This window comes from Mangrovimonas aestuarii (assembly GCF_028767185.1).
Taxonomy (GTDB): domain Bacteria; phylum Bacteroidota; class Bacteroidia; order Flavobacteriales; family Flavobacteriaceae; genus Mangrovimonas_B; species Mangrovimonas_B aestuarii.
On the sequence record NZ_JARACK010000007.1, the window covers coordinates 115,344 to 172,486 of the forward strand.

The window sequence follows — 57,143 nt, forward strand, 5'->3', positions numbered from 1 at the left end:
ATTTTGCCATTACTTACCTCATCGGGAAAGGTATCTACACCATATACCAACTTATCCCGGTCCAGTTTCATAAACGTACCAAACATTCGGTCCCAAACGGAGAAGATATTTCCGTAATTGGAATCGGTATAAGGTAACACATAATGATGATGCACCTTGTGCATATCTGGCGATACAATAATATAACTCAATATAGAATCTAATTTTCGGGGCAGTTTTATATTGGCATGGCTAAATTGGGTAGCAACTATCGAAAAAGATTGATAAATCATTATTACACCAATGGGAGCACCAATAATAAATACTCCAAAAAGAGTAAACACAAAACGAATAATGCTCTCTAAAGGATGATGCCTGTTTGCCGTAGTCGTATCAACATTATGGTCTGTATGATGTACTATATGAACCATCCAAAGCGGCTTCACTTTGTGCTCCACAAAATGAGGTAAATAAGCCCCCATCAAATCCAACAACATCACCCCTAAAAGAGTATATAACCAAAGAGGCATATCGGGTAGCCAGTTTATCACTCCAAAATTATTGGTCACTACCCAATCAGATGTTTTCAAAAGAAAAAAAGCCAAAGATAAATTCACCAATATGGTAGTAAATGTGAAAAAGAAATTGGGGATGGCATGCTTCCATTTATGGTACCCAAAACGATATAGGGGAACAATGCCTTCCAACACCCAAAACAGAGTAATTCCCAATACAAGAATTAAACTGCGGTGTAAGGGAGGAATGGTTTCAAAATAATGGGTTATGGCTTCCAATATCCTATTTATTGATTAATACCTGTATTTTATTTAAATCTGCTAAAGACACTTTTGATCGCCACAAACTGGCATTCTTTTCATCTTTTAGCAGTCTATATGCTGTAAAATACAAAAAAGCTGCCAATGTTTTATTTGCTCCGTTTAATTCTGATTCTTTAATTCGTTTTAACTTTCTGAGCGCTTTTTCTGGTTTATTGATTAATAAGTCCTGTTCTATTTTCAACAGTTCAAACCTCAACTCCAAATCCGCTTTATTGTTTGAGGGTTCTCTCTCCAATAAATCATGGGCTTCTTTCAGATAAATATCGGATAAACCCACAAGTTCTGGCCGCACTTCCTTATTAACGTAGAAAGCAAAATCAATATATTTTGACGCCAAGTAAAATGTCGAATAAAAGTTCTTTTCTTTTCTGTAGTTTATCAACTCCTGTCTTAAAAAAGAGGTGTTTAAAGCATATTTCTGTATAAAACTTGAAAGATTAAAAACATAACCACTTTCTTCTGATGCATTTAAAATATTACCGTTAACATCCATTACCTTTAGGCTGTCGTCATTAAACTTATCAAGATAGTAGGTAGGTCTTTTTCGCTTTATTTCATTGTACATTAGGGAGTATTCGGATTCACTTACTTTAACAAGTACAAAACTATCCCATAACATATGGTTTAATCGTGGTTCATCGAACAGGTTTTCATAAGGCACTTCGTTGCCATTACTATCAAGAACTACAACCGGTAAGGGATAACTTGAAGCGTCATCCCAAACCATTAAAAGCATTTTATTTTGGGTTAATGCCAGACGTTTTGCTATGTCGATATTGGTCATCCAGTTTTGTGTTAGGCCTACATTCCCAACCAACCAAATAAACAATATCGCCAAAACGCTTTTTCTCATTTATTTTATACGCTTTTTCATCTCCTCAACAATATTGTACGCTGCTGGACAAATAGCAACATTCTTTAGGGTAAGATTGGAGATCTGCTGAAACTTTTTTCTATCGGTATGGGGAAATTCACGACAAGCCTTTGGGCGCACTTCGTAAATAGAACAATAGTTATCGGCTCCCAAAAATGTACAGGGTACCGACTGCAGCACATAATCGTTATCCTCATCAATACGAAGAAAATCGTCTATAAACTGCTGTGGTTTCATTCTAAAGTGCTTGGCAATACGCTCAATGTCTTTATCGGTAAACAAGGGGCCTGTAGTCTTACAACAATTGGCACATTCCAAACAATCGGTGCGTTGAAATTCCTCCTCATGTAATTCCTGCATGATATAGTCCAATTGCTTGGGCTGCTTCTTTTTTAGTTTTTTAAAAAAGGCCGCATTCTCCTTATGCTTATCTTTGGCCTGTCTGGGCAGGTTTTTAAGAATCTCTTCCATGCCACAAAATTACTAACTTTTAACCCACATAACCCTTTCTTTACAAAGGAAATAAAAGCATTACTCTATGAAGGACCTGTTTGGAGAAGCTCTATTGGATTATTTTGAAGGCCGATACACTGAGGATATCATCACCTCTACCAGTATTTCTGATGAAGACACGCTGCCTCTTCCCTATTTATTTAGGGCATTTAAGGACATGCCTAAACTAGAGCAAATGGCTTTAAAATCAGTCAAGGGAAAGATTCTGGATGTTGGTTGTGGTGCTGGGAGTCATACCCTGTATCTTCAGGAAAAGGGAATGGATGTAAAAGCCATTGATATCTCTAAAGGCGCTATTGAAGTGAGTAAACGGCGCGGGGTTACCAAGGCTGAAGTATTGGACATTCTCAATGAGACAGAAACCTTCGACACGATATTATTATTAATGAACGGCACCGGAATCTTTAAAACCTTAAAAGAAACCGGTAATTACCTCAGACACTTAAAAAGCCTTTTAAATCCAAACGGTCAAATTCTAATCGACTCCTCCGACATTAAATACATGTTCGAAGATGAAGATGGTGGCTATTGGTATGATGCCAATACCGAATACTATGGCGAACTAGATTACTACCTGAGCTACAAAGGCAAGGATGAAGACCCAATGACCTGGTTATATCTTGACTTTAACACCCTTTATACCGCATGTAAAGCTGTTGGGCTGGAATGCGAATTGATCAAGGAAGGTGACAGTGATGATTATTTAGCGAGGTTGACGCTTTAAAGCTATAAACTGTTGGTTGTAGGCTGTATGTAGGCTGTAGGTATATGTAAAGTTGATAAGGTGAGAAGATGTTAAATTGCTGTTCTGGGATATATTAATTTGGTGATTGTGACCCCTGTATCATTTTAGTAACTCTTCAGCCATTTTTTACTTAAAAACAGATTTTTCAACTTCAGCTCTTCCATACACTATCCATTAAGTACTCATTAAGTATCTATACCTCTTCCATACTTAAAGCAAACAGTAATAACTCGAAGAACGATTACAGGTTTTCATGGTGTTTTTGGAATATTAAAAACATTTATGACACATGCCTCAAAAAGTCATAACGAGGAGAGTTAGCGACGTCGTTATCTTCCCCTAGCGAAAGCGGGAGAAACTGCATGTATGCACACAACTTCTTTTTGACAGATTGCCACGGCTTTGAATACTCAAATCCTCGCAATGACACTTTGTTGATGAATCTAAAAAAAAAAAAAAAAAAGCGTCCAAAACACACAATGGTTTTGAACGCTTTACACAACTATAAGAAGAACTAAAAATCGAACTTATAGGTCGCCCCTGCAAGAATCTGCAAGCCTTGAACAGGGTAATTTACCCAATGGTCGTAACTATTGTTAAACAGGTTGCTTCCTTTTAAATAAGCCGAAAATTTATCGTTTATATGGTATCCGGCATGGATATTTGCATCGAAATAACTATCTAAATCTACAGTCTGGGTTGGACTATCAAGTATTGGCAAACTAGGATTTCCAATATCATCATACCCTAACAGTGCTTTTCGTTGTCCAACATAGTACAGTTCGGCTCCTGCAAACCACTTTTTATTAATTTGATAATCACTAAACAAAGACGCGGTAAAACTAGGTAAGTTCCAGGCCTCGTCCTGATTATCTGTATTATAGGCAAAAAACTCTCCTTTTAAACCTAAAGTGAAGTTACGGTTAACATCGGCACTTAGTGCTCCTCCCATGCTAAAGGTCTTTACATCATCGTAAACCACACCAAACGAATTTCCGTATTGATAATCTTCATCAATATCGTAACCATAAGGAATTAAATTACTTCTAAACAGCGCCTTGTTGTTTTCATTTTTAAAATGCCCAGACACATCGTAACTCATAGCATTGGACAGTTTTCCTTTTAAACCAACAGAAACATCATATTTCGTATCGGTAGGAGTGATGTACAAGGTTGGCGACACAAATGGATTCTCCTGAACAAAATCGTAATAGCTGTTTTGGTTCAACCCTCCCAATATGCTTCCATAGGCAATTAACACCTCATCTACCAAACGGTATGAAGCGGCAATTTTTGGATAGATATAGAATTTACTGTCACTGGCCTCTGTATCGTTCATATAATAAAAGGCAGCACCAATGTCGACAGTTAAATCATCCTGACGCAATTGGTAAGACGACGCCAAACCAATTTGAAAGTTACCATAAGAAATACCATCTGTAGTCATGTAGTTTCTTTCAAAGCTACCGCCGAGATAATCTAAAACAACATCGGTAGATATCTCTTGATCTCCTATAGGCACATCAACAGTACTATTTAAAGTGAAGCGGTTTTCACCCGAACTAAAGTTATCCCCAAAATGGCGGTATAACACATCCAAACTTTTAATATATGTGTCGTAAAACTGTAATTCACCCCCTAAATGCACACCATAATAATTATGACCGACATCGATACCAACAACATCGGAACCTGTAAACTCTGGCTGCGGTATACCGTACCAGTTATAAAACTGATAAAGCCCACCACCTTGAACCATCCACGACATATCGCGTTGTTTCTCTGAATAATTTACATTAAGATTGGTATTGGAAAATGAATCGTCTACCAACAAATCGTTGATCCCACCAAATGACGAATGATGGGTTAAGTGTCCACCAATACTTGCCGAACGGCTTAATGTATGGTTTAAATATAATTCCCCAAGAATGTTTGTATAATTCCCAATGCCAAAAGTTGCATAATTATCGTGTAGTTTTTCCTGTTTTTGACGATCCAGGGTTGCCGCCTTACCCTTAGCTGGGGTAAATGTAGATGCTACCGGAAACGAGAAAATATTGTATTGCACGTCTTTTTTTGTCGCCGTCTGGTCATCTTGAATCGATGGCGTTTCCTTAACCTTAAAAGCATCGTTTACAGATGGGGAATACGGCTTTACTACATTAATGACATCCGTTTTAATGGTGTCTCCCTCACGTTCCTGAGCTTGAGATAAACCAACAAACCCCAGAATAAATGCCGTTGTTATTTTAATAGACATAAATTGTCTCATATTGATTGTTCTTGTTTAAATTGATGAATTAATCCTGAGGACCGGTTTCCACAGATGAATTGGTTTTAGCTTGTTCTTCCTTTATGGTATTAAGCTCTGTTTTTGCCTCTTGAACAACATCTTCATAATTGGCAAAATTCTCAATAACACTTTCCAAAATATAGGTCGCCTGGAAGGCATCGTTTAAGGCATTAAAATTCTTTGCCATAACCACCAACCCTTTAGCGCTATAGTATTTATATGCAGAATAATCCTTAGCCAATCGTTGCACCGTTTCGTTAGAAACTTCGTACTTGCCATCCTTATGTTTAAAATAAGCACTGTAGTATAGTGCTTCGGCAGCTAATTCACCTGTTGCTACACTTTCTACTTCTTCATATGCTGTTCTAGCCTTAGTTTCATCTCCAGTTTTAATAGCCGATCGGGCTATGATAATCTGAGCATCACTTTTTATCTTATTATCTATTTTAGATTGTGCCAACACCTTTTCGGCATATACCTCTGCATTGTTATAATCTTCTTTTTGATAGTAGGCTTTCATCAAGTTAGATTGAGCAAAAATGCTATTCTGAGGGAAGTTAGCCTCTACCTCCAAACGCTTTAAGGTTGGAATGGCTTCATCTAAGTTCTTTTCATCCAATTGTATTTGCGACAATCGTAACAAAGCTTCTTCGGTAAACTCACTTTGAGACGCATCGGCAACATATTGATAATGTGGTTTGGCGTTGTCCTTTAAACCATCCTTAAAGTACAGCTGAGCCACATAGAAGTGTGCATGTAAGGCGTGTATACCTTTTGGGAAATCATTCAAATACCCATTAAACTGCTTAATGGCTGCTTTGGAGTTATTATCCAAGTACTGCTTTTCGGCTGCCTCGAAAGTCGTATTGTCTAAATCGGCATCGGTAACCTCTACATAATCCAAGGTCTTTACCCAACTTGCATATTCGTCAACGCGTCCTGTATCTATGTAAATGAGTCTTGCCGTTGCTACTGCCTGAACCGCATCTGGAGTTCCAGGGTAAGATTCAGCAACATATTTAAATTTGTTGAGGGCTTTACCGTTGTCGTTATTATTATAATACACTAACCCCTGACGCAACTGGGCATTAGGCACAAACGGACTTAAACGGTAGTCTGACACCAATTCATCGTAAGCAGAAATGGCTTCGTTTGTTTTGTTTAACTTAACCAAAGTATTTCCCAATTCAAACATAGCATCGTCCCTCAATTTTGAATCTTCATAACGATTAATAAACTGTCGTAACTCTTTTATTTTGGTCGAAGAATCTCCAAGATATCCATAGCTCATCGCCTTTTGGAAATAAGCATAATCTCCTTCAATCTCCCCTATTTTAATGGCGCTATTATAAGCTTCAATAGCCTCGTGGTAATTGCTCGACACAAAGTTTACATCTCCTAAACGCAAATAAGCATCGTTTAGCCTTACTCCATCATCGGCATGCTTACGGATAAAACGTCCAAAATAGGTTTTGGCATTGATGTAATCCTTTTGCTTGAAATAGGCATAGGCCATATTGTAATCTAAATTATCTGCCTCTGGAGTTTGAGCGGCACCAGAAAATTGCTCAAACTGTTTGTAGCCAATTAGCGCTTCTCCAAAATTGCTTAGGATATAATCGGTTTCGGCTTTCCAGTAAGTTGCACGAGCAGTAAAAGTTTCGTCAATCGCTTCTTTGGAAGATTTTTCAAATAGATCACGAGCCTCGCTGTATTTACCTTCATTGTAAAGCTCCAATCCTCTGTAAAAAGCTACTTTTTGATAGGCATGCTTACTTTCAAAACTTCGCTTTCCTTTCAACAACTCCAAAGCTTCCCCATAGTTTTTGGAAGTGATATAAGAATCGATAAGCAACAACTCGATCTCTTCCTTATAGGCTGAATTGGGGTATTTCTCTAAATAGCCAGTCAACACTTGTGGTACGGACTGATATGGGTTACCTATATCGTAACTAATTTTAGCATAATTAAGCCAAGCATCCTCCTGAATCTTAAAGTCGAAATCCATTTGGGAGGCGTTTCTGAAAGCATTTAAAGCTTCCTGCTTTTTACCTAATTCTATGTAGCTTTCACCTAAATGATAGTAGGCATTTTGGGCAACTGCGTTAGTCCCACCAATAATCTTATTGAACTCGGCAATGGCATTGGCATAATCGCCTTGCTTGTAATAGGCATATCCCAGTTGGTAATAATCGGTATTATTCCATTTCCCCTTTTTGCCCTTGTAATCTTTTAGATATGGAATGGCTTCATCATATTGCTCTAGATTGAAATAGCTTTCCCCTATAATTTTAGAAAGTTCTGACACTTCCTTAGGACTACTTTTAGCCATCTCTGCTTTGGCCAGCTCTATGGCTTTTTCAAAGTTCCCTAGCTTGAAGTTTAGGTCTGCCTGATAGTACGACAATTTTTCCTTGTACTCCTCCTGATCGCTTACCTGATCGAAATATTCATTGGCTTGATCGTAATCATCACCTTCGTAAGCCATAAATCCGATATAATACTTAGCCTGTGAACCATAAGTTTGGGAATTCTCTACACGCTCCAAATACTTTTTAGCATCACGATATTCCTTGGCACTAAAAGCTGAGTAACCATTGTTAAAATTGAAGCGTTCCCTATCGGCATTGCTCAGGTTGCGTTCGTCAACCTTGGCATACCACTTACGGGCATATGCATACTTACCATTAACAAAATAGTAATCGGCCACATCAAGAAAGGCTGTATTCTTTTTTGTGCTGGTAGGGTAATCCTCTACGAAATTCTCGACCATCCTATCTGCATTCTGCTGATTTAGGCGTACCGCACAATTGGCTATATAATAGGCGCAATCGGACTCAAGGTTTTCTTCATCGGCTTGTTTTTGTATCTGACCAAAGAGATGTTGAGCGGCGAGATATTGTTTATTGTTATATAGTGCGAGTGCTTTTTGGTAATCGGCAAGGTCCCCTGTGTAAACAATGGATTCCTGCGCAAAAGACCCGTAAGACAAACTCGCTATAAGTAAGGCTGTTACTAGCTTTTTTGAAGTCATTAACGCAATTTTTTGTTTAGATTCAAATATAACTGAATATGCCTTTTATAACGGAGGAAATCGGTTATAATTATAAACGAAGTTATCAAATCTTTTTAGCATACCAAAAAAGCAATAATCTATAGTTTTATAAGTTGTTATAAAATGATACATTTACAGCCTCATAAACCTATAGATTTTCTATGTCCAGTACTGTTTTACAATTAAAGAACGCCTCAATTTACCAAGGCGACAGCTTAGTGTTATCTGATGTAAACGTTGAAGTTAACAAAGGGGAGTTCGTATATTTAATTGGTAAAACGGGTACTGGTAAGAGTAGCTTTATGAAAACCCTTTACGGAGATCTTTCTCTTAAGGAAGGCGATGGTCATATTGTAGATTATGACCTAAGAAAACTCAAGGAAAAAGACATCCCTTTTTTAAGACGAAAACTAGGTATTGTATTTCAAGATTTCAAATTACTCATAGACCGAACCGTTAACGATAACCTTTTGTTTGTACTAAAAGCTACTGGCTGGAAGGACAAAAACAAAATGAATTCCCGTATAGAGGAGGTTTTGGGAAAAGTAGGCATGAAAACCAAAGGCTTTAAATTCCCCCATGAGCTTTCTGGTGGAGAGCAACAACGTGTAGCCATTGCCCGTGCCCTTTTAAACGACCCTGAATTGATTTTGGCTGATGAACCTACAGGAAACCTAGACCCTCAAACCAGTATAGAGGTTATGGAATTACTAAAAACCATAAACAATAACGGTAATACCATTTTAATGGCCACCCATGATTACGCGCTTTTATTAAAATACCCTAGTAAAACATTAAAATGCGATAACAATCAGGTGTATGAAGTGGTGCAAAGAAGAGCGCAGTAATACTATCTCTTATCTATTAACATATATCTAGTTTGTTTACCAAAATACTCACTTAAGACTTATCTGCTTCAAAAAGAACAGGTTAATCATTTAAAATAAATGTAAACTTTTAAAAAAAAAGATTAGTTTTGAGCGTTTTTAGAAGAGATATAAATGTTATCAGTTTTAATCCCCACTCGAAATTACAATGTAACAACATTGGTAAAGGAGTTACATAAGCAATTAACGAAATGCTTTGTGAACTTCGAGATTATTGTACATGATGATGGATCTGGTGACACAATCAATAATATCAACAATCAACTAAACAATTTAAAGCACGTTACATACACGTCTCATAAAAACAACTTAGGACTGAGTGAAAATAGGAATACTTTAGTTAACGCATCTCAATATAACCATTTACTTTTTATTGATGGAGATTCATTGATTCATGAAGAAAATTACATCCAAAAGTATTTAGAGCAGTTAAAAAATAACCCAGATGTAGTTTACGGAGGAAGAATACACCCAAAAAAAGTATCGGAACACACAAAAAAACTCAGATGGAAATATGGTTTGTTGAAAGAAGACACAAAAGCCCAAGACCGTATTTTAACCCCTTACAAGTCACTACTTTTCAACAACACGCTTATAAGAAAAAGTATTTTCAAAAAAGTTGGATTTGAAAAATCACTTACCCAATACGGACATGAAGACACTTTGCTTTCTTACCAACTTAAACTACTTAACACCAATATTACGCATATTGACAACCCTGTTTTGCATGGTGACATTGATGAAAGCGACGTTTTTATAGATAAAACAAAAAACGGTATTGAGAACTTAAATCAACTATACGAAAAGAAGCTTATAGATTATAACTATGTTACCTTGTTAAAGGCCCACAAAAAAGTAAAAAAATTAAAAATAGATTATTTTTTAGCTTTTATATTTCAATTAAACCATCCTTTTTTAAAGATACAGCTAAGATCTAAAAGACCATCTTTATTTGTTTTTAACCTATTCAAACTAAGTTACCTTTGTCATATCAATTTGAATAGATAATGCCTTTTTTCTCCGTAATAATTCCTCTTTACAATAAAGAACATTTAATCGAACAAACCATTAAAAGTGTTCTTAACCAAACTTTTTCAGATTTTGAAGTGGTTGTGGTGAATGACGGCTCTACCGATAATAGCATAGAAGTTTTAACCCAACTTGTTGACGATAGGTTTAAAGTTATTAATCAAAATAACCTAGGTGTCTCGAATGCTAGAAATATTGGCATTTCTGCATCTAAAGGGAAATATATTGCTTTGTTAGATGCCGATGATTATTGGTACAATAACCATTTAACAGAACTTAAAAAACAAATTGACTTATTTCCAGGTGCAGGGTTATACTGCAATAACCATGAAATCAACTATAACCAAAACCTTATTAAACCTGCTACTTTCAATTTTACTTATGGAAGAACCCCTATAATTGTAGAAGACTATTTTAAAAGCAGTATTATAAACTCAGTTGCTTGGACATCTGCTGTGGCTTTTGAGAAAAATAAATTTAACAGTATAGGCAAATTCAATGAGGATTTACTAACTGGACAAGATATAGATTTATGGATTCGGTTTGCCTTAAACTACAAAATAGCCTTTAATCCTGCTATCACAATGAGGTATCATAATTTTGAATCAAATAATCTTTCTAAAAGTAATTTTAATAACAACCGATACAGTTTTATTAACAGCTATAAAAATGAAGAAAAGAGCAATCGCTCTTTAAAACTATATTTGGATATAAATAGGTATGCCACTGCACTAAGATGTAAAATAAATGGAGAATACGAACTTTATAAAAGGTTGAGATTCGAAATTGATTTCTCTAATTTAAACTTTAAACAAAAGTTACTTTTAAATTGTCCTATACCATTTTTGAAACTTGCTAAAAATACTCAGAAACTTCTAATTAAAAACAAAATTTATCTAAGCGCCCACAAATAGCTTAAACTCTTTATAATCTCTTATATAGTCTTCTTCATCAAAAACATCAGATGCCAATACCAAGCAGACTGCTCCTGAAGAAAAATTTTCTAACTCACGCCAAATTCCTGTTGGTATCAATAACCCCTTATTAGGTTTGTTGAGCATTATCTTAGTTTTACTTACACCATCATCCAAAACAACCTCAAAACTCCCACTCAAAGGAATCAAAAACTCTAGTTGCTCTTTATGTGCATGTCCCCCTCTATAGGCATTGCTCGGAACATCGTATAAATAGTAAACCCTCTTTATAGAATACGGTAAAATATCCTTTTCAATAACAGATAAATTACCCCTGTAGTCTTCAATTTTAGGGATATCTATTATATAAAATGTGTTTTTGCTTAATTCCATTTTAACTATTCAGATAATTTTAACTTATTTCTTTGTAAAGATTTATACTTATTAATTCCCTTTAATCCAACACTATATTTCCTAGCAACCTGATTTAGTTTTAAATGCCCTGATTTTAGCAATAAAAATAGGTGCCAACCTAATTTTAAATATGTTAATTCACCATTGTATTTATAAAAAACAGCTGCCCTAGCAAAAACTATTTTATCACTAGACACTGCTTTACCTGAGCTAAAATCTGGATGCTTCAGCAACACTTTTGGCTCAAAAAAAACATTTAACCCTTTTTGCAAAGCATTTCTTAGAAAAATATATTCATCTGCTGTCTCAAAAACAGAACCAAGTCCAAAAAAAGTATTAAAAAAAACATTTTTTTTCAATACTTGCTCTCTTTTAAAAGTAACCACTACAGAGTTAACTGTGCTAATTGTTTTTTTATTGTGCGCTACTATATTTGGATATTTACTGTACAACTCTCCTTTCTCGTTAACCAATTGAAACGTAATAATATCAGCTGAATTATGTTTTTCATAAGCATTAACGATAAGGTTTTCAAAACCATCAAAATAAGTAATATCATCATCTGCCAATAAGCATATATTTGATTTGGCGTTTTTTATAGCCACGTTTCTACTTAAAGAGAGTCCTTTTTCAAAAGAATTAATAACACGGACATTATCAAAACTTGATCTTAACAGTTTGTTTTCTGTTGTTTGATTGACAATTAAGATATTATAGTTTGAAAAATTTCCGTTAGGAAACATTTTAGAAAGAAAAGATAATGAAGTTCTATACATTGTTGAAATAAGTATCTCTACAGTGTATGATTTATTTTCAACATTATCCATTTAGGTCTATCTTTGGAGCAAATGTATAAAATAAAATGAAAGTTTTATTGGTTGGTGAGTATAGCCGATTACACAATACTCTCAAAGAAGGCTTAAAGGATTTAGGCCATGAAGTTACAATAATTGGTAATGGTGATGGGTTTAAAAAATATCCTGTGGATATTGACATTTCCAATACAATTTTATCGCTCAAACTCTTAAAACCATTCAGAAAATTAGTCCATAGATTATTTAAATTTGATTTTGCTGACGTAGAAACTTGGTTTAGGTTCAAAAAACAACTTCAATCCTTAAAAGGATTTGATGTTGTACAGTTAATAAATGAAGACGCGCTATCGATTCACCCTAAATTACAGATTCCATTACTAAAGCAATTATTCTCTCAAAACGATAAAATTTTTCTTTTATGCTCAGGTGAGGATCATGTAACAATAAACCATTATATTAATGGGAAGGAACGCTATTCGGTTCTTACCCCTCTTTTGCAAGACAAAAGCTTAAAAAAGCACTTTTCCTATTCGCTTAAGTACCTTAGCCCTCCTTATCAAAGACTTCATAATTTTATTTATGATAGCATAAAAGGAGTTATTGCTACTGATTTAGACTACCATTTACCCCTAAAAAATCACCCAAAATATTTAGGCCTAATTCCAAACCCAGTTAACACAGATAGTATCAACTACAGTGGTCTAACAATTGAAGGGCCAATAAAAATTTTTCATGGCGTCAATAAACTATCTGCGATAAAAAAAGGAAGCGAGATAATATCTAAAGCTCTTAATAAGATCAAAGATAAGTATGGTGATAAAGTAAAAGTTATAACAGTTAGCAATGTTCCTTACAAAGAATACATAAAACTTTATGATTCTGCTCATATACTAATGGACCAAACCTATGGCTTTGATCAGGGTTACAATGCACTTGAGGGTATGGCAAAAGGAAAAGTTGTGTTTACAGGGGCTGAACAGGAATGGCTCGAGTATTATAATTTAAAAAAAGATACGGTTGCAATAAATGCTCTACCCGTTGAAGAAAAAATAGTAGAGAAACTAGAGTGGTTAATCAATAACCCGGAGCAAATAGCAATCATTTCAAAAAATGCACGTCAATTTATTGAAAAGGAACACCATTTTGTTAAGTCTGCGAAGAAATACGTTTCGCAATATTCTAAATAAAAAACTTTAGTTTTTTTAAATGGATTAAATAATTAAGCTTTTCAACATCATTTCTTCTTCTCCTTGCCAATCCCTACTAATATTCGTTCTCAATAACTTTGAGGGGACTCCACCGATTAAAACATTCTCTCCATAAGAACTATAATCCTTATTACACACACTGTTAGAAGCTACTGTACAATAATTTGGAGTTTTTGTTTTTCCCATAACAGAAACCCTATTTCCAAAGAAATTGAAGTTTCCTATTTGAATTTTCGACTGCATAGGATAAAGCTCATTTGTTTTTGTATTTAAAAGACCATGAAAATTTGTATCAATAATTTGAGACTCCGATCCCAAGCGCGCATAAGTACCCAAGACCACTTTATGAGTACAAATTATTTTCCCACGGCTACCCAATGAAGACATGTGCCCCATTTCGCATAATGCATTTTTCCCAATGTAAACGAAATAATCTTTCCCAAACTGAACGTGACCCCTAAAAATAATTTTCCCCTGTATATTAATTTCTGCAATACCTTGTGCAACAGTATTCATTTCGTAACGCTGTCCAAATCCAATCATTCCTTTTTTAATTGGCGCATCTATTACCACCTCACCTGTCATGCAAGAAAACTTAACCTTACCATAAAAGAAAACAGGTAATTTTATCGCCACTGAAAACGGGAATTTTTTAAAATTAAAACGTAAGGTTTTTACCCAGTTAATCGTTAGATAAAATCGAAGTTTCCTATATTTTCCTTTTATATATTGCAACATATACTACCCCTTTCTTCTTTTAAACAAGTTAAGCACAAAACTTTTTATGTTCACTAATTTATTAAGCCCATGGAAAGTAAATACCACGCTTACAACAACTGTGACAAACAACAAACTATACTTAATAGCTTCCTCCTCTATATATGTAAGAATATAACTAACAATACACAATAACAATACCGTAAGGAAATTAGTATAAAATTCTCTGCTCATTTTTATATTATAGGCCTTATCTACTATTGCATTCACAACAAAAAAATGAACGACATAATACGTTAAATAACCTAAACCAACCCCAAAAAGCCCAAAAAGAAAATATCCTGTAACATGAAAAAGCAACCATAAGGAGTTGAACAATATACCTGTATACAAAAAGAGTTTCGAATCCCCTTTTGCCAAAACCACATAACCCGAAGACCATGAAGCAGATTTAAAAATAAGCCCCAAAATTCCTAAACTCACAAAACCAACTATTTCCAAGAACTCCTTTGAAAACAATAGCTTAATAAGCAATGGTGCAAAAGCTATAAATCCAACTATTATTGGACCAACTAAAAGCAAAGCAACAAGTGCCTGCTCATTAACAAGCCTATTCATTTCCTTTAATTGAGAACCAACGGCAGACAGTCTAGGGTAGTAATCTGTTTGCATAGCATTGAATATCAAACCTAAGTAAGAATTAAGAATAGTAAACCCTGCCACAAAGAGCCCCACCTGCTTAACACCTCCATAATTGCTGATAATAATTTGGAGTGAGTAAGTTACCAATACTGTCATTAAGCCACGTATCCCAAAAACAACCCCCAATTGGAGCATATCTTTTCCCTCCGAAAACACGTCTCTAGAATTAATTCTGATAGACTTTAAATTAAGTTTACTCGTATAGTACTTAGCAACTATATAACTTATCAACGAAACAAGTATCATGACTGGCACTATAGCCTTAAGTTGAAAAAAATAGTACAGAGGTATTGAAATAATAAGCCCGAAAACACTCCCAAGTATATTAGCTGATGCTAAAAAGCTCATTTTTCTTAGCCCCTGCAATATGGCAAGTTCCCCTGAAGTCATTTGCTTAAACAATAATGCTAATGACAACCATATAATCGGTACGGTAAAATCATAATTGCCAAATGTCAAACGACTTAAAAAAGATGAGGAAATTATTACAATAAAAACACCTAAGATACAAGTGAATAAAATTAATTTCCGAAGTAAACTAACCGACCTAAACACTTTGGAGTTGCCGCCTTGCTTTGACAAAGAGATTTCTTTAACCGCACTAGTATCCAACCCTAATTTGGTTGTTCCCAGTACAAGATTAAGAGTTGAATCAAAAAGCCCTATAATTCCCATACCGTTGGGACCAATCAAAATAGACACTATTTTAGACTTCAAAACAGCAACAATTATACTTATAACCTGAACTGCTCCAAAGATAGATGTCGCCTTGAGAATCTGCTTGTGCGATGTCTTATTGACCTCCATTAGTATTCTTCCTTTACAACACCAAACAAAGAGGTTCCAAATATTAATAAAATAACCCCATAGTACATCACATATGTTGTGAAATGAGCTATTGTTGCTCCTTCAACACCATAAATATCAATAAAATACACACTGGTTAAGTATAGTGTAACCACTAAAAATGCTTCGGTAATAATAAAATGCCAGAACATTCGCTTGGCTACAAATTGGTAAGACACTATCATCGCCAATACCTTAACCAAATCTCCTAATAACTGCCATAAGAACAATGTTTCTACGGGCCTGAACTCACTTGAAAAAACAATACTAACAATAAAAGGTCTCAATAAATAAATTGTCCCCCCCCCTAAAAGCAGTACAGGTATAATTGTACCATAAATTTTAACAACCTCATTCCTAAACCCTCTAAAAGTATTTATTTCAATAAATCGAGGAAGCACATATAAGGTTAAAAGGGAATTAACAAACATTAAATAATACCTGGAAATCCTATTCATAGCTTCCCAAAAGCCAGCATCCTTATACCCTACATTATCTATAATATATGTTCGTATCGAAATAGCTACAATGGGCAGAACAATTGAAGAAAACAAAACCATGAGGGAGTAAGAACTAAACTTGGAAAAGTATTTATAACTAAACCTACTTACCCGTATTAAAGGCACCAAACTTCTTTGGTTTAAAATACCTACAAATGTGACAAAAAACAACACCGACTCTACCACTACCACAGATATCAACGCCCCATCAATTCGATTTTGCCAAATCAATAATAAAGTGATACATGCCCCTAAAACCTGCCCAATGATGTTAATCATTAGTAGCAGTCTAAATTTTGAATACCCATTGATTATTGCAAAAACAAAGATATTTAATGAATAAAACGGTAAGGCTATAGCCATGACACGTATTACATATGCATAATCATTATAAGTAGGAAAAATGAGATTATTAATAAAATCGGCATTAAAATAGCAAACAAAACACACCAATAAAGTTGAAATAAACCCTAGATACAACGAAGTAGAAATTACTTTGCTCAATTCAAAAGTATCCTTCTTAAACTGCGCTATATATTTAACGAGTCCATTGTACATTCCCAATGTTGAGAACGTTTGCATTGAACTTAAAAAATTCTTTAAATTACCTATTAGTGCCAACCCCTCGGCTCCAACAAACAAAGCAATTGCCTTGGAGGTTAAAAAACCAGAAACAATACGAGCTATGACAGCTGCAGAATTTAAAGAAGCGACCTTAACAAGAACGTTATTGTTGATATAGTTTGAGAACTGCTTCAATCAATAGGAATTTATAATATTTATAAGCTGCTTAACTTCTTTGGTCTCCATTACTGGACTAATAGGCAAACTTACTACCTCACGGTGAATACTTTCGGTTATGGGTAAATCCAAATATACAAAATCATTTAACGCCTCTTGTTTATGTGGCGGAATTGGGTAATGTACCAAAGTTTCTACCCCATTAAACTTTAAGAAGTCCATAAAGTCCTTACGGTTCTTAACCCTAACACAAAAAACATGAAATACATGATTTTCAGTTCCATCATAAAAAGGAAGTACTACTTTGTCATTATTTATATCTTGCAAATACCTTAAAGCTATTGCTCTACGCTTTAGATTATCATCATCTAAACTTGGGAGTTTCACACTAAGAAACGCCGCTTGCAACTCATCCAATCGATTGTTAAAACCAATCACTTCGTTAACATATTTTATTGACGATCCATAATTCCTAAGCTTTCTTAGGGTTTCTGCTAATTCTCGATTGTTTGTTGTAATTGCTCCCCCATCTCCCAAAGCTCCTAGATTTTTACCTGGATAAAAACTAAACCCTGCAGCGTGCCCAAGATTTCCTGCTCTAATTCCCTTATTGTCCTTTGCCCCATGCGCCTGAGCTGCATCCTCAACCACTAAAAGTCCATTTACCTCTGCAATGTGATTAATAGCCTCCATATTGGCAAGCTGTCCATATAAATGAACAACTAAAACCGCTTTGGTTTTAGCTGTAATCTTCTTTTTAATTCGATTGGGACAAATATTATATGTCACTTCATCTGGCTCTACAAAAACCGGCTTCAATCCTGAATTAATTACTGCTAAAATTGAAGCAATATATGTATTTGCAGGAACTAATACCTCATCACCTTCCTTAAGTTTCCCCAAGCTTATATATGCCTTAAAAATAAGAGTTAACGCATCAAGGCCATTACTAACACCTATACATTCTTTAGTGCCACAGTATGTTGCAAATTCATTTTCAAAAGTTTTAAGTTGATTTCCCAGAATATAATACCCAGAATCTAAAACTTGCTGGAGCTTATCGTGAAGCTCCTGATTATACCTTGAATTTATTTTATGTAAGTCTAAAAACTTGATCACTATAATCTTATTTCGTAAAAATCCTGTAAATAAATGTTACATCCAAACTCTTCTTTCTGTTTTAGCAACCCTGGGTTATAGCCTTTATCATTATTGTCTACAACTGTTCCCATTGAGAAAAATCGCTTACCTTCTTTTTCATATTTTTTTATTAGAGTAATAAACAAATAATCCAAAGCCCTTACTAGTTCACCTTTATGAGTTGTAGCACCATACTGTGATTTCACAATAGTCTCATTTTCAAACACAGTGATACCTGCCAAAATCTCCCCATTCAAATAAATATTGAATTGTTTAATGTTCTCTGGAAAGCAAGTGGCTAAATGATTTATCTCTTCTTTTGTGTGTACTGGTTTTGCGCTATGTTTTTCCACCAAACGAGGCTGAAGTACCTTCTCCCAAAATACATCAAAATTCAATTCTTCCTTTATTTCAAAACCTAGAGAATCGGCTTTTCTATAATGTTTTAGTTTAGTTTTATGTAGCGATAGTGGTTGCGAATAGTCTATCGCAAGTACCTTATCTTTTCTATACAATCTAGCATTGTTTCTAAATAGCAGATAGTTCAACTCATTTGAAGGTTCATCGAAATAAATCTCTGGAATAGATTTTACAAACATTGATTTTATACCTTCTGACTTACAGTAATCAAGAATTGAGTGAAATATTGCCTCAACCTTATAAAACCCAATCCCTTTTGGTAAAAGCACTCCCCCAAAAGTTAATCCCTGATGCGAATACAGTTTTTCTTCCAAAATATTGGCTGGGAACAACGCAATTAAACGGTCTCCTCTATAGACCATCAATGAAAAATCAACAAATCGATCCTTATGATACTCCATAAAATTGCGATAAAACAAAAATGTGGCATTCTTAGCTTTATAAACAAAGCTGTCCCATGCCTTTTGGTGTTCCGAACTATACCTTATTACAGAAAAAATAACGTGTTAGTTTTTGATTGATTCTGCGGTAAAAATAAAGTTAATATTTATTTTCGCCCAACATTAATTTTTTAAGTTCGACAAAAATTATTGCCTTTGCCATTAAACATTAAACAAAATGAATATCAATAAATTAATAGAGGCACTAAAGAAAAATATTTTCACAGTAGCTTTTTATATAATATTGGGCATTTTGGTAATCATTATAGGCCCTATATATGCCCCAGATAGTTTTGCTCATTTTAATATGTTAATCAATAGATCTGTTTTATATTCTATCTTTTTAAATATACCGCACTGGTTATTTGGAATAAAATTGGGCTACCCAATTCTCCTTGCTCAATTTGCGATTTATCTAATTAGTGTCAACATATTAATATCTACGTTATATAAATTCTTTAGATTGAGCAGAATTTCCCGGTACGCACTACATATAGTATTCGCTTATTTAGCGATTTTCAGTTATAAAGTAATAAATCTCATTTTATCAGAATCTATTGCTTATGCAATACTTTTAATTATAATATCATTAAGCATAAAATACTATAAAACTCCTAAAACTAAACACATTGCCCTATTGTTAGTTTTTAGTTTATTGTTGCTATTAACGCGAATACAATTTATAGTTGTTGTTCCATTTATTTGTTTTGCGTTGCTTTTCCGTTATAAAAACATACTAAAGTCATATTTAAACATATTTCTTGTCGCAGGGATACTGATCTCACCAATATTATCTAAGTTAATAGAGAAGCTATATTACAAATCTGTATTAAGAGAAAATATTGAGTATTCCATGAAATATGTGCACTTAATTAGTGCTCCTTTTTATGTCAGTGATAAGTCTGATGCCGAATTATTCGAGAACCATGAAGACAGGGCATATTTTGAAAGAACCAAACAATGGTTGGACAATAAAAATTTAAATTTGGATTATGGCAGCAATAATACCTATGATGAGTTTGATTACTATCAAGAAAACTTCACTAAAATATGCAATGCCACTATTCACGAAGCTAATATGGATTATTATGAAGGACTGGGATTTTCATTTTTTGAACAGCATAGAAAAGTGAGTCAAATTACTAAAAACATATTTTATCCATTACTAAAAAAGAATTTTAATAACTGGTTGAAATTAGTTCTTAAAGGCTTTAAAAAAGGACTGCATGGAAGCCAAGGCTTATTATTACTGGGAATGGTATTATTTGGATGCTCCATATTGTTTTTTAACCAAAAAAAAGAATTGGCACTACTTATATTTGGGTTAATTTCCCTTAAACTAATGTTACATTTTCTAATTGCAATTTCAGTACACAGCATACATCGTTATTTGTTTTATTTCGATTGGGTGATACCTCTGTTTTTGATTTTATTAATTGATAGTTTTGTATCTAATAAAGAACAAAATAAAATGCTAGTCCCACATGCCTAATTTTGTCGAACTGTCTATTGTAATGCCGTGCTTGAACGAAGCTGAAACCATTGCTACTTGTATAATAAAAGCAAAAACGTTTTTAGAAAACAATCTAATTTCCGGAGAAATAATTATAGGAGATAATGGCAGTACAGATGGCTCTCAACAAATTGCACTTAATCTAGGCGCAGTAGTTGTTAATGTTGAAGAAAAAGGATACGGAAGTGCAACATTAGGGGCTATTCATAAAGCCAAAGGAAAATACATCATTACAGCAGATACTGATGATAGTCATGACTTAAAACATTTAATGCCTTTTTTAGATAAATTAAGACAAGGCTACGATATGGTAATGGGAAACAGGTTTAAGGGGCAAAAGATACCCGGTGCCATGTCATTTTTACACAGACATATTGGTAACCCTATTTTGACAGGAATTGGCAATTTGTTTTTTAGAACAAATGTTGGAGATTTTCATTGTGGTTTAAGAGGTTTTACGAAAGCAGCTTTCAATAAAATGGATTTACAAACAACAGGGATGGAATTTGCTTCAGAAATTGTTGTAAAAGCTTCTTTAAACAATCTACGTATTACAGAAGTCCCAACAACTGTATTTCCTGCCGGACGTTCAAGAAAACCTCATTTACGTTCGTTTCCAGACGGATGGAGACATTTACGGTTCCTTTTACTCTATAGCCCTACATGGCTTTTCTTGGTTCCTGGCATTATTTTCATTGCTTTAGGACTGATTTTATCTTTAGCGCTAATATTATTTTCTCCTCTTACAGTAAACAACATTACGTTCGATATTCATACCCTTTTATATACTTCCGCTAGTATATTGATTGGGTTCCAATTTTTCACTTTTTATGCCCTTACAAAAATTTACGCCATAGAACACGGCTTGTTTCCTTCAAGTAAAAGATATAAAAAGATATTCAACTACATCAACTTGGAAGTAGGCTTAATTACCGGAGGAATCTGTTTATTATTTGGAGCTATTTTAAGTTTCTACGGTTTATCTGTTTGGGCAAATTCTGACTTTAGCACATTAGACCCAGCAAAAACCTTACGACTGACAATACCTGCTGTATTCTCAATACTTTTGGGTATGCAAATCGTTTTCTTTAGTTTATTCTTTAGTATCTTAGGATTGAAACAGAAAAAGACCGCCCTAATATAACATAATAGGAAATAATATTGTTGATATCACTATCAGAAGAGCGAGAGCAATTAAACCACTTTGTGCTTCAAACAAAGGGATCTGCCTAACTCTTTTTCTTCAAAAACAAGTAGTACAAATTAATGCATAGAATGGCTCCATTGGTAATGATAATGGGCCATGAAACAGGAGTTAAAACTAGACCATATACTACGAAGAACAAACAGCCTACGGAATTAATGAAACGAAGCTTGGCAACGTCTTTCATCAAAAATGATGTTAAAACCGTTGCCATAGCTGCGTAACCAATCCATTCTGTATATGGTATTCCTAGGAAATCCATGTATTAGATGGATTTTGCCCTTTTTCTATCGACTTCCTTAAGTAAAATTTTTCTTAAGCGTAGATGATTTGGAGTTACCTCTACGTATTCGTCTTTTTGTATATATTCTAAAGCTTCTTCTAAAGAGAATTTAATTGCAGGTACAATTTTAGCCTTATCATCAGCTCCAGAAGAACGTACATTACTCAATTTCTTGGTCTTAGTTACGTTCACCACCATATCATCTCCTCTAGAGTTCTCCCCAATTACCTGCCCTTCGTAAATATCTTCTCCCGGATCAACAAAGAATTTTCCACGCTCTTGTAACTTATCAATAGAATAAGGTATTGCAGAACCATTTTCCATAGAAACTAACGACCCATTTTGACGCTCTGGAATACCTCCTTTTAACGGTTGATACTCCTTAAATCGGTGCGCCATGATAGCCTCTCCAGCAGTAGCTGTCAACAATTGGTTTCTCAATCCAATAATTCCACGAGAAGGTACAATAAACTCACATACCATACGGTCTCCTTTGGTTTCCATACTTAAAAGCTCCCCTTTTCTCATGGTTACCATCTCAACAGCTTTACCCGATACTTCTTCTGGCAGGTCAATAGTCATTTCTTCAACTGGCTCACATTTCACACCATCAATTTCCTTAATGATTACCTGTGGCTGACCAATTTGAAGCTCGTATCCTTCACGACGCATAGTCTCAATTAATACAGATAAATGCAGTACTCCACGACCAAACACCATAAACTTATCGGCACTATCAGTTTCCTCTACACGTAATGCCAAGTTCTTTTCAAGCTCCTTGGTTAAACGCTCTTTAATATGACGAGAAGTTACAAACTTACCATCCTTACCAAAGAAAGGTGAATCGTTAATAGTAAACAACATACTCATTGTAGGCTCATCAATAGCAATGGTTTTCAATGCTTCTGGGTTTTCAAAATCGGCAATAGTATCACCAATTTCAAATCCTTCAAGACCTACAACCGCACAAATATCTCCTGCATTCACTTCATCAACCTTCATACGGCCTAATCCGTCAAAAATGTGAAGTTCTTTTATTTTTGACTTAACAATACTTCCATCACGCTTTACCAACGATGCTTGCATACCAGCCTTTAACGATCCTCGTTGTAGACGTCCTATAGCGATACGACCAGTAAACGAAGAATAGTCTAAAGAAGTAATAAGCATTTGCGGCGTACCTTCTTCCACTTTTGGTGATGGGATATGTTCTACCACCATATCCAATAATGGTTCAATATTATCCGTTTGGTTTTTCCAGTCTGTACTCATCCAGTTGTTCTTCGCAGAACCGTAAACTGTTGGGAAATCCAACTGCCACTCCTCAGCTCCCAATTCGAACATCAAATCAAAAACAGATTCATGAACTTCATCTGGAGTACAGTTTTCCTTATCTACTTTGTTTACAACCACACAAGGCTTAAGCCCTAAGCTAATCGCCTTTTGGAGTACGAAACGCGTTTGTGGCATAGGCCCTTCAAAAGCATCTACAAGCAACAAAACACCATCGGCCATGTTTAAAACACGCTCTACTTCACCACCAAAATCGGCGTGGCCTGGAGTATCGATAATATTAATTTTGGTCCCTTTATAAGTAACCGATACGTTTTTAGAGGTAATGGTGATACCGCGCTCACGCTCTAAATCGTTGTTGTCCAGGATTAAATCCCCAGTATTTTCGTTTTCACGAAATAGTTGACAATGGTACATGATTTTATCAACCAAAGTGGTTTTACCATGGTCTACGTGTGCAATAATTGCAATGTTTTTCATATTCGCCATAATACGCGCCTTATTTTAAGCGTGCAAAGGTACGTTATTATTTTGACAATTAGATAATTATAACATACATTTAAAACTCACACACTATCAAAGCTTTAATTACGTTATTATGTGTTAAACCCAACCAAAATGTCACCTTTAAACCCTTTGTTAAGGATTGTTCCTTATCTCTATTTTATTGCTCTAACATTCGTTTGGTACATAGCCCTTAATAAGATTATCGGTACATGGGCTTTTTTGGTATTTCTATTAGATATTCCTTTTATATTGCAAATAGTAAGCCCTAACAGCAACAAAAATTTTGGATTGGGAATCACTTTCGTTTGTTTGTCCTGTTACCTGATATTCATGTTTTTCTTTTCTAAACTAGGTTTTATGTCATTGACACCCATATTGGAAAAAGTGTTTTTAAATAGTGGTGCCTTATTAATTTTAAATTTGATAATGGCGCTCTGGATAATGCGCAATAGCATGAAATAGCTACACCATTACCCTCAATGAAATATCCTTAACGCTTAAGAGCTTAATTATTTCTGTGGTATAACAATAAAACCGTACAGATGAAAAGTAGCTATTAATTTGCGTAACTTTGCGCTTTAAATTATTTAAACCCATGAATCTTAGTAACGTTCCTAAGCTTAAACATACTAATTCCAACAACTTCTTTTTATTGGCCGGTCCTTGTGCGATTGAAGGTGAAGACATGGCCATGCGCATTGCCGAAAAAGTTATTGGTATCACTGATAAGCTTCAAATCCCTTATGTTTTTAAAGGAAGCTTTAAAAAAGCCAATCGAAGCCGCATTGATAGCTTCACTGGAATTGGTGATGAGAAAGCCCTTAAAATATTGCGAAAAGTTTCTGAAACATTCGACATACCAACCGTAACCGATATTCACGAAGTAAGTGATGCTACTATGGCTGCCGAGTATGTAGATGTACTTCAAATCCCTGCGTTCTTGGTACGTCAAACTGATTTAGTTGTGGCTGCTGCCGAAACCGGAAAGGTCGTAAACCTGAAAAAAGGACAGTTTATGAGTCCTGAAAGTATGAAGCATGCCGTACAAAAAGTAAAGGATTCCAATAATGAAATGGCTTGGATTACCGACCGCGGAACCATGTTTGGTTATCAGGACATGATTGTAGACTTTAGAGGCATTCCAACCATGAGAGAGTTTGCCCCAACAGTATTAGATGTTACCCATTCTCTGCAACAGCCTAACCAAACAAGCGGTGTTACTGGAGGTCGCCCAGACATGATTGAAACTATTGCCCGCGCCGGTGTGGTTAATAATGTAGACGGTTTGTTTATGGAAACTCATTTTGATCCTGCAAACGCCAAAAGTGACGGTGCCAACATGCTACACCTAGACCATTTGGAAGGTCTTCTAGCAAACCTTGTCGCTATCAGACAAACAATAAATAAACTATAATTTATCCCTATATTTTCTTTAGGAGAAGTATTAAAAAAACATTTAAATGCCGCACTATAATGTGTGGCGTTTTTGTATTAAAAAGGGAATGATATATAGCTATAGAATTTTTACTTTTAATTTCAGGGATGCTCAGATAAGACTTTTCACAATTGTTTTACAATGTTTATTGAAACTACACTCCCTCTCTCCTTTTCCCCACAGATGGCCATTTCCAAAACCAACAATATTGCCTATCTTTATGATAACCAGTTGGATTAAAATTCACTATTCATGAAAAAATCATACATTCTATCCTTTATTTTCTCAAGTACAATTTTCTTAACATCTTGTAATTCCGCTAAAAAAGTCCCAGAAAACAAACTCAGTGATGTTACCTGGCAATTGGAATACATTACTGGCCCTCGAATAGCCTTTGATGGATTATATCCGGAAGCTAAGCCCGAGATAAAATTCAATTTCAAGGAAGAAACTCTCAACGGAAACACCAGCTGCAACCCATTTAGAACCTCTTTTAAAATAACACCTGATAGCCTTACCATATCTGAAACTGGAGCTATGACCATGCGGTTCTGCCCTGGGGGCGGTGAAGAAACCTTTCTAAAAACACTTTACAAAATAAATAGTTACCGTTTTGATGGTGATGGCAAACTTATTTTAATGATGGACGATCTTGAAGCCATGAAGTTTCATAAAAAATAACAACAAATGAAACAGTTAATTCCAGTTATAGCGTTTATAATTCTTTTAATGGCATCGGCTTGTCAGAATAAAAGCAAATCCAATTCCCAACAAAAAACTATGGAAAATGAAAAAGTTGAAACCCTCACCTTAAATAAAGAAAATATTTTCTTCAAGGGTTTAGGTACCGAACCCTTTTGGAATATACAAATGGATAGCAATATCATCTATTTTACTTCCATGATAGAAGGATTGGAAGAATTATCTGCCCCCTTGTCAAAACCCATTCATGTGGCAGATGCTAACATTAAACAATACCGAGCATCAACAAAATCTGGTGAAATCCAATTAGAAATCGCTCATGGTTCCTGCTCCGACAACATGTCTGATACAGAATACACTTATATCATTAAGGTTAAAATAAGAAAGGGAACCGATAAAGAGTTCTCTACATTAAGCGGTTGCGGTAATTACATTACAGATTTCAGACTCACCGCTATTTGGGTATTAGATTCCCTTTATGGCCGATTGGTTTCTATAACTGATTTCGATAAAGAATTTCCAAGAATGGAAATCAACAGTAAAACAAACACTTTTAGTGGTCATGCAGGTTGCAATGCCATGAATGGCAAACTTTTCTTTGAGAACAACTTACTTCGGTTTACCGATATAGCCACTACTCGCAAAATGTGCAGACCTACTAACAAAGAGGTCGAATTCCTGAAAGCGTTGAGAAGTTCCATTAATTATAAAATAGAAAACAATCGTTTGACGCTATCCAATCCTAACGGAACTACTGCTGTGTTTAAAAAAACGGATTAAATGAATAGTAATATATTGTCATCATACATAATGCAGACATAGGATGACAATCTTCAATCAAAAAATCATTTTCCGTCTACGTAATCCTGTAAATAGGCATAGCGAGGTGTAAGCTTTCCGTTTTCGGTCATTTTTGCACGGGCTAGAACTCCGTCTTTGTCACCATTGAAAAACGCAGGCAATACATGGTTTAAGAACAATTCTCCAAAACCTTCACTGGCATCTTTTGGTAGTTCGCAAGGTAAATTATCCACCGCCATAACTACAATGGTATTATCATCCTTAAAATCAACTTCTGCTTCTGTTTGTGGATTATAGCCATAAATAGGATCAGCAATGGTTGAAGGACGAATAGTGCTTGCTACTGGACCATCGATATCACAACTTACATCTGCCACAACTTTTATTTTGAAGTCAGGATGCTTGGCATCTTCTCTTGTATACAAAAAAGGTGCCCCATCGCCGAAAAAGTGACCCGCTATAAAGTAATCGGTTACTTTGGCAAAACGCATAAAGTCCGAAACGTATTCTTCCGGGTGGTTATAAAAATCATGACGATTTAAAATTCTACCATCTTTACGTTTATTATAATCCAACACATCAATTAGGCAGTAAACAGGCCCATCAAAAGTATTGTTCAAGTAATTTTCCACATTAACCTGTGTAATATTCATGGCATCCAACATTTCCTGAGCACCATGGGCAACCTTACCACTCCCTGAGAGTAATATTTTTATGTTTGGCAATTTAAAACCATTCAGCTGTTCGATCAAAGCCTGTTGATCTGCCAAAGTTTCTGCCTTAGGTAAATTCCAAGTATCGTGTTTCAATCCCCAAGCCCTGAATCCGTTATACGCACCAACAATTCCGGCATAACGCCCAAAACCAATTAACCGGTTATTGTCGGCACTCACTATGGTTTCGTGATCGTACAGTTCAATATTCTTTTCCAAAACAGCCTGTAACAAGCCACGGTTATAAGGCTGTTTTTTTATGGTATGGCTGAAGAAAAAATACTTTTTATTGGGTATCAGCTCAGAGATTGGCACTTCTTTCACTCCCAACATAACGTCACAACCGCTCACATCGCTGGTCACCTCAAAACCTGCATCTCTATATGCTTCATCATCAAACACTCTTATATCCGAGGACTCTACTTTAAAATTGGCTTGCGGAAACATAGCTCTGGCTTCATGTAATTTTTCAGGTGAAAACACTACACGTCTGTCTGGCGGGTTTTTACGTTCTTTAATAATAGCGAATGTCATAGTTTTGTTTTTTTAGTTTTCCTGCCATGTTTTATACAACATCTACAACAATCAAAATCCGACAACTGACAAAGGAAACTTGGTATAAAATTTGCACGAAAATAAAAGGAATTGCTGCCTTCTACAAACTTTTTGTTAAATTTGCAATTCTTGTCCCTAAGCATAGGGATAACAAGAGTTCTTATACATATTGGGGTCGACTGGTTTTGACAGCGAGCTGTATTGAACGGTAAGCACGTCGCGTAATGAAATTGAAACGCGTAAAAGGCTATTTCAAACTTTTAAACGGCGAGAATAACTACGCTTTAGCTGCTTAATTCTGAATTATAGTAAGATGAGCCTCGTTCCGCTAGGCGGAAAAGCTAAATGTCCCTTGAAAGCCTTGGTTAACGGCGTTCTACTCAGGGGCATCGTAAAAGTTAACATAGAATCTGTAGGGTTTCGATGCAGGTTTGAAGCTTAAGAAACTAAGTTATAAGTAGGTTGTTTTTTGCCAGCTTATAACCTATAACCGAGAAAAAACTAAACGTGTAGAAAGCCCTTTGGTCACTTGTTTGGACGGGAGTTCGATTCTCCCCGACTCCACCACAAAAAACCTTCAACCTCTTATATAAAAAGAGTTTGAAGGTTTTTTATTTTCTGATTTGTACAATTTCTGTACGACAAAGAACAAATTAACGTCATTCATTCCCTTAAAATTAATAACGGTTAACAAACAATATACATCTACCCTTTTGCTTTTTTTTTTTACGAGCTCAAGAAACATTAAATGCAGCTTCCCACATTCATATTGCACTTTACTAATCGTAAAAAAGTAAAAGCCTCGCTTTTCAAATTTCAGTCTTAATCTATAATAACCGGTTACAAATGCTTACAATCGACTAATATCGTTTAGAGTACCTTATGGAATAATTGAACCTTTCATGGAGCAAACTCTTTCATAATAAATGAAAAAGGATTGCTTTTGTAGGAAATTAATCTATTTTTGAGCGAATAAAATATAATGGGGCTGTAGAAAATACCTTTATCCATACGTTAGGCGTCATTTTAGCGAAGAAGAATAGGATTTAAGAAAAATAAAGGAGATTTTGAACAATATAAAACTCTATCAAAAATAAAATTAAATGAAAATTGCAATAGTCGGTTTTGGAAATATGGGACAAACTTATGCCAGTAGTTTTGTCAGTTCTGGTTTTATTAAATCAGATGATATTTTTGTGTTGACACGAGACTTATCTAAAGTTTCAAACAAATACACTATTCCTGATACGAATTTTTTTACAGAAATCAGTGCGTCATTTTTGTCAGTTGATATTGTCATAGTCGCAGTAAAACCTCAAGACTTCAGTAATTTGTGTTTGCAAATTAAAGATTTTATTACCGAAGATCATTTAATTTTATCAGTAATGGCTGGAGTTTCAATTGATAATATTTCAAAAAAATTACAAGTCAAAAAAATAATTCGGTCAATGCCAAATATTCCGACACAAATAGGACAAGGTATGACCGTTTTTACAGCTTCTCAAGAAGTAGATAGAAAAGATTTATTTATTATTCAAAATCTAATAAATACCACTGGAAAATCATTATTCCTTGAAAATGAAGAAATGATTAACTCGTCAACTGCTATTTCAGGAAGTGGACCAGCTTACGTTTATTATTTTATGAATGCGATAATTGACTCAGCAATAAATTTAGGATTTACAAAATCGGAAGCGGAGTTTTTAGTGCAACAAACGTTTCTGGGTTCTATACAATTACAAAACAGAAGCAATTTATCAAATTTAGAGTGGATTGAAAAAGTAGCTTCAAAAGGAGGGACAACTGAAGCCGCTTTGGGTATATTTCATTCATATGATTTAAAATCCAAAATTAATGAAGGCATTATTCAAGCTAATGCAAGAGCAATAGAACTTGGTAAATTAATTGATAAACAAAAACGAACGCCTAACAACGGCTATAAGCAATTGGGGCAAAAGTGTTAAAACGAAAGTATAAATATATCACAAAGGTCGGTGTTAAACCTAAAAGTTGAGGCTTACCAAATCCCCAACTGCTCATAGCCCAACCGTTGTGCGTAAGTTTTGAAAAAAAATGAAATATCTAAATATAATTATAGTTCTGACTTTATTTGTTTCGTGCAAAACGGACAATGAAACGGAATTCTTTGAAATCAAACTAACAGACAAAACAGTTGTCGGAATTTCGCCTGACTCTACACAGATTGCGGAAATGAAAAAAGAATATGGAGAAGATGATTTCTATACTGTTACGGATGATGTAATGAGGTATAATGCACAAATGCTTAGAATAATTGATAGCTTAAAAATAAAGTACGTGCATACGGATAAAAGATTACTTCGAATCATAACACCAAAAGATCAAATCGAAGTTAATAACGATACATCTGAAATAAAGTGGAGATACGTTTATTACAACGGAACAGAAACTCTTGAAAAAGATGTGTTTGAAATAATTAACCTTGCTAAATTTTACGAATAAAAAATATATTGAGGAAAAGAAAGATAATTTTAATCAGCATATTGACTATCCTAATTTTTGGGCTTTTGATTCCACAAAATTTAAAAATGCCTGTTGACGGAGCTTCCAAAGCTGATTATAATTCAAAATCATTTTGGTTTTTTCCTTGGGGAAAATCAGTTACCCATAAAGGAGTCGATATTTTTGCTAAAAAAGGAACTGAAATTAACTCTTCAACCTCTGGATTGGTTTTATACTCTGGAGAAATAAGTATTGGAGGAAAGTTTGTTTTAATACTTGGACCAAAATGGCGGCTACACTACTATGCACACTTGGACGAATTAAAAACATCGTCCCTGACATATGTAAATAATAAATCTTTAATTGGAACCGTAGGAACAAGTGGAAACGCTGTTGGAAAATCACCTCATTTACATTATTCCATTGTAACAATGGTTCCTTATATCTGGAAAATTGACACTGACAAGCAAGGGTGGAAAAAAATGTTCTATTTGAACCCAATTGAATATTTAGAAAACTAATAAACAAAAACTACAGCCAACAATATGTAATACGCATTGCTTCTGATTTTCCTGCGGAAGATCCTTATGGCTGAACTATGGGTGTCGACAACTTCACAAACAAAAAAACCGCAGCACCCTCAAGGTTTTGCGGTTTTTTGTTTTTATTAACCTGTCTTTATATCAAATTAATCACGTCCTTTCTTGACGACCTCATCCATTACCTTCGACATATCAAAACTTTTACCACCTTGTACAGGAGGATAATCCATTAGGGTTTTTATATGTTTACCCATCTGTTCACTCATAGGTGCCATCAACCAAGATACTTTTTGCATAAGGTGCCCATAAGCATCTTCAGTATCATAACTTTCAAAAGGATCCATCCTCAAATTAAATACAAGAGGAGCTGTCCTTGCCTCTGCAGTTCCATAGTAGGTTTCCTTATAAATAAAATGGAATTTCCACGGCCCCATCCTTACTGCGTTTAAATTACTTTCATAATAATAGAAGAAAATATCTCTATCCGATTTTTCACTTTCACCTTTCCAATACGGCAGGTTATTTACACCATCAATATATTGTTTTTTAGAAGACATGAGTTTTCCAGAAACATCTTTTACGCCTGCGGCAGCTGCTAATGAAGTGAACATATCCATATGGGCTTGAATACCGTTAAGGGTTTTACCTGCAGGAAGCACTCCAGGCCAACGAATCATACTGGGCACACGAACCCCTCCTTCTGTTGTTCCCATTTTTTCACCTCTAAAAGGCGTTGTTCCTCCATGCGGCCAGGAATTATGCTCAGGACCATTATCGGTAGAATACCAAATGATGGTGTTTTCATCCAATCCATTGGCTTTTAAAAATTCTAAAACCAAGCCCACATCATGATCATGTTGTAACATTCCTGATCCGTACATATCCGCTTCTGAAGTATAATTTTCTGCTGCATAGCGCCATTCGTCATTCAATCTGGTATACAAATGCATTCTACTGGTGTTTAACCAAACAAAGAATGGTTTGCCATCTGCTTTCGCTCGCTTCATAAAATCCTCTGCCTTTGGTATTACCTCTCCAGCATCAAAATTTTTCATGCGTTCTTGGGTTAACGGTCCGGTATCTTCAATACGCTGTTTACCAACTACACCAAATCTGGGATCATCGGTATTATCCATTTTATCGGTGGCCCAAGAGTGAATTACCCCCCTGGTTCCAAATTTTTTCTCATAATCTTCTAAATCTCCAGAATATTGTTTTGCAAAATTCTGATAATCCCTCTGTTCTGCTTCCTCTTGCGTATTAAGGTGGTAAAGGTTACCATAGAACTCATCAAATCCGTGAGCTGTTGGCAAGTGTTCGTTACGGTCGCCCAAGTGGTTCTTACCAAAATGCCCTGTAGCATAACCTTCTGCTTTCAACACTTCTGCCAAACAAGGTGACTCTGCTTTTAGCCCCAAGGCATCTCCTGGCTGCCCTACGGTGGTCATTCCGCTTCGTATTGGGTATTGCCCCGTAATAAAACTAGCTCGCCCGGCTGTACAACTTGGTTGTGCATAGTGATCTGTGAATTTAATTCCTTCGTTTCCAATCTTATCAATGTTAGGTGTAGTATACCCCATGGTTCCCATTCCATAGGCGCTAACATTTTGCCAACCTACATCGTCTCCCCAAATAACCAAAATATTAGGTTTCTTGTTTTGGGCAATTGCCAGAAAGGGAATTAAAAGCACCAACGCCCAAATTTTTGTAATGAGTTTGTTTTCTTTCATTTTAATTGATTTTTAAATAGTTAAAAGCCCCCTAGAATACTTAAACATGCTTTTTCTTAAGAATTTAAATTCGTGCAACTATTAAGAAAATCCATATTATTTATAAGGAGTATCATTTTTAATGTTCTTGAACAAAATGTCAGTTACGGTAAAAAATAGGGCAAGTAGGACAAAAAACCTTGTATACAATTCGGAATCTATACGAAAGATTTTTCTTTTTTTCGTAATATCAAATTTAACAAAAAAAAAAAACATAAATAATTCAACACCAAAAGATTAAACACATAAAATCAATAGTTTTACTGTATTATTTAACACAACTTAGCCAACGTATATACCCCTTACAATAGCCGACTTAAGGGATTTGTTTAGTTATTCAAAAGAATTATCGAGTATTTTTATCTTGACTTTCTTTTCCTTTGATAGTTATTATGCATCGAAATCGATATTTATACACTTTACTCATAATACTAACGGTAATACTCGGGCTTGCTTCAAGGCGTTTTCACAATCTACTCCCCCATTGGGTACAATTGTATTTGGGTGATACACTATGGGCACTAATGGTATTTTTCCTGATTGGATTGATATTCAACAAAACAAGCACCAAAAAGATTGCTGTAATGGCACTTTTGTTTTCGTTTGGTATAGAGATAAGCCAGTTATACCATGCCGAATGGATTGACACCATACGTGCTAATCGAATAGGCGGACTAGTACTTGGCTATGGTTTTTTATGGAGTGATCTGGTTTGCTATACCGTAGGAATTGCTTTTGGATATGTTCAGGAACAGTTTATCTTAAAAAAGAACAGTTAGATTTCTAACCAGCTCAATCTTACAGCCACATTCACCCGGCCTGAACATCCAAGGCTTTGATTTGAGCTTTGTATTCTGAAGGCAACAAGGCATCTTTAATAATTCCATCCATCCCCAGAGACTTGCTTAACTTATAGATTGGAACGAATGGCAATAGCATTGAAACTCCTGAAAAATTCAATAATTGTTTAACCCTGCCGGGAATTACCAACTTTTGACCTTCTACCAAAATTTTGTAGCGCATTGCCCCCAAGTGCTTTTTGTACTGCTTAAACAGATCTGAAGTATATTCACTTTTTTCCAAGTTTTCCTGTAAATGAGACTCCCTTAACGGAAGCCACTCTATGTAATTGGATGGCAATAGCTTTAATCCCATTCTGTCCCCAACGCGATAAAACACATTATAGACTTCTTCCTTTTCTGCTTCATTTAGGTTTCTTTCCAAAAGCTCATAAGATGCTATTGAATAATGAATCAGCATGAACAACACATCTCGGTACGCCCAGTCAGGTATAGCGTAGCCCCTTTTATTCTCCAAATTAGCGTGAATATTACTCATCGCATCGATTGCCAAATGAGCCCCGTCCATTGGCGCAAAAACAATGCGTCTGGCATATTTAACCGTAGAAAACAAACGGCCCAAAGGATCCTGTGGAAGTTTACCGGTATAGTACAACCAATCCACAGCTTTATTCAAAGCGAACTCTGCAGCTGCTCCAGCAAAAATAAAAAGGATAGTATCGCTCTTTCCCCAGATTTCCTTTACGATTGAATTATGTTTTACAAACCCCTTAGCCATATCTACAATTTACGAATATTCACTGCTACTTCCACTAGTTTATCTCTCTTTGACCATTGTTTGCGGTAACTTAAAAATTCAAAATATAGTATCTTTAAGAATCCACAATTAACAAAATGAAAGACCTTTTAATTAAGCTATACCATTTCAATCTTTTATACGCCAACGAACTAGTTATTGATGTGGATGAGGATTTAATGACCCATTCACCGGGAAAAGGATTTGAGAACCATCCGGCTTTTACTTTAGGGCACCTTGTTTCGGCAGCTGCATTAACCTCAAAATATTTGGGCGGTCCTTTTGAGTTAAGCCCTTCATGGGAACAACTGTTTAAAAGAAAAGGCCCAGGCGACCCAAGATTACCTAATAAACACAAGGAATTATATCCAAAAAAAGAAGAACTTTTAAAAGAACTGGCAAGACAGCATAAAATGGTAGAAGGCCTCATTTTAGACTTAGACGAAAATAAGCTTCTGGAAAAAGCCCAATGGCGGTTCGACACATATATGCCAACTAAGAGCGATCTTCTGTATTTTATGTGTGTAACGCACGAATCCATGCATTTAGGGCAACTGGCAGCTTGGCGTAGGGCAATGAACTTACCATCTTCACTTGGGAGATTATAACTAAAAAAAAGCCCTCAAATTAAAGAGGGCCAAGAGAAGAAAGTTGCTATTAATCAAATAAAGAATTAAGCTATTAATCGATTACTAAGTTAACCCCAAAACACTGCCTTACAACACATTACACGACATTGTTTTCAACAGACTTATTAACATTTCCCACAAACTAAGTAAAAAACCACCTATTAAAAGGTGGTTTTCAAACAACAATTAAAAAGTCCATTTTAGTTTCTAAACTGGAACTTATATAACTTTTAAGCTTAACGGACAGTGATCTGAGCCCATAATATTGGAATGTATTGTTACGTTGTTAACCTTATTGACTAAATTGTCGCTTAGCAAAAAATAATCAATACGCCAGCCAGTATTTTTAGCTCTTGAGTTAAAGCGATAGCTCCAATAAGTATAAGCAACCTCATCTGGATGCATCCTACGGAACACATCCACAAAACCAGCATTGAGCATATTGTCCATCCCATCAATTTCTACTTGGGTATAACCAGCCGTTTTATTGTAATTGGATTTATCGTTCTTTAGGTCTATAGCTCTGTGAGCTACATTAAAATCGCCACAGACTATTACCGGCTTCTTAGATTCCAAGTCCTTTAGGAAGTTTTTAAAATCGACATCCCATTTTTCTCTATAATCCAAACGCACTAATTTTTGCCCTGAGTTTGGAACATATACATTTACCAAATAAAAATCTGTGTACTCCGCACAGATAACACGCCCTTCCTGATCGTGTTCTTCAACCCCCATATCGTAGGTAACATTAATAGGTTTTTCTTTGCTTAGTATTGCAGTTCCAGAATACCCTTTTCTACTGGCAGAATTACTGTACAAATGATATCCGTCTAGTTCTTCCAAAGCCTGCTTTACCTCATCATCCTGAGCCTTGGTTTCCTGTAAACAAATAACATCGCCAGATAATTGATTTAAAGATTCCAGAAAATCTTTTTGCATTATGGCTCTAAGACCATTAACGTTCCATGATACAATATTCATCGTGTAAACTATTTAGGTTAATGTAAGGCAAGTTACGTTTTTGTTATTCAACAAGTTGCATTTATCACTATAATTCCCATTGCTATATTGTGCTATTACCCCTATTTTTTTTACATAAATCTTATAATCATTAGACTAATTGAATTTATTAACAATGAATTGCTTTATATCTAAAAAAACAACGAAACCACTACTCCTCCCAATATTCCTCAATCTCCTCTAAAGATTTCCCTTTGGTTTCTGGGATATAGTTGTAAGTAAAAATGATTATTATAAAAATGAAGGCTATAAAAATGAAGTATGGTAAAGATCCATTCCATGTTGAGCTATTATTCATCTCACTCCCCATTACAACAGGGAAAGATTGTGATACAAAATAATTGGCAGCCCACTGTGCGGCAACAGCAACAGACATTGCAACACTACGAATTTTATTAGGAAACATCTCTGAAAGCATTACCCATACAACAGGCCCCATAGACAATGCAAACGAACCAATAAACACCAATACTCCGATTAAAGAAAGAATTCCTACTTTTTGGATTTTGAGGGTAATTCCCAAAAGCAAAAAACCTACAATCATTCCAACAGAACCAATATAAAGTAATGGTTTCCTCCCCAACTTATCTACAGTAAACATTGCCACAAAAGTGAAAGCCAAGTTTACGAATGCTAAAAGGATTTGCTGTTTCAAAATATCCTCCTTACCAAAACCCAAGGCTTTATCGAAAATATCAGCGCCATAATACAATACCGCATTGATACCCGTAAACTGCTGCAACATGGAAAGCACAGTTCCTATAACGATGATTCCTAGTATCATTTTAGAGAAATAGTTCACCTTAACACCATTTTTCTCACTTTTTAAAGATTGTTGAATCTGAACCATTTCTTTATTAGCACGATCTTTACCGTTTATTACAGTAAGAACACGTATAGCCTTGTCTTTTTGCCCTTTTAAAGCCAACCATCGTGGACTTTTAGGCACAAAGAACAACAAGATTAAAAACATACTACTTGGCACCATTTCAGACCAAAACATATGCCTCCAACCTACTTGGATATTTTCAACTTCAGAAAGCTTATCACCAATAAAATAAGTCACCAAGAAAACCACAAAAAAACCTATTACAATAGCCAGTTGATAATAAGTCACCATTTTACCTCTGATTTCTGATGGTGCTATTTCTGCAATGTACATTGGAGCATTCATCGAAGCTATTCCGATACCCAAACCTCCTAGAATTCTAAAAAAAACCAACATGGAAACCGATTCCGGAAACAACACTGGCAAACCAGAACCATACGCAGAAACGGTAAACAAAACTGCCGAAATAATCAAAGATTGCTTTCTTCCCAAATTTACACTTAATGGTCCAGCAATAACAGCCCCCAATAAACACCCCAACAAAGCACTACCTACGACCCATCCTTTCATAAAATCGTCCAACTGAAAATACTCCGTTAAATAATATTGCGCTCCATTAATCACACCTGTGTCGTATCCAAAAAGAAGTCCGCCCAATGCTGAAACAGCTGTTATCAATAACAAATAAGTACTCTTGTTCATATAATAAGTTTAGTTAGTCAGAAGTTATGAATATAGCACATATAATCAGGATTAACACGACCATACTAGTTTGTCTAGGTTTTGCATTGGTTATCTCAAAGAGACATCAAAAACCTTCAAAAGCAATACACAACCTACTATTCTAATTTAAGAATCTGTTTTTTCAACACATTAAAACAACGAACCCCTATATTCTTTTTAGCTACCAAAACATGCAAAATCAAGACAAGATAAAAACAACTCATCTCGTTTATTAATCGTATTTAGAACATCAGTATGATTAGTTTTTGGTTTGATCTCCCAAATTTCTTTTCATAAAAAAAGCACCTTTAGTAAGGTGCTTTTTTTTTTTATTTTTATTGTTCATCCATCCTACGATGAATAGCTTCTAGCAATTTATCCATCATATTCATATGTTCTGAAAATTGCTCATCAGTTAACAACTTACTAATATCAATATTCATTTTTTTGACCAAAGCATCAAATTCTGTTCGAATTTCATCTTTACTCAACCCCATATCCCTATCATTTAGTCTTCTCATTTTTGGTCTATAGGTAATTAGCACGTTAATATAAGCTTCTTCTACTTCATCACTTAGATTCATGCTCTGAATTTGATCATGCAACCAAAACTGTATATTATCCTTTTCTTCCCAAGAGAATATCTCCACTTTATTTTTCTCCCGTTCAAGCTGTTTTTGGGTCTGGGACATTCCATTAGAGGCTATGCACACCAGAATCATTGATATAATAAATTTAAATCGCATTTTTTTAGGTGTTAAGGTTTAGAACTAAAAATAGCTTTTTTATTTACAGAAAACAAATAAACACCTGATAAACAAACTCCTAAAAATCTACTACTACCTCATGGCCTTCGTGCTTCCATTTTGAGATACCACCATCTAAATCGTAGATTTTAACAAAACCCGCTTCCTGTAGTTTTTTTGCACACTTAGCACTACGTCCGCCTGAATGACAATACAGAATTACTGGTTTGTTTTTATCTAATTTACTAATATCGTCGTCGAAAGTAGGCGAATTAAAATCGATATTCTGAAATCCCTCAATATACCCTTCGGCATATTCTTCTGGTGTACGCACATCAACCAATTGAACTTCGTCAAGTTCCAACAAACCTTTCATTTCTTCTGGAGACACCACTTGTATATTTCCTTCCGTTTGCTTGCTTTCCTTACAAGATGACAAAGAGACTACTGTAGTCACCATAAATAATACAACTAATAGCTTTTTCATAATAAATTAAGTTTAGAGCGTGGCAATTTCACCATTCCATTCGCTGAAACCACCAATAAGATTAAAGGTATTTTTAAACCCTAATTGATTCATAATTGCACAAGCTTGAGCACTACGCCCACCGGCCTTACAATATACGTAATAGTTTTTGCTTTTATCTAATTCTTCTACTTGATAAATAAACCCCTGTCCTTTATAAATATCGATATGGATAGCATTAGGAATTACCCCTTCGGCAACCTCTTCATCTGTGCGTACATCCAGTATTACAGCATTAGAGTCTGCTGCTAATTGCTCAGTCCATTGATTTTGCATTAAATCTGCCATTGAATACGTTTTAAAATTAAAAATGCAAAAATACCGATTCTTCACTTATAGACGAAAAAAAACCGGGAGCGTTATCTCCCGGTTTTTTTATTATTTTAATTTAATCTCTATACTTTAATGGAACAACCAATAGCTTTGGTCTCTTCTACTTCAACAGTCTTTCCATTTAATAAAGCGTTAACGGCATCTTCCACATATGTTTCGGTAACCAAAGCTGCATCTTTATAATTATTATCAATAGCCCCAATATAACGTACTACATGTCCTTTTTTAGTGGTTTCCAAAACGAACATATGAGGTGTCTTTGTTGCTCCAAACTGTGGAAACACTTTTTGGCCTTCGTCTACAACATATGGAAAAGGAAAGTCTTTTTCTTGTGCTCGTTTTTTCATAGCCTCAAGATTATCACCTGGCTTAACATCTGGATTATTTGGGTTAATGGCAAGAACCGGATACCCCTTTGCTGCAAACTTATTATGTAAATCTATAATTCTATCCTCATAGGCCACTGCATAAGGACACGTGTTACAAGTAAAAGTAATAATCACTCCCTTTGTTTTATTATAATCCGTTAAGGAAACTTTACTACCATCAATATTTGCTAAGGTGAAATCCTTTACAATATCTCCTACTTTATAGCCTTCCGGATAGTTATTTTCTTTAGAGGTAAAAGCACTCACCAAAGTAATTAGAAATACAGCCAAAATGGCCTTTACAGTAATTTTCATAATTGGTTAATTTATAAATTGTTCAACTTCATTTTTTAACTCATCATAAGTAAACGAACGCTCAAAAAACTTTCGGTCCTTACCATTATATATTATAGTAGCAGGAATAGATCCTGACCAATTTTTATCCACTTTAGGAATCCAGCTATTCATATCTGGGTCATCCAGAACTAACACTTCAGATTTTATATTATTTTTTTTTATGAAAGGCTTTAACTTAGAATCGTACTGATGAGGAAAATCCAAACTCACCAATAGCACCTCTACTCCATTTTTGTTTAGATTTTTGTTCAATGATTCAAAATGAGGCAACTCTTTTACACATGGTGCACACCAAGTAGCCCAAAAATTAACTACATAGGTTTTACCGTCATTTTTATTTAAATAAGGTTTCAACCCATTAAAATCTAAAACAGTTAAATCACTCTGATAATCCTGTAAAACCTGATCATCAAAATCTTTATTTTTATCAACTCCTTGCTTGCATCCAAGCAGCAATAACATTACAAAAGCAACTTTTTTCATCCCCTTAAAGATATTAATCACAAAGCCCCAATAGAATCTTTTAACAAAAAATTATAGCATCATCTCTTGTCAATTAAAAATTCCAACATACATTTGTATATACAATAGTTGTAGATGAAAGAGTTAGAAGACATACTCAAGGTGAAAAAAGACATTCCTACTTGCAGAAAGACTGTTATTGGTCTGTTTTTAGCCTGCGGTCATGTCAAGGAGGTTATGACTTGTGTATTGAAGCCATACGATCTTTCCATAGAACAATTCAATGTGCTTAGAATTCTTAGAGGTCAAAAAGGACAAGCTTTAAATCTACAGGATATTCAGGAACGCATGATCAACAAAATGAGCAACACTACCCGACTGGTAGACAAGCTGATAAAGAAAGATCTTGTACAGCGTTTTACTTGTGAAAAAAACCGCCGTAAAGTAGAGATATTTATTACTGAAGAAGGCTTAAAACTTTTGGAAGTGATTGATGAATTGATCAACGAAGCTGAACGAAAAATTACGTCAAACTTAAAAGAGGATGAAATAATTCAGCTAAACACTCTTTTATTAAAACTAATGAGTTAAAAAAATTTACATAAACAATTGTATATACAAATAATGTAACAACAAATAATATGAACACGTATATTGACAACTTAAACTGGCGTTATGCCACAAAACAATTTGACAGTACTAAAAAGATTTCGGAAACCGATTTAGACTTTTTAAAGAAAGCCCTACAATTATCGGCTTCATCTTACGGCTTACAGCCCTATGAAATCTTAATCGTTGAAAACCCAGAAGTGAGACAACAATTATTACCGTTCTCATGGAATCAGCAACAAGTTGTAGATGCTTCTCACCTATTTATATTAGCTAATAAGGTAAATATCGACGATTCTTTGGTAGATGATTATTTACAGAATGTTAGTGATACCAGGGGTGTTTCTATAGAAGATTTACAAGGCTATTCAGAAATGATGAAATCTAATATCATGCCATTACCTGAAGAAGTAAAGAACAGCTGGACTTCAAAACAAACTTATATTGCCCTTGGAAACTTATTGTCGGCTGCAGCTACGTTGAGAATTGATGCCTGTCCTATGGAAGGTTTTGATTCTGAACAATACAATAAAATATTGGGGCTTAACGAAAGAAACTTAAACGCAAGTCTAGTAATCCCAGTAGGATACAGATCAGAAAACGACAATACACAACATTTTGCTAAAGTACGCAAACCAGAACACGAATTATTTACAACTATATAATTATAACCTTTAAACACAATAAAAATGAAAACTGTAATGAAAACAACTATGGTGATAGCCTTGACATTAATTTTGTCTGCTTTTACAAGCCTAACAAAAAAACAGGTAGACATTAAAGAAAGTAATATTACCTGGAAAGGTTACAAAGTAACAGGAGAACACTTTGGAACCATAACCCTAAAAGAAGGAACTCTGGTTTTTGATGGAAAAAAATTGGTAGACGGTAACTTCGTTATGGATATGAAAACCATTAACGCTACCGATCTTGAAGGAGAATGGAAAGACAAACTTGACGGCCACCTAAAATCTGAAGACTTCTTTGGTGTAGAAAAAAACCCTACTGCAACATTAGACTTTACAAATGTGAAAGGAAATGGTAACTCGTATACTGTTACAGCGAATCTTACAATTAAAAAAATTACACACCCAATAAACTTCACTTTGGATGTTGACGGTAATACTGCTACAACATCATTCAAGATTGATCGTACTAAATACGATATTAAATATGGGTCTGCTAGTTTCTTTGACGATCTTAAGGATAAAGCCATTTACGACGAGTTTGACCTTAATGCAACATTGAAATTCTAAAAATAGAGAATGTGCTAATTAGAATTTCAGGATGCACTTCATCGAAAAAACTCCATTTTTTTAGCTGAAAATTATGTGCATACTCCTATTTTCTTACATTTGTATCCATAACAAACCAAACTCAAAAATACAGGTTATCGGGTAGGACGGTTAATAGCACACAATTCTCTATAAAAATCCCGATAGTCTTCTCGAAACTACCATTTTTCAATGGTAGTTTTTTCTTTTTATAAGATCAACTTAATTACATTTTCATCTCCCAATGCCTTTTCCCCTGAAGAGCTAAATCGTACTCAAACTTACTCAATATGTTTTCATCTAAATTCATTTCCGTTCGGCAATACTCCTTAAAGAAGTATTCAAGCTTTTCCTTAGACTTCAAAACTTCATCGGAGATATAGTTAACATCAATATTAATACAAATAGCTCCTACCAAACCATAACCCTTTCTAAAAATAGGCACTGTTGTACATTTAAACTTTCTTGAACCAATATTTAATTCGTAATTGATTTTATCCTGATTCAATATTTTACGTTTCTTAAGATCCAGTACTAAAGCTGTTGCTCCATCTCCAACGTTTCTCCCTGTAATGGGGTTTTCCAAACATGTCAAAGATTTTGATGGGTTTACTAAATTATGGAGCAATATCTCAACACCTAAGTTTCTGAAAGTTTTTCCGAAGTGTTTCACTATATTCTTGTAATTTTCCAAAAACTCATTGTTTTCATCCATTACATCATCTCCTTTATATTTTTTAAAAAAGTAAGTATATTTTGATTTTTGATCTGGATTTAAAACAAACATAACATTGTTCTGCTCGCCAATGATAATGAGTTGCCTAGCTGCATAGTAATCGTAATTTTTAATAAAATAATTGACGCCGAGCATGAACTTTTCCAAATCAAAAACAGGAAACCCGTGTTCGTCTACCTTGTAGGGATAAAATTCATATTCTTCTAGTTTTCTTCCTTTTTGCTTACGCTTCTCTCTACGTTTACCTATAAAATATCCTGTAATGAAAAGAATCAACGACACCGTAAGTCCAGAAAGGATATTAACCAACCAAGCATTGTCTATTAAATTTCCCATCTTTAAAGTTTTAATGTTAAGAGGTCTAATTATCTTATAAAGATAAAAATTGAACTTAGAACATTCCAAACAAAACCCTAGCTAACAAAACATTACACTCTTAAAAAAAATAAAAACGCCCCTAGAGGCGTTCAGTACTCTTCATAAAATCTCGTTCAATTATTTTTTATGTTCTTCCTCGAACTGTTTGTGTTCAGCCAATTCGCAATTTACCATCCAATTAATTCCAAACTTATCTTGAAGCATCCCAAAGTATGCCCCCCAAAACGTTTTATCCATAGGCATAGTTAGTTTCCCTCCTGCTGATAAACCATTATAAATACGCTTTGCTTCTTCAATACTATCAGTATTAACAGAAATAGAAAAATTATTTCCCTTAGAAAAGTTTTTACCCCACTCTCCTCCGGTATCGCTTCCCATAATCACGGTACCATCGCCAATTGGCAAAGTGATATGCATTATGCGATCTTTCATATTATCCGGAACTGGAGGAATTCCTTCTTGAGGCGGCATTTCTCCAAATGTTCCTACATAAGGGTACTCTCCACCAAACACTGATTTATAAAAGTCAAAAGCCTGTTTGCAGTCTCCATCGAAAGTAAGATATACGTTTACAGTTGTCATAAGTTATATTTAATGAGTTGATTTGTATATTTCAAAGCTAGCTTTTTCACTTAAACAATAAATAATAATCAATAAGAAACACAAAAAATTATTTTAGTGGCCGTTTCTTAATCATCCCTCCTTTTGCATCTTTAATACTATGCATTACGATAAAAGCCCCTTTATCAATTTTATCTATTTCTGTTTGCAACCTTGCCAGTTCCAGTCTGGTAAGAAGCGTATAAACAATATCTGTTTCCTTAAGCGACTCCCCTCGTTTTGCAAATCCCCTCTTTCCTGAATATACCGTACAACCACGCCCTAATTTTTCAATTATAGCCAAACGAATTTTCTCATGGTGCTCAGAGATAATTGTAACACCAACATATTCTTCAACCCCTGCAACTACAAAATCTACTGTTTTGGCCGCCGCCAAATAAGTGAGTATGGCGTAAAGAGCTATTTCCACAGAAAACACGTAAGCCGCTACCGAGAAGATCATCACATTAAATATTAAAATGACATCCCCTATAGTTAAAGCTGTCTTTCTACTCATGAAAATGGCCAACACTTCGGTTCCATCTATAACAGCTCCTCCTCTAATAGCCAATCCTATACCAAGCCCTAAAAAGAAACCTCCAAAAACAGCTATTAATAGTTTATCATCCGTAACAGATGTAAACGGGATTAACTGTACTGCAATGGCCAGCAACACAACCGCTCCTATACTCTTGAGAGCAAATCTCCTACCAATTGTAGAAAATCCTAAAATCATAAATGGAATATTAATTAGTACTAAGTAGATAGACAAAGGGATATTTGTCAATTCGGCTACTATCAATGAAATTCCCGTTACCCCACCATCTATAAATGCATTTGGCAACAGAAACCCTTTAAGACCAAAAGTAGCAGATAGCACTCCTACCAACATAAAAAATGTATCGTGAAACCAATGCGATAATTCAACCGATTTGTCTTTAACCTCTCTATCAAACTGTTTTCGAGCAGCTTTATCTTCCTTGTCCTTAAGCTGCTTTTTAACGAGCTGCATCACGATATACTGAAAAAAGGGATTCATTCGGATGGTATTAATCAATTGAACAATAAATGTGAGATTTGGCTTATTGTAATTTAAGCATATTTTCTATCAGTTAAAACTCTACAAAAAACAATCCTCTCACTTTCTCTTTAATCTAATGCGCTTTTTCATTTGCTTTGCACAGGCAATTATGTGTTAGGAATGAGATTCTCATTCTTTGCACAGAAATTTTTACACACTTGAACCCTAACACTTTGGTTTTTAGTTTTTTTGAACGTATTTTTAATTAAGTAAGACCCAATGGTATCACATTTAAAGCCTCTTACCCTAAGAAGTATGAAAAGCGTATTGGTAATAGATAATTACGACAGTTTCACTTACAACCTAGTACACTACCTTGAAGATCTGGGAGCTATTGTAACTGTAAAACGTAATGATGAACTTACCTTAGAAGAAGTTGCCGATTACAACAAAATACTTCTTTCGCCCGGCCCAGGCATTCCCGACGAAGCTGGTTTACTCAAACCTATTATTGAAACCTATGCTTCCTCGAAAAGTATTCTCGGTATTTGTCTTGGTATGCAAGCTATAGGTGAAGTTTTTGGCGGAAACATAATCAATCTCGATACCGTTTATCATGGTGTTTCCACTGATGTTACTTTATCTGGAATCAAGGACACACTATTCAACGGGTGCAATACCAGTTTTAAAGTAGGCCGCTACCACTCTTGGGTTATAGACGCAAAGCTACCGGAAAGTTTAGAGGCTACTTCATTCGACACAAACGGACAACTCATGTCTCTTCGCCATAAAACCTACGATGTTAAAGGAGTACAATACCATCCTGAATCTGTACTTACACCAAATGGAAAACTTATTTTAAAAAACTGGCTTGAAACTTAATAAACCTAGGATTTATGAGAGCATATCTCTTTCAACAACTAAAAAACTTGGCCCTTACCTTTCTTTTATTTACTGCTTCCCTAATAAATGGTCTTGCCCAAAACGACACCTTGGTTTTAAAAAATGGCAACCAGTTAATAGGTGAAATAAAAAACATGGAAAATGGAGTTTTAGATATCGAAACCGATTACAGCGATTCAGACTTTCAGGTAAAATGGTTAGAAATTGTTTCTGTAAACAGTAAACAAACATTCTTAATAACACTTACTAATGGGGATAGAATAAATAGCAACCTTGTTACCAAACCCAAAGACAGCGCAAAAATCACATTAAACGAAGCTGGTAAAGTTATTGTCGCTCCAATAGAAGACATTGTTTATATAAAGGCCATAAAAAAAAGTTTTCTATCCCGCTTAGACGCTTCTTTCTCAGTGGGCTTTAACATTGCTAAAAGTGACAATCTTAAGCAGTTTACTGTACGAAGCAGTTTAGGATACACAGCAAACAGATGGTATTTTTCCGGGGGATATAATTCGGTAAGAAGTAATCAAGACAACACTGAAGAAACACAACGTACAGACGGTAATGTTGGGGCAAAGTACTTTATGGAACGGGATTGGTACGCTCAACTACAAGCCAACTTCCTTTCTAACGAAGAACAAAAACTTAAACTAAGAACAGCAATAAGTGGTGGCTTAGGAAAATACTTTATCCATAACAACAAACTATACTTTGGTGGTGGTGCCGGTTTGGCCTGGAACAATGAACAGTTTTACGATTCCGAAGAAAGCAGCAGAAACTCTTTGGAAGCTTATGGGGGGCTAGAGCTTCAGATGTTCAATTTCGACGACATTAGTGTACTGACAAATGTAGCGGTTTATCCTAGTTTAACCGAAAGCGATCGTGTTCGTCTGGATTACACATTAGACTTGAAATATGACATTTTTGAAGACTTTTTCATAAAGCTTGGTCTTACTTATAACTATGACAGCAAACCCATTGAAGGTGGGTCGGCTTCAGATTATGTACTACAAACCACTTTCGGATGGGATTTATAACGATCAATTAGCTAAGGAATTAACCCTTGAATTGAATTAAAATAATATAGCCTATGCCTATTCTTAAAAAATCTTCTCGCGCCCTTATTGTTGGAGGATTGTTTTTTATCCTTCCCGTTTTTATTATAATAATCGTTGTTGCTAAAACCATTAAATTTTTAGCGCCTTTAGGGCACTTTATCTCCAAAACTTTCAATCTGCAAAGTGTATTTGGAACAGCAGCAGTAACTATAGTCTGCTTACTTACTCTCCTTCTAATCTGTTTGGTTAGTGGTCTTCTAATCGAAAAAGGGTTTGTTAGAAAATGGAGCAACAGTTTTGAAGAAAAATTGTTTCTTCATTTTCCTTCTTTGCAAATGCTAAAATTCCGATTGATTGGTGATAAGCACGAAGTAGTGCATGATTTTTGGCAGGCCATAGTTTTTGAAGATGATGGCTGTTACAGTATTGCATTCATTACCGAAGAAACCAAAACTTTCCTTACCATTTACTTCCCCGATGCACCTAAAATTGATACCGGTGAAATCCGTTATTTTACTAGAGAAAAATGTCAGTATTTTAAAATAAGTATGAAAGAAGCCATGTCTGCTTTCTACAACTTTGGGAAGGGATTGGATATTGAAGCCTTAAGAAGCAAACAGGTTCATTGATACTATATTCAAAAATAAGGTGCATATTGCATTACCCTAAATTTAAAGGTATTGAAACTTTTACCTTGCTGTTTTAATTGCTTATAGAGCCGCATACTCCCAATAGCTCGGTTTGCCGATCCAGATGGTGCTGTAAGAGAAACAGTTTTTATGATTCTATTTATGGCATTAGGGAAAGTATCATTAAGGATAAACTCATGTTCACGAGGAATAACATCTGTGATTAGTTTCAATCTAATTCCGTAATCCTTAATATGTTTTCTGAAAAAATATTCTGGTCCATTCTTACTGTTTCCTCCAGTGAAAATAAGTGTCTCAATATTGGGATGCTTCTTAAGGTAAGCTAAAAGGTTTCTAAGCACAACTTGTTTCATCCCCAAATCGGAAGCATCAATTTTCTCACGAACACAACTTTGTACGATATCACAAATCCCTATCCCTCTTGACTCAAGAAATTGTTTTCGTTGATCAATCGCTTCTTGGGTAGTCTCGTAAATCAGTTTCAATTCAAATATATCATCCAGCACGGGCCAAAGAAGTCCATCATTACTGCCATAGCAGAAATCAACATCACCAGATTTAAACTCTCCCAACGAAAACCTTGGTGGCGGTAATGTACCAACAATAAGTTTGGTGGCATTTTCAGGAATAAAAGGCTCGTAAGGGTGCTGATGTACAAACATCTGTATTTTGATATATTCTTTGAAATTATTATTTTATTATCATCTAAATAAAATCATTTATGGGAAAAGGAGATAAAAAAACAAAACGCGGCAAAATAAATCGTGGCACTTATGGTGTACGTCGTCCAAGAATAAAAAAACGCCCTAAAGTCGAGGACAAAATTAGTGTCGACCAAAAAGAAAAGGTATAAACTAATTTATCGGATAAATACCAGTTCGCTATCTGAAGACATTTCTTCACTATACCCATACCCTTCGTAATTAAACCCTTTTAAGTCATCCATGGTGTTTGCATCAGTATCTATAACGTAACGAGCCATATACCCTCTTGCTAGCTTAGCATAGGTCATAATAGTTTTATATTCCCCATTTTTGAAATCTTTAAACGTAGCTGTAATTACTGGGACCTTCAGTGCCTTTTTGTCTATAGCCTTAAAGTACTCGTTACTTGCCAAGTTAAGGAAAACCTCATCTTCTTCTAGCTCGTCATTGATAACTTTAGCAATGTTCTTTTTCCAAAATTCGTAAAGGTTTTTGTTTTTCCCAACAGGAAACTTTGTACCCATTTCCAATCGATATGGCTGTATAAGATCCAATGGTTTTAAAATACCATACAGTCCAGATATTATACGAACCGTATCCTGCATTTTATCAATTTTATCTTCTGGGAGCGTATACACATCCAACCCGCGGTAAACATCTCCACTAAACGCATAAACTGCTTGTCTTGAATTGTCTTTTGTAAATGGTAACTGCCATTCTTCGTTACGCTCGTAATTGAGCTGACCTAAAGCATCGGAAATGCTCATGAGTTTAGATAAACTCTTTGCCGACTTCTTTTTGAGTAACTTGTTAAGACGTTCGGCTTCTTTTAAAAAGCAAGCTTCTGTAGCTAATGGTGTTGGAATTTCACTTTCAAGATCCAATGATTTTGCAGGTGATAGTACTAATTTCATCTGTTGCTTTTGATTTTGAACATTCAAGGAACTAAACTACAATAATTCTTTTATTTTACCAGCCTCATAATTGAAGTTGTAATCACCCCTTACCCCAAAATCGGCTTTATACACAGGAGTCATTGTTGGATACCAAAGTTTTCGATTTTTATCGACTAAAATAAACAAGCCTTCATCGTCACCAGCTGCACAAAAACTATTAAAATCTCCAAAAAAAAGAGGCAACGGTTTCATGGCGTTTAAAGTTCTGTAACTTGTTTCGATATTTTCCGACGCCAAAGCGACTTCACTTATGGAAAGTAAATCTGAAATAATAAATGGTGGTTTGTATTCTGCCTTGATACGCTTCCTACCTATAAACTCAATAATATTTTTATCGTGATCGTGAAAATAAATGGCTCGTGCTTTCCAGTTGACAAATTCAGAAATGGGCTTTCCTTCAAACTTCAGAATGAAAACGCGTTGTTCTAACCAAGATTTGGCTTCTTCTACCGCAGCAAACGGAATATTGAACGCAACATGAGATGGGTAAAAACATTTTCTGTATATAAACCGAAGTATACTGCGTCCTATTTTGAAGGCCACCTGAGACTCCTCATCTATAAGTAATTCCAATCCCAGCACAGCATGGTAAAATTGCTTTTGCTCGTTTATAGCATTACTATATAGGATTACCTCATCAACTTTCATTTCCTTAATCTTTCCCATAAAAATAAAGGAAAGGGATCTGAAAAGCTAAAATTTAACGGATTAGTCTATTGGATACTATAGATCTTGGTGCTTGACATAGTTGCGCCACTTTTCGATACACTGCTCCATATCTTCAGGAATCTCGGTAGAAAAACGCATAAACTCACCTGTTTTAGGGTGCTCAAATCCAAGGGTTCTTGCATGAAGTGCCTGCCTTGGCAACACTTTAAAACAGTTTTCTACAAACTGCTTGTACTTGGTAAAAGTTGTTCCTTTCAGGATTTTTTCACCACCATAACGTTCATCGTTAAACAGCGTATGACCTATGTGTTTCATATGTACACGAATCTGGTGCGTACGACCAGTTTCTAATCTGCACGATACTAAAGTAACATACCCCAATCGCTCCAATACTTTATAGTGGGTTACAGCCGGTTTTCCTTTATCTGCATCATCCTCTAAAAAAACAGTGTTCTGAAGTCGGTTTTTAGGGTGACGCCCTATGTTTCCTTCTACTGTGCCTTCATCTTCTTCAATATTCCCCCAAACCAAGGCCAGATACTCGCGCTCGCTGGTTTTAAGGAAAAATTGTTTGGTAAGATGGTTCATGGCATCTTCAGTCTTGGCTATTACCAAAAGCCCACTTGTATCCTTATCTATACGGTGTACTAATCCAGGGCGGTTACTTGAATTATTTGGCAGGTTATCAAAATGATAAATCAAGGCATTAATAAGAGTTCCTGAATAATTCCCATGTCCTGGATGCACCACCATTCCTGCTGGCTTATTTACCACCAAAACCTCATCGTCTTCGTAAACAATATCGATAGGGATATCCTCTCCTACCAATAAATTTTCGTACGGCGGATGCGTAAACAACACACGTATAACATCGTTAGCCTTTACTTTGTAGTTTGATTTTACAGCAACATCGTTAACATAGATGTTTCCATCTTTAGCTGCTTGCTGAATTTTATTACGCGTAGCATTTTCAATGAAATTCATTAAATATTTATCTACACGTAATGGCTGCTGACCTTTATCAGCCTTAAACGAATAATGTTCGTATAATTCGTCCTCGTTATTGTTATCGTTATCTAATACCTGCTCTTCGCTCATTTCTATTGGTCTTCTTGTCCTCTCCCAGTTTCATTAACATTATCATTATCCGTTTCCCCTGGGCGATTACCATTCCCCAACACCAAATCAATCTTAGAGGTTTTTGATAAAGCTGTTCCAGGTTCTAAATGTTCTCCTTCAAATTTCATTTCCAATACCATATCTTTCCCAATATTATCCACATAAATCAGCTTTCCTAACTTAAAACCAAGGGCTTCCAAAGTTGGCTGTGCCTGTCTTAAAGTGCGTTCGGTTAAATCAGGTACATTTATCTTTCTATACCCTGATGGATTTAAAGTAATATATATTTTTCTGTCCTCCTTAACTTTACTTCCAGCTACCGGTTCCTGCTCAATAACAGAAAACCTTGGATAATCAGGATTATAATTAGCTGAATCCTGAATCTGCATGACCAAATGATTATTTTCCAACTCGATTTGTGCTACTTCAATAGACTTTCCAGAAAGGTCTGGTACCACTTCAAACTCACCATGATTTGTGGTACTATCTAACCATTTCAACATTAAAAAACACAATACAACTATGGCTACAACAGCCAATAGCAACTGCTTGAAAAACACTTTGCTTGTCAGGAATTTCATTAGGTTCATGATATTAGATTTGAACAGCAAATATATAAAAACAGAACTGTTTTTACTTTTGATTTATTAGTGATAATTTAGCCTGACGATTTTTCCAATCGTTTACCTGGATTTATGAAGAAAAATATTGCAATAATTATGGGAGGCTATTCCAGCGAATACGAAATCTCCCTTAAAAGTGGTAACATTGTTTACCAGAATCTTAGCCTCTCTAAATACAGCCCTTATCGCATACATATCTTTGAAAATAAATGGATGTATGTTGATGAGAACAACAAAGAATTCCCTGTAGACAGAAATGATTTTTCGGTTTTTGTAAACGGGCGCAAAATCATATTTGATTGTGTATTTAATGCTATTCACGGCACACCTGGCGAAGATGGTTATATGCAAGCTTATTTCAACCTTCTTAATATCCCACAAACCAGCTGCGGTATGTACCAAGCTGCCCTTACCTTTAATAAACGTGATTGCTTAAGTGTACTTAAACCCTATGGCATCAAAACAGCAGAATCATATTATCTAAATTTAGGTGACACTATTCACGAAGAAGAAATAATTAAAACCGTGGGACTACCTTGCTTTGTTAAGGCCAATAAAGCAGGTAGCAGTTTTGGTGTTACCAAAGTTTACAAGAAGGAACAATTACAAAAAGCAATAGACATCGCCTTTAAGGAAGATGATGAAATCATCATTGAATCGTTTTTAGATGGTACCGAGGTTTCTGTTGGGGTAATTACTTATAAAGGGCAAGTGCGTGTATTACCTGTTACAGAAATTGTTAGCGAAAATGACTTTTTTGATTACGAGGCTAAATATCTAGGCCAGTCACAGGAAATTACTCCCGCACGAATTAGTGAGGAAATGAGAGAGAGAGTAAGAACTGTAGCCAAGAAAGTATATGAAGTATTGAAAATGACAGGCTTTAGCCGAAGTGAATACATTTTTAAGGATGGTGACCCCCATTTATTGGAAATAAATACCGTTCCAGGGCTAACCAAAGAAAGTATATTGCCGCAACAAGCTGCCGCCGATGGTATAGACCTTGAAGCTTTGTTTGATAATGCCATTGAAGAGGCTTTAAAAGAAAAACTGTAATTTTACTAGATGAAACGAGCCATTTTCCCTGGGTCTTTTGACCCCATTACCTTAGGTCATTATGACATAATTAAACGCGGCGTAAAGCTCTTTGACGAAGTGGTTGTCGCCATTGGTGTTAATGCCGATAAAAACTATATGTTTCCTTTAGAAGAACGTGTTCGTTTTATTGAAGAAGCCTTTAAAAAGCAGCCTAAGGTAAAAGTAGTAACTTATGAAGGACTTACCGTAGATTTCTGTAAGGAAATTGATGCCAAGTTTATCCTTAGAGGTTTGAGAAATCCAGCCGATTTTGAGTTTGAAAAGGCTATCGCCCATACAAATAGGAAATTATCCAAAATAGAAACTGTTTTCCTTTTAACTGCAGCTAAGACTTCTTATATCAGCTCTAGTATTGTTCGCGACGTTATTAGAAACAATGGAGACTATAGTGTTTTGGTTCCTAAGAGTGTGAAAATTTAACTGCACAAAAGATTCTTGACATTAAGTTGAGTTACTAATAAAAGTAGAATTACTTTTGATTTCCTTTTATAAAAACATTACTTTTTAATAACCTTTTTGGTTACTACTGACCCTTCATCAAAACGAGGTTTTACTGGATATGTTCCTGTTGGATATCCTTCTAAGTTTACCTCCATCTTTTCATTGGCTTTAGCTTTTCTCTTGTTTAGTCGTTGACCCAAAACCGATAACAGCTCTATTGCATAACTTTCATTATCAACAGTGTTTGCATTAATGGTTAGCACATCCTTTACTGGGTTTGAGTATAGGATTAAACCTAATTTCCTCACTTATTTGTTGGATTCTACAAGTTTTTTGAATCCTCCATAAACCATTCTACTGACTTCAAAAATCATTTTTTCAGGATTGATCAATGGCGCAATCAATTCTGTCATTCTAGGATCTACAGGAACTTGCTTGTTGGCTAAATCACGTATCTCTTTTGAAGGAAAAACAACCCAACCAAATACTATTTCGTCATGTTCTTTTGCTTCTACGGCTTCAACAAAAGATCTCGTTCCTTCCAAAGATAAATCGTCGCCAACGAATTCGAAGTAAGCAATAGCACCATACTCTTTCCAAATTTCAGCTACTTTTTCTGCAACCTTTTTGTATTCGTTTATATAAATTCGAGGAATGGGAAAAACAAAGCCGTCTATGTAGTTATTCATATTTATTTCTTTGGATTTAAGCACTCATTCATCTTTTGTTAAATACCTAACAACTGCTCATGAAAGAATGCCGTTGTATTAAGTCTTAAAGATAACTAAAAGAGAAAAACCTTAAGGATTACTATTATTTTCCCCGGGAAAACCAGATTAACTTAAGACACAATTGAAAGCTTTGATTTAGGCAATATAGGCATCCTAAAAATAAAAAAGACCTGCTAAAACAGGTCTTTTTATTAAACATTAAAATTTGTATTCAGATAAGGGCTTCGGAAACTCCTCTGGATTAGCGGCTAAATGATAGCGTGGATCATCGATATCCTCAACTATAACCTCCATAAACTTCGGACTGGCCTTATATAACAATACTTTACAATCTTCACTTAAGTGCTTCAAACGAATCTGCTTTCCTGCCTCTTCATATTTGTTTACCAAATTAAAAATAGCTTCTAGAGCTGAATGATCACTAATCCTTGATTCCACAAAATCAATCTCCACTTTATCTGGATCGTTCTTGATGTCAAACTTTTCGTTAAAAGCAGTAATCGATCCAAAGAACAAAGGCCCCCATATCTCATACACTTTGGTTCCATCAGTCTTCATCCGTTTTCTAGCACGAATACGCTTAGCATTTTCCCATGCGAATACCAACGCCGAAATAATTACACCTACAAACACTGCAATCGCTAAATCAAATATCACTGTTACAGCAGACACAATTACCAACACAAAAGCATCTGCCATAGGTATTTTTCGTATAATTCTGAAACTAGACCAAGCGAAGGTTTCTATTACCATCATAAACATCACACCTACCAATGCTGCAATAGGCACTTGTTCTATATATTTATCTGTAAATAAAATAAATGTTAAAAGGGTTAGGGCCATCATTACTCCAGACAAACGCCCTCTACCTCCAGCGTTAATATTTATCACTGTCTGACCAATCATACCACAACCTCCTGTACCTCCAAATAAACCACTCATAATATTCCCTGTTCCTTGGGCAATACATTCCTTGTTACCATTACCTCTGGTTTCGGTAAGTTCATCAACAAGGTTCATGGTCATTAAAGTTTCAATCAATCCTACACAGGCCGCCAAAAAGGCATACGGTAATATAAACTCTAAAGTTTCCAAATTAATTGGCAGATTCTGCCACAACTCCATATTAGGTGTAGGGAACTCCCCTTTTAAACCACTTCCCCCTCCTTCTATGATATACGAACCAACAGTACTCACATCTAAGCCCCCAAAAACAACCACTCCCGTCGTTACCAAAATAGCCGTTAGCGATGCTGGTATCTTTGTAGTGAGCTTGGGCAACAACCATATAATCCCCATGGTTAACAGCACCAAACCTACCATAGTGTAAAGCTCTGTACCATGCATCCATATATTTATATATTCCTTAACCCCTTCAGCACTTACCTGAAGTTGCTTATGGGTAAACATTTTTACTTGAGCTATAAAAATCACAATGGCCAATCCATTCACAAACCCCATCATCACAGAGTGCGGTATCAACCTAACAAACTTCCCTAATTTAAATACTCCTGCTGCTACTTGTATAATTCCCATTAAAATTACAGCTGCTAATAGATAGAAGTAGCCCATATTATCTATAGGACTGTCAAACAGCATACCACGCTTATGTCCCTCTGCTATTAAATTAACAAAAATGACAGCTACAGCTCCAGCTGCTCCAGATATCAACCCTGGACGACCGCCAAAAACAGCAGTTATCAAACCAATAATAAAAGCACCACTTAAAGCTACCAATGGATCAATCTGGGCAACAAAAGCAAAAGCTACAACCTCTGGGATCATAGCTAAAGATACGGTTATCCCTGCCAAAGTATCATCCTTGGGATTAGGGATAACTTTCCTAAAAAAATCAGTCATTCTACTTGTTTTTTTTGAGGCTGCAAAATTACAGTTAAATAAAAGCCTAACAAGTATTTCGCCTCTTATTTTAATGCAAGGCTATTGCAGAAGTCTTCTCTTTTAATGAATAGCCCTGTTCACCATACAACCAGTCCTTTGCATCAGCCTTGTTATTGAACAGTAACATATTCCATTCTTTGTGTTCGTTTATTTTAGACAAGGTCAAAGTAGCAAGCTCACTGGCTACATTATTAACTACAACAGCCATAGCCCTAATTTCTTTTATATCGCAAATGTTTTGCTGCGCTTCAAAAGTATAAGAATACGAATGCTTTTTGTTGATTAACAATGAAAACGGAGCCTTAAGGTAAGTCGTTAAAAACTCATGGTAAGCCTCTACTTCTTCCATGGCTAGTTCTACGCCTTCGTCAATTACCACTTCTGCTATGTCATCCTCTATCAATGTTATTGAGGCAAACGGGAGTCTGTAAACCATGATGCTATTAATCGTAAATTAGGAAAAGTCAAAAATAGACTAATTAAATGCATTTCCACAACCCCATTTCGACCTACGACACTAAAAATCAGTTCATAGACCTACCCTTAATAATAATTTAACAAAAAGCTATTTTTCAACAATATAATATTACCAAAACATTAAATACCTCTTTTAGCAGTAATCATGGCACTTTACACGCAACTTGGCCAGCAGTAAAAAGCTGAAAACTAAAAAATTAAGCATTGAAAGAAAATAGGTAAAAGACTACACTAATTGCTTTATGTTGGCATACGAGTTCTTTAAAGCCTCTTCTGTCTGTTCAGAATCTAACCAAGCTACTTTTGTTATCCCTTCATTTTCCTGAGGCTCAAGCAAACCATTGTAATCAGTAACCATCTCAAACCAATAGGTGATTTTTATTTTATGCTTACCATTCCGCTTAAAGATGTGGTAGGTGGTCTCCAAAGGCTTAATGATTCTTAATCCCGCAACTCCGGTTTCCTCTTCAACTTCACGAACAGCAGTATCTTCTATAGTTTCCTTAGATTCGGCTTTACCTTTGGGAAGATCCCATTTGTCATTTCTATATATAAACAGAATTTCACCTTCGGCATTTAAAACCTTTCCGCCTCCTGCAACAACATTGGGAAGCAGCTTTAAAAACTTCTTTAGAAGTTTTTCCTTGTTTTTATGGATAAGCCTAACCTCTTGCATATTGGTCTTGTTTAAGGCCTTAATTACCTTACCTATGTTAACAGTATCTAGTAAGTAGTT

General features: G+C 35.3%; 61 protein-coding genes and 1 other RNA gene (2 of these 62 cut by a window edge). 25 read left to right on the forward strand and 37 right to left on the reverse strand.

Annotated features, from left to right (window positions below; genetic code table 11):
• The 3 genes in view from PWU04_RS10270 to PWU04_RS10280 are tightly spaced (at most 4 nt apart) and all read right to left on the reverse strand, a layout consistent with a single transcriptional unit that may run on beyond the window.
• A protein-coding gene (locus PWU04_RS10270) for a sterol desaturase family protein (protein ID WP_274476011.1) crosses the window boundary here: on the reverse strand, window positions 1-773 show its 5' portion. The gene continues 58 nt to the left of window position 1, outside the view; only the first 773 of its 831 coding nucleotides appear in the window; the start codon lies at window positions 771-773; the stop codon falls past the left edge of the window.
• A 4-nt stretch (window positions 774-777) separates the two neighbouring features.
• The gene (locus PWU04_RS10275; protein WP_274476012.1) at window positions 778-1,671 is read right to left on the reverse strand and encodes a hypothetical protein; all 894 of its coding nucleotides are present in this window, start codon (window positions 1,669-1,671) and stop codon (window positions 778-780) included.
• Window positions 1,672-2,163: a YkgJ family cysteine cluster protein gene (locus tag PWU04_RS10280; RefSeq protein ID WP_274476013.1), complete on the reverse strand. Its 492-nt coding sequence runs from the start codon at window positions 2,161-2,163 to the stop codon at window positions 1,672-1,674. It abuts the gene before it with no gap.
• 67 nt (window positions 2,164-2,230) lie between these two features.
• On the opposite strand from PWU04_RS10280, the gene PWU04_RS10285 reads away from it, so the two are divergent.
• On the forward strand, window positions 2,231-2,929 hold the full coding sequence (locus tag PWU04_RS10285; protein ID WP_274476014.1) for a class I SAM-dependent methyltransferase: 699 nt from the start codon (window positions 2,231-2,233) through the stop codon (window positions 2,927-2,929).
• A gap of 535 nt (window positions 2,930-3,464) precedes the next feature.
• Here the strand turns inward: PWU04_RS10285 and PWU04_RS10290 are convergent.
• Both PWU04_RS10290 and PWU04_RS10295 read right to left on the reverse strand, forming a co-directional pair.
• Window positions 3,465-5,222, reverse strand: a complete 1,758-nt coding sequence (locus tag PWU04_RS10290; protein WP_274476015.1) for a TonB-dependent receptor — start codon at window positions 5,220-5,222, stop codon at window positions 3,465-3,467.
• Between the two features lie 28 nt (window positions 5,223-5,250).
• A complete protein-coding gene (locus PWU04_RS10295; protein ID WP_274476016.1) occupies window positions 5,251-8,277 on the reverse strand; it encodes a tetratricopeptide repeat protein in 3,027 nt (1,008 codons plus the stop codon).
• 182 nt (window positions 8,278-8,459) lie between these two features.
• Here PWU04_RS10295 and PWU04_RS10300 point away from each other — a divergent pair, with 182 nt between their 5' ends.
• The 3 genes from PWU04_RS10300 to PWU04_RS10310 all read left to right on the forward strand — a co-directional run bounded on the left by PWU04_RS10300 (window position 8,460) and on the right by PWU04_RS10310 (window position 11,128).
• Window positions 8,460-9,146 carry a cell division ATP-binding protein FtsE gene (locus PWU04_RS10300; RefSeq protein ID WP_274476017.1) on the forward strand — a complete coding sequence of 229 codons (687 nt, stop codon included), beginning with the start codon at window positions 8,460-8,462 and terminating at the stop codon, window positions 9,144-9,146.
• Between the two features lie 153 nt (window positions 9,147-9,299).
• A complete protein-coding gene (locus PWU04_RS10305; RefSeq protein WP_274476018.1) occupies window positions 9,300-10,193 on the forward strand; it encodes a glycosyltransferase family 2 protein in 894 nt (297 codons plus the stop codon).
• Window positions 10,193-11,128 (forward strand): glycosyltransferase family 2 protein, encoded by a 936-nt coding sequence (locus PWU04_RS10310; protein WP_274476019.1) that lies wholly within the window; start codon window positions 10,193-10,195, stop codon window positions 11,126-11,128. The genes PWU04_RS10305 and PWU04_RS10310 overlap by 1 nt, the downstream gene beginning before the upstream one ends.
• Here the strand turns inward: PWU04_RS10310 and PWU04_RS10315 are convergent.
• Complete coding sequence (locus tag PWU04_RS10315) at window positions 11,111-11,521, reverse strand: sugar 3,4-ketoisomerase (protein ID WP_274476020.1); 411 nt, start codon at window positions 11,519-11,521, stop codon at window positions 11,111-11,113. The two genes, PWU04_RS10310 and PWU04_RS10315, sit on opposite strands and share 18 nt — an antisense overlap.
• A 5-nt stretch (window positions 11,522-11,526) precedes the next feature.
• Window positions 11,527-12,369, reverse strand: coding sequence for a glycosyltransferase family A protein (locus PWU04_RS10320; RefSeq protein ID WP_274476021.1), 843 nt, complete (start codon window positions 12,367-12,369; stop codon window positions 11,527-11,529).
• 35 nt (window positions 12,370-12,404) lie between these two features.
• On the opposite strand from PWU04_RS10320, the gene PWU04_RS10325 reads away from it, so the two are divergent.
• Window positions 12,405-13,544: a glycosyltransferase family protein gene (locus tag PWU04_RS10325; RefSeq protein ID WP_274476022.1), complete on the forward strand. Its 1,140-nt coding sequence runs from the start codon at window positions 12,405-12,407 to the stop codon at window positions 13,542-13,544.
• Window positions 13,545-13,568: 24 nt separating this feature from the next.
• Here the strand turns inward: PWU04_RS10325 and PWU04_RS10330 are convergent, their stop codons facing one another.
• From PWU04_RS10330 to PWU04_RS10350, 5 genes are all read right to left on the reverse strand, one after another.
• Complete coding sequence (locus PWU04_RS10330; protein WP_274476023.1) at window positions 13,569-14,201, reverse strand: acyltransferase; 633 nt, start codon at window positions 14,199-14,201, stop codon at window positions 13,569-13,571.
• Window positions 14,202-14,306: 105 nt separating this feature from the next.
• Window positions 14,307-15,791, reverse strand: coding sequence for an oligosaccharide flippase family protein (locus PWU04_RS10335; protein ID WP_274476024.1), 1,485 nt, complete (start codon window positions 15,789-15,791; stop codon window positions 14,307-14,309).
• Entirely contained in the window at window positions 15,791-17,089 is a 1,299-nt protein-coding gene (locus tag PWU04_RS10340; RefSeq protein WP_274476025.1) for an O-antigen translocase, read from the reverse strand. The genes PWU04_RS10335 and PWU04_RS10340 overlap by 1 nt, the downstream gene beginning before the upstream one ends.
• On the reverse strand, window positions 17,090-18,190 hold the full coding sequence (locus PWU04_RS10345; protein WP_274476026.1) for a DegT/DnrJ/EryC1/StrS family aminotransferase: 1,101 nt from the start codon (window positions 18,188-18,190) through the stop codon (window positions 17,090-17,092). It lies immediately after the preceding gene.
• Window positions 18,190-19,032, reverse strand: coding sequence for a FemAB family protein (locus PWU04_RS10350; protein WP_274476027.1), 843 nt, complete (start codon window positions 19,030-19,032; stop codon window positions 18,190-18,192). Before PWU04_RS10350 ends, PWU04_RS10345 begins: the two co-directional genes overlap by 1 nt.
• Window positions 19,033-19,249: 217 nt before the next feature.
• Between PWU04_RS10350 and PWU04_RS10355 the strand changes: the two genes are divergently transcribed.
• Window positions 19,250-20,563 (forward strand): hypothetical protein, encoded by a 1,314-nt coding sequence (locus tag PWU04_RS10355; RefSeq protein ID WP_274476028.1) that lies wholly within the window; start codon window positions 19,250-19,252, stop codon window positions 20,561-20,563.
• Entirely contained in the window at window positions 20,556-21,728 is a 1,173-nt protein-coding gene (locus PWU04_RS10360; RefSeq protein WP_274476029.1) for a glycosyltransferase family 2 protein, read from the forward strand. The genes PWU04_RS10355 and PWU04_RS10360 overlap by 8 nt, the downstream gene beginning before the upstream one ends.
• 85 nt (window positions 21,729-21,813) lie before the next feature.
• On the opposite strand, the gene PWU04_RS10365 is transcribed toward PWU04_RS10360, so the two are convergent.
• Both PWU04_RS10365 and typA read right to left on the reverse strand, forming a co-directional pair.
• Entirely contained in the window at window positions 21,814-22,050 is a 237-nt protein-coding gene (locus PWU04_RS10365; protein WP_274476030.1) for a uroporphyrinogen decarboxylase, read from the reverse strand.
• A 3-nt stretch (window positions 22,051-22,053) separates the two neighbouring features.
• The gene (gene typA, locus PWU04_RS10370) at window positions 22,054-23,853 is read right to left on the reverse strand and encodes a translational GTPase TypA (protein ID WP_274476031.1); all 1,800 of its coding nucleotides are present in this window, start codon (window positions 23,851-23,853) and stop codon (window positions 22,054-22,056) included.
• Between the two features lie 613 nt (window positions 23,854-24,466).
• Here typA and kdsA point away from each other — a divergent pair.
• The 3 genes from kdsA to PWU04_RS10385 all read left to right on the forward strand — a co-directional run bounded on the left by kdsA (window position 24,467) and on the right by PWU04_RS10385 (window position 26,788).
• Window positions 24,467-25,285: a 3-deoxy-8-phosphooctulonate synthase gene (kdsA, locus tag PWU04_RS10375; RefSeq protein WP_274476032.1), complete on the forward strand. Its 819-nt coding sequence runs from the start codon at window positions 24,467-24,469 to the stop codon at window positions 25,283-25,285.
• A 273-nt stretch (window positions 25,286-25,558) separates the two neighbouring features.
• Window positions 25,559-25,987: an META domain-containing protein gene (locus PWU04_RS10380; protein ID WP_274476033.1), complete on the forward strand. Its 429-nt coding sequence runs from the start codon at window positions 25,559-25,561 to the stop codon at window positions 25,985-25,987.
• Window positions 25,988-25,993: 6 nt separating this feature from the next.
• Entirely contained in the window at window positions 25,994-26,788 is a 795-nt protein-coding gene (locus PWU04_RS10385) for an META domain-containing protein (RefSeq protein WP_274476034.1), read from the forward strand.
• Window positions 26,789-26,853: 65 nt separating this feature from the next.
• Here PWU04_RS10385 and PWU04_RS10390 read toward each other — a convergent pair whose 3' ends face one another.
• Window positions 26,854-28,056 carry an NAD(P)-dependent oxidoreductase gene (locus PWU04_RS10390; protein ID WP_274476035.1) on the reverse strand — a complete coding sequence of 401 codons (1,203 nt, stop codon included), beginning with the start codon at window positions 28,054-28,056 and terminating at the stop codon, window positions 26,854-26,856.
• Window positions 28,057-28,248: 192 nt separating this feature from the next.
• Here PWU04_RS10390 and ssrA point away from each other — a divergent pair.
• From ssrA to PWU04_RS10410, 4 genes are all read left to right on the forward strand, one after another.
• Window positions 28,249-28,644: a transfer-messenger RNA gene (ssrA, locus tag PWU04_RS10395) on the forward strand.
• A 536-nt stretch (window positions 28,645-29,180) separates the two neighbouring features.
• Window positions 29,181-30,041, forward strand: coding sequence for a pyrroline-5-carboxylate reductase (gene proC / locus PWU04_RS10400; protein ID WP_274476036.1), 861 nt, complete (start codon window positions 29,181-29,183; stop codon window positions 30,039-30,041).
• A gap of 109 nt (window positions 30,042-30,150) precedes the next feature.
• Entirely contained in the window at window positions 30,151-30,558 is a 408-nt protein-coding gene (locus tag PWU04_RS10405) for a hypothetical protein (protein WP_274476037.1), read from the forward strand.
• Window positions 30,559-30,599: 41 nt separating this feature from the next.
• On the forward strand, window positions 30,600-31,079 hold the full coding sequence (locus PWU04_RS10410) for a M23 family metallopeptidase (protein WP_274476038.1): 480 nt from the start codon (window positions 30,600-30,602) through the stop codon (window positions 31,077-31,079).
• A 167-nt stretch (window positions 31,080-31,246) separates the two neighbouring features.
• Here PWU04_RS10410 and PWU04_RS10415 read toward each other — a convergent pair whose 3' ends face one another.
• Complete coding sequence (locus PWU04_RS10415) at window positions 31,247-32,830, reverse strand: arylsulfatase (RefSeq protein WP_274476039.1); 1,584 nt, start codon at window positions 32,828-32,830, stop codon at window positions 31,247-31,249.
• A 431-nt stretch (window positions 32,831-33,261) separates the two neighbouring features.
• On the opposite strand from PWU04_RS10415, the gene PWU04_RS10420 reads away from it, so the two are divergent.
• Window positions 33,262-33,648 carry a ribosomal maturation YjgA family protein gene (locus PWU04_RS10420; protein ID WP_274476040.1) on the forward strand — a complete coding sequence of 129 codons (387 nt, stop codon included), beginning with the start codon at window positions 33,262-33,264 and terminating at the stop codon, window positions 33,646-33,648.
• Between the two features lie 31 nt (window positions 33,649-33,679).
• Here the strand turns inward: PWU04_RS10420 and PWU04_RS10425 are convergent, their stop codons facing one another.
• Complete coding sequence (locus tag PWU04_RS10425; protein ID WP_274476041.1) at window positions 33,680-34,447, reverse strand: oxygenase MpaB family protein; 768 nt, start codon at window positions 34,445-34,447, stop codon at window positions 33,680-33,682.
• A gap of 116 nt (window positions 34,448-34,563) precedes the next feature.
• Here PWU04_RS10425 and PWU04_RS10430 point away from each other — a divergent pair, with 116 nt between their 5' ends.
• Window positions 34,564-35,073, forward strand: coding sequence for a DinB family protein (locus PWU04_RS10430; RefSeq protein WP_274476042.1), 510 nt, complete (start codon window positions 34,564-34,566; stop codon window positions 35,071-35,073).
• A gap of 240 nt (window positions 35,074-35,313) precedes the next feature.
• Here PWU04_RS10430 and PWU04_RS10435 read toward each other — a convergent pair whose 3' ends face one another.
• The 7 genes from PWU04_RS10435 to PWU04_RS10465 form a co-directional block, all read right to left on the reverse strand.
• On the reverse strand, window positions 35,314-36,075 hold the full coding sequence (locus PWU04_RS10435; RefSeq protein ID WP_274476043.1) for an exodeoxyribonuclease III: 762 nt from the start codon (window positions 36,073-36,075) through the stop codon (window positions 35,314-35,316).
• 190 nt (window positions 36,076-36,265) lie between these two features.
• A complete protein-coding gene (locus PWU04_RS10440; RefSeq protein WP_274476044.1) occupies window positions 36,266-37,645 on the reverse strand; it encodes a sugar porter family MFS transporter in 1,380 nt (459 codons plus the stop codon).
• A 356-nt stretch (window positions 37,646-38,001) separates the two neighbouring features.
• Complete coding sequence (locus PWU04_RS10445; RefSeq protein ID WP_274476045.1) at window positions 38,002-38,388, reverse strand: hypothetical protein; 387 nt, start codon at window positions 38,386-38,388, stop codon at window positions 38,002-38,004.
• A 103-nt stretch (window positions 38,389-38,491) separates the two neighbouring features.
• Window positions 38,492-38,899 (reverse strand): rhodanese-like domain-containing protein, encoded by a 408-nt coding sequence (locus tag PWU04_RS10450; protein WP_274476046.1) that lies wholly within the window; start codon window positions 38,897-38,899, stop codon window positions 38,492-38,494.
• A 12-nt stretch (window positions 38,900-38,911) separates the two neighbouring features.
• On the reverse strand, window positions 38,912-39,226 hold the full coding sequence (locus PWU04_RS10455) for a rhodanese-like domain-containing protein (protein WP_274476047.1): 315 nt from the start codon (window positions 39,224-39,226) through the stop codon (window positions 38,912-38,914).
• A gap of 107 nt (window positions 39,227-39,333) precedes the next feature.
• Complete coding sequence (locus tag PWU04_RS10460; RefSeq protein ID WP_274476048.1) at window positions 39,334-39,954, reverse strand: thioredoxin family protein; 621 nt, start codon at window positions 39,952-39,954, stop codon at window positions 39,334-39,336.
• Between the two features lie 6 nt (window positions 39,955-39,960).
• A complete protein-coding gene (locus PWU04_RS10465) occupies window positions 39,961-40,479 on the reverse strand; it encodes a TlpA family protein disulfide reductase (RefSeq protein WP_274476049.1) in 519 nt (172 codons plus the stop codon).
• Window positions 40,480-40,593: 114 nt separating this feature from the next.
• Between PWU04_RS10465 and PWU04_RS10470 the strand changes: the two genes are divergently transcribed.
• From PWU04_RS10470 to PWU04_RS10480, 3 genes are read left to right on the forward strand one after another with little or no spacing between them, the layout of a single operon-like run.
• Window positions 40,594-41,049, forward strand: a complete 456-nt coding sequence (locus PWU04_RS10470; RefSeq protein ID WP_274476050.1) for a MarR family winged helix-turn-helix transcriptional regulator — start codon at window positions 40,594-40,596, stop codon at window positions 41,047-41,049.
• 50 nt (window positions 41,050-41,099) lie between these two features.
• Window positions 41,100-41,732, forward strand: a complete 633-nt coding sequence (locus PWU04_RS10475) for an NAD(P)H-dependent oxidoreductase (RefSeq protein ID WP_274476051.1) — start codon at window positions 41,100-41,102, stop codon at window positions 41,730-41,732.
• A 24-nt stretch (window positions 41,733-41,756) separates the two neighbouring features.
• On the forward strand, window positions 41,757-42,323 hold the full coding sequence (locus PWU04_RS10480) for a YceI family protein (protein ID WP_274476052.1): 567 nt from the start codon (window positions 41,757-41,759) through the stop codon (window positions 42,321-42,323).
• Window positions 42,324-42,567: 244 nt separating this feature from the next.
• Here PWU04_RS10480 and PWU04_RS10485 read toward each other — a convergent pair whose 3' ends face one another.
• The 3 genes from PWU04_RS10485 to PWU04_RS10495 form a co-directional block, all read right to left on the reverse strand.
• Window positions 42,568-43,413 (reverse strand): PAS domain-containing protein, encoded by an 846-nt coding sequence (locus PWU04_RS10485; RefSeq protein WP_274476053.1) that lies wholly within the window; start codon window positions 43,411-43,413, stop codon window positions 42,568-42,570.
• Between the two features lie 159 nt (window positions 43,414-43,572).
• Window positions 43,573-44,037, reverse strand: coding sequence for a VOC family protein (locus PWU04_RS10490; protein ID WP_274476054.1), 465 nt, complete (start codon window positions 44,035-44,037; stop codon window positions 43,573-43,575).
• A gap of 88 nt (window positions 44,038-44,125) precedes the next feature.
• Complete coding sequence (locus PWU04_RS10495; RefSeq protein ID WP_274476055.1) at window positions 44,126-45,094, reverse strand: YitT family protein; 969 nt, start codon at window positions 45,092-45,094, stop codon at window positions 44,126-44,128.
• A 297-nt stretch (window positions 45,095-45,391) separates the two neighbouring features.
• On the opposite strand from PWU04_RS10495, the gene PWU04_RS10500 reads away from it, so the two are divergent.
• From PWU04_RS10500 to PWU04_RS10510, 3 genes are read left to right on the forward strand one after another with little or no spacing between them, the layout of a single operon-like run.
• Entirely contained in the window at window positions 45,392-45,958 is a 567-nt protein-coding gene (locus tag PWU04_RS10500) for an anthranilate synthase component II (protein ID WP_274476056.1), read from the forward strand.
• A gap of 14 nt (window positions 45,959-45,972) precedes the next feature.
• Window positions 45,973-47,016 carry a DUF481 domain-containing protein gene (locus PWU04_RS10505; protein ID WP_274476057.1) on the forward strand — a complete coding sequence of 348 codons (1,044 nt, stop codon included), beginning with the start codon at window positions 45,973-45,975 and terminating at the stop codon, window positions 47,014-47,016.
• 53 nt (window positions 47,017-47,069) lie between these two features.
• Window positions 47,070-47,666: a DUF502 domain-containing protein gene (locus PWU04_RS10510; RefSeq protein ID WP_274476058.1), complete on the forward strand. Its 597-nt coding sequence runs from the start codon at window positions 47,070-47,072 to the stop codon at window positions 47,664-47,666.
• Between the two features lie 8 nt (window positions 47,667-47,674).
• Here PWU04_RS10510 and PWU04_RS10515 read toward each other — a convergent pair whose 3' ends face one another.
• Window positions 47,675-48,349: a uracil-DNA glycosylase family protein gene (locus PWU04_RS10515; protein ID WP_274476059.1), complete on the reverse strand. Its 675-nt coding sequence runs from the start codon at window positions 48,347-48,349 to the stop codon at window positions 47,675-47,677.
• Between the two features lie 59 nt (window positions 48,350-48,408).
• Here PWU04_RS10515 and PWU04_RS10520 point away from each other — a divergent pair, with 59 nt between their 5' ends.
• Window positions 48,409-48,540, forward strand: a complete 132-nt coding sequence (locus PWU04_RS10520) for a 30S ribosomal protein THX (RefSeq protein WP_274476060.1) — start codon at window positions 48,409-48,411, stop codon at window positions 48,538-48,540.
• 6 nt (window positions 48,541-48,546) lie between these two features.
• Here the strand turns inward: PWU04_RS10520 and yaaA are convergent, their stop codons facing one another.
• Genes yaaA through PWU04_RS10540 form a run of 4 tightly spaced genes read right to left on the reverse strand, consistent with a single transcriptional unit; the run spans window position 48,547 to window position 51,725 of the window.
• A complete protein-coding gene (gene yaaA, locus PWU04_RS10525) occupies window positions 48,547-49,305 on the reverse strand; it encodes a peroxide stress protein YaaA (RefSeq protein ID WP_274476061.1) in 759 nt (252 codons plus the stop codon).
• Between the two features lie 36 nt (window positions 49,306-49,341).
• Window positions 49,342-50,013: a VOC family protein gene (locus tag PWU04_RS10530; RefSeq protein WP_274476062.1), complete on the reverse strand. Its 672-nt coding sequence runs from the start codon at window positions 50,011-50,013 to the stop codon at window positions 49,342-49,344.
• A 57-nt stretch (window positions 50,014-50,070) separates the two neighbouring features.
• Window positions 50,071-51,114: an RluA family pseudouridine synthase gene (locus PWU04_RS10535; RefSeq protein ID WP_274476063.1), complete on the reverse strand. Its 1,044-nt coding sequence runs from the start codon at window positions 51,112-51,114 to the stop codon at window positions 50,071-50,073.
• A 2-nt stretch (window positions 51,115-51,116) separates the two neighbouring features.
• Complete coding sequence (locus PWU04_RS10540) at window positions 51,117-51,725, reverse strand: PASTA domain-containing protein (RefSeq protein ID WP_274476064.1); 609 nt, start codon at window positions 51,723-51,725, stop codon at window positions 51,117-51,119.
• Window positions 51,726-51,830: 105 nt separating this feature from the next.
• On the opposite strand from PWU04_RS10540, the gene PWU04_RS10545 reads away from it, so the two are divergent.
• Both PWU04_RS10545 and coaD read left to right on the forward strand, forming a co-directional pair.
• Window positions 51,831-52,814, forward strand: coding sequence for a D-alanine--D-alanine ligase (locus PWU04_RS10545; protein ID WP_274476065.1), 984 nt, complete (start codon window positions 51,831-51,833; stop codon window positions 52,812-52,814).
• 9 nt (window positions 52,815-52,823) lie between these two features.
• Window positions 52,824-53,276 carry a pantetheine-phosphate adenylyltransferase gene (gene coaD / locus PWU04_RS10550; RefSeq protein ID WP_274476066.1) on the forward strand — a complete coding sequence of 151 codons (453 nt, stop codon included), beginning with the start codon at window positions 52,824-52,826 and terminating at the stop codon, window positions 53,274-53,276.
• Between the two features lie 77 nt (window positions 53,277-53,353).
• Here coaD and PWU04_RS10555 read toward each other — a convergent pair whose 3' ends face one another.
• The 5 genes from PWU04_RS10555 to PWU04_RS10575 all read right to left on the reverse strand — a co-directional run.
• Complete coding sequence (locus PWU04_RS10555) at window positions 53,354-53,605, reverse strand: T9SS type A sorting domain-containing protein (RefSeq protein WP_274476067.1); 252 nt, start codon at window positions 53,603-53,605, stop codon at window positions 53,354-53,356.
• The gene (locus tag PWU04_RS10560) at window positions 53,606-53,986 is read right to left on the reverse strand and encodes a DUF1428 domain-containing protein (RefSeq protein WP_274476068.1); all 381 of its coding nucleotides are present in this window, start codon (window positions 53,984-53,986) and stop codon (window positions 53,606-53,608) included.
• A 240-nt stretch (window positions 53,987-54,226) separates the two neighbouring features.
• A complete protein-coding gene (locus tag PWU04_RS10565) occupies window positions 54,227-55,888 on the reverse strand; it encodes a SulP family inorganic anion transporter (protein ID WP_274476069.1) in 1,662 nt (553 codons plus the stop codon).
• A gap of 70 nt (window positions 55,889-55,958) precedes the next feature.
• On the reverse strand, window positions 55,959-56,366 hold the full coding sequence (locus PWU04_RS10570; protein ID WP_274476070.1) for a hypothetical protein: 408 nt from the start codon (window positions 56,364-56,366) through the stop codon (window positions 55,959-55,961).
• Window positions 56,367-56,633: 267 nt separating this feature from the next.
• Window positions 56,634-57,143, reverse strand: partial view of an NUDIX hydrolase gene (locus PWU04_RS10575; RefSeq protein ID WP_274476071.1) — the 3' portion only. It continues 72 nt past the right edge of the window; only the last 510 of its 582 coding nucleotides appear in the window; the start codon falls outside the window, past its right edge; the stop codon is at window positions 56,634-56,636.

Coding starts and splice junctions, on each gene's coding strand:
- PWU04_RS10275 (WP_274476012.1), bottom strand. CDS start 1,671: ATGAGAAAAAGCGTTTTGGCGATATTGTTTATTTGGTTGGTTGGGAAT.
- PWU04_RS10280 (WP_274476013.1), bottom strand. CDS start 2,163: ATGGAAGAGATTCTTAAAAACCTGCCCAGACAGGCCAAAGATAAGCAT.
- PWU04_RS10285 (WP_274476014.1), top strand. CDS start 2,231: ATGAAGGACCTGTTTGGAGAAGCTCTATTGGATTATTTTGAAGGCCGA.
- PWU04_RS10290 (WP_274476015.1), bottom strand. CDS start 5,222: ATGAGACAATTTATGTCTATTAAAATAACAACGGCATTTATTCTGGGG.
- PWU04_RS10295 (WP_274476016.1), bottom strand. CDS start 8,277: ATGACTTCAAAAAAGCTAGTAACAGCCTTACTTATAGCGAGTTTGTCT.
- PWU04_RS10300 (WP_274476017.1), top strand. CDS start 8,460: ATGTCCAGTACTGTTTTACAATTAAAGAACGCCTCAATTTACCAAGGC.
- PWU04_RS10305 (WP_274476018.1), top strand. CDS start 9,300: ATGTTATCAGTTTTAATCCCCACTCGAAATTACAATGTAACAACATTG.
- PWU04_RS10310 (WP_274476019.1), top strand. CDS start 10,193: ATGCCTTTTTTCTCCGTAATAATTCCTCTTTACAATAAAGAACATTTA.
- PWU04_RS10315 (WP_274476020.1), bottom strand. CDS start 11,521: ATGGAATTAAGCAAAAACACATTTTATATAATAGATATCCCTAAAATT.
- PWU04_RS10320 (WP_274476021.1), bottom strand. CDS start 12,369: ATGGATAATGTTGAAAATAAATCATACACTGTAGAGATACTTATTTCA.
- PWU04_RS10325 (WP_274476022.1), top strand. CDS start 12,405: ATGAAAGTTTTATTGGTTGGTGAGTATAGCCGATTACACAATACTCTC.
- PWU04_RS10335 (WP_274476024.1), bottom strand. CDS start 15,791: ATGGAGGTCAATAAGACATCGCACAAGCAGATTCTCAAGGCGACATCT.
- PWU04_RS10350 (WP_274476027.1), bottom strand. CDS start 19,032: ATGGAGTATCATAAGGATCGATTTGTTGATTTTTCATTGATGGTCTAT.
- PWU04_RS10355 (WP_274476028.1), top strand. CDS start 19,250: ATGAATATCAATAAATTAATAGAGGCACTAAAGAAAAATATTTTCACA.
- PWU04_RS10360 (WP_274476029.1), top strand. CDS start 20,556: ATGCCTAATTTTGTCGAACTGTCTATTGTAATGCCGTGCTTGAACGAA.
- PWU04_RS10365 (WP_274476030.1), bottom strand. CDS start 22,050: ATGGATTTCCTAGGAATACCATATACAGAATGGATTGGTTACGCAGCT.
- typA (WP_274476031.1), bottom strand. CDS start 23,853: ATGGCGAATATGAAAAACATTGCAATTATTGCACACGTAGACCATGGT.
- kdsA (WP_274476032.1), top strand. CDS start 24,467: ATGAATCTTAGTAACGTTCCTAAGCTTAAACATACTAATTCCAACAAC.
- PWU04_RS10380 (WP_274476033.1), top strand. CDS start 25,559: ATGAAAAAATCATACATTCTATCCTTTATTTTCTCAAGTACAATTTTC.
- PWU04_RS10385 (WP_274476034.1), top strand. CDS start 25,994: ATGAAACAGTTAATTCCAGTTATAGCGTTTATAATTCTTTTAATGGCA.
- PWU04_RS10390 (WP_274476035.1), bottom strand. CDS start 28,056: ATGACATTCGCTATTATTAAAGAACGTAAAAACCCGCCAGACAGACGT.
- proC (WP_274476036.1), top strand. CDS start 29,181: ATGAAAATTGCAATAGTCGGTTTTGGAAATATGGGACAAACTTATGCC.
- PWU04_RS10405 (WP_274476037.1), top strand. CDS start 30,151: ATGAAATATCTAAATATAATTATAGTTCTGACTTTATTTGTTTCGTGC.
- PWU04_RS10415 (WP_274476039.1), bottom strand. CDS start 32,830: ATGAAAGAAAACAAACTCATTACAAAAATTTGGGCGTTGGTGCTTTTA.
- PWU04_RS10420 (WP_274476040.1), top strand. CDS start 33,262: ATGCATCGAAATCGATATTTATACACTTTACTCATAATACTAACGGTA.
- PWU04_RS10425 (WP_274476041.1), bottom strand. CDS start 34,447: ATGGCTAAGGGGTTTGTAAAACATAATTCAATCGTAAAGGAAATCTGG.
- PWU04_RS10430 (WP_274476042.1), top strand. CDS start 34,564: ATGAAAGACCTTTTAATTAAGCTATACCATTTCAATCTTTTATACGCC.
- PWU04_RS10435 (WP_274476043.1), bottom strand. CDS start 36,075: ATGAATATTGTATCATGGAACGTTAATGGTCTTAGAGCCATAATGCAA.
- PWU04_RS10440 (WP_274476044.1), bottom strand. CDS start 37,645: ATGAACAAGAGTACTTATTTGTTATTGATAACAGCTGTTTCAGCATTG.
- PWU04_RS10445 (WP_274476045.1), bottom strand. CDS start 38,388: ATGATTCTGGTGTGCATAGCCTCTAATGGAATGTCCCAGACCCAAAAA.
- PWU04_RS10450 (WP_274476046.1), bottom strand. CDS start 38,899: ATGAAAAAGCTATTAGTTGTATTATTTATGGTGACTACAGTAGTCTCT.
- PWU04_RS10455 (WP_274476047.1), bottom strand. CDS start 39,226: ATGGCAGATTTAATGCAAAATCAATGGACTGAGCAATTAGCAGCAGAC.
- PWU04_RS10460 (WP_274476048.1), bottom strand. CDS start 39,954: ATGAAAATTACTGTAAAGGCCATTTTGGCTGTATTTCTAATTACTTTG.
- PWU04_RS10465 (WP_274476049.1), bottom strand. CDS start 40,479: ATGAAAAAAGTTGCTTTTGTAATGTTATTGCTGCTTGGATGCAAGCAA.
- PWU04_RS10470 (WP_274476050.1), top strand. CDS start 40,594: ATGAAAGAGTTAGAAGACATACTCAAGGTGAAAAAAGACATTCCTACT.
- PWU04_RS10475 (WP_274476051.1), top strand. CDS start 41,100: ATGAACACGTATATTGACAACTTAAACTGGCGTTATGCCACAAAACAA.
- PWU04_RS10480 (WP_274476052.1), top strand. CDS start 41,757: ATGAAAACTGTAATGAAAACAACTATGGTGATAGCCTTGACATTAATT.
- PWU04_RS10485 (WP_274476053.1), bottom strand. CDS start 43,413: ATGGGAAATTTAATAGACAATGCTTGGTTGGTTAATATCCTTTCTGGA.
- PWU04_RS10490 (WP_274476054.1), bottom strand. CDS start 44,037: ATGACAACTGTAAACGTATATCTTACTTTCGATGGAGACTGCAAACAG.
- PWU04_RS10495 (WP_274476055.1), bottom strand. CDS start 45,094: ATGAATCCCTTTTTTCAGTATATCGTGATGCAGCTCGTTAAAAAGCAG.
- PWU04_RS10500 (WP_274476056.1), top strand. CDS start 45,392: ATGAAAAGCGTATTGGTAATAGATAATTACGACAGTTTCACTTACAAC.
- PWU04_RS10505 (WP_274476057.1), top strand. CDS start 45,973: ATGAGAGCATATCTCTTTCAACAACTAAAAAACTTGGCCCTTACCTTT.
- PWU04_RS10510 (WP_274476058.1), top strand. CDS start 47,070: ATGCCTATTCTTAAAAAATCTTCTCGCGCCCTTATTGTTGGAGGATTG.
- PWU04_RS10515 (WP_274476059.1), bottom strand. CDS start 48,349: ATGTTTGTACATCAGCACCCTTACGAGCCTTTTATTCCTGAAAATGCC.
- PWU04_RS10520 (WP_274476060.1), top strand. CDS start 48,409: ATGGGAAAAGGAGATAAAAAAACAAAACGCGGCAAAATAAATCGTGGC.
- yaaA (WP_274476061.1), bottom strand. CDS start 49,305: ATGAAATTAGTACTATCACCTGCAAAATCATTGGATCTTGAAAGTGAA.
- PWU04_RS10530 (WP_274476062.1), bottom strand. CDS start 50,013: ATGGGAAAGATTAAGGAAATGAAAGTTGATGAGGTAATCCTATATAGT.
- PWU04_RS10535 (WP_274476063.1), bottom strand. CDS start 51,114: ATGAGCGAAGAGCAGGTATTAGATAACGATAACAATAACGAGGACGAA.
- PWU04_RS10540 (WP_274476064.1), bottom strand. CDS start 51,725: ATGAACCTAATGAAATTCCTGACAAGCAAAGTGTTTTTCAAGCAGTTG.
- PWU04_RS10545 (WP_274476065.1), top strand. CDS start 51,831: ATGAAGAAAAATATTGCAATAATTATGGGAGGCTATTCCAGCGAATAC.
- coaD (WP_274476066.1), top strand. CDS start 52,824: ATGAAACGAGCCATTTTCCCTGGGTCTTTTGACCCCATTACCTTAGGT.
- PWU04_RS10560 (WP_274476068.1), bottom strand. CDS start 53,986: ATGAATAACTACATAGACGGCTTTGTTTTTCCCATTCCTCGAATTTAT.
- PWU04_RS10565 (WP_274476069.1), bottom strand. CDS start 55,888: ATGACTGATTTTTTTAGGAAAGTTATCCCTAATCCCAAGGATGATACT.
- PWU04_RS10570 (WP_274476070.1), bottom strand. CDS start 56,366: ATGGTTTACAGACTCCCGTTTGCCTCAATAACATTGATAGAGGATGAC.